At 67.7% G+C, this 55796-nt stretch carries 53 protein-coding genes and 1 pseudogene (2 of these 54 cut by a window edge); 16 read left to right on the forward strand and 38 right to left on the reverse strand.

Annotated features, from left to right (window positions below; genetic code table 11):
• Window positions 1-324, reverse strand: partial view of a LysR substrate-binding domain-containing protein gene (locus LE190_RS06180; protein ID WP_225237854.1) — the start only. 528 nt of this gene lie to the left of the window's left edge; the window shows 324 of its 852 coding nt (coding positions 1-324); it begins with the start codon at window positions 322-324; its stop codon lies off the left edge, out of view.
• Between the two features lie 89 nt (window positions 325-413).
• On the opposite strand from LE190_RS06180, the gene LE190_RS06185 reads away from it, so the two are divergent.
• A complete protein-coding gene (locus LE190_RS06185) occupies window positions 414-1265 on the forward strand; it encodes an alpha/beta fold hydrolase (protein WP_225237855.1) in 852 nt (283 codons plus the stop codon).
• A 97-nt stretch (window positions 1266-1362) separates the two neighbouring features.
• Here the strand turns inward: LE190_RS06185 and fnr are convergent, their stop codons facing one another.
• The 6 genes from fnr to moaD form a co-directional block, all read right to left on the reverse strand.
• Entirely contained in the window at window positions 1363-2118 is a 756-nt protein-coding gene (gene fnr, locus LE190_RS06190) for a fumarate/nitrate reduction transcriptional regulator Fnr (protein WP_225237856.1), read from the reverse strand.
• Between the two features lie 283 nt (window positions 2119-2401).
• On the reverse strand, window positions 2402-2854 hold the full coding sequence (locus LE190_RS06195; protein ID WP_225237857.1) for a hemerythrin domain-containing protein: 453 nt from the start codon (window positions 2852-2854) through the stop codon (window positions 2402-2404).
• Window positions 2855-3008: 154 nt separating this feature from the next.
• The gene (locus tag LE190_RS06200) at window positions 3009-5156 is read right to left on the reverse strand and encodes a TonB-dependent receptor domain-containing protein (protein ID WP_225237858.1); all 2148 of its coding nucleotides are present in this window, start codon (window positions 5154-5156) and stop codon (window positions 3009-3011) included.
• Window positions 5157-5393: 237 nt separating this feature from the next.
• Window positions 5394-6179 carry a molybdate ABC transporter substrate-binding protein gene (gene modA / locus LE190_RS06205; RefSeq protein WP_225237859.1) on the reverse strand — a complete coding sequence of 262 codons (786 nt, stop codon included), beginning with the start codon at window positions 6177-6179 and terminating at the stop codon, window positions 5394-5396.
• Window positions 6176-6631, reverse strand: coding sequence for a molybdenum cofactor biosynthesis protein MoaE (locus tag LE190_RS06210; RefSeq protein ID WP_225237860.1), 456 nt, complete (start codon window positions 6629-6631; stop codon window positions 6176-6178). Before LE190_RS06210 ends, modA begins: the two co-directional genes overlap by 4 nt.
• Before the next feature lies 1 nt (window position 6632).
• On the reverse strand, window positions 6633-6890 hold the full coding sequence (gene moaD, locus LE190_RS06215; protein ID WP_225237861.1) for a molybdopterin converting factor subunit 1: 258 nt from the start codon (window positions 6888-6890) through the stop codon (window positions 6633-6635).
• A 206-nt stretch (window positions 6891-7096) separates the two neighbouring features.
• Between moaD and LE190_RS06220 the strand changes: the two genes are divergently transcribed.
• Window positions 7097-7669, forward strand: a complete 573-nt coding sequence (locus LE190_RS06220) for a nitroreductase family protein (protein ID WP_225237862.1) — start codon at window positions 7097-7099, stop codon at window positions 7667-7669.
• A gap of 9 nt (window positions 7670-7678) precedes the next feature.
• Here LE190_RS06220 and LE190_RS06225 read toward each other — a convergent pair whose 3' ends face one another.
• The 17 genes from LE190_RS06225 to LE190_RS06305 all read right to left on the reverse strand — a co-directional run bounded on the left by LE190_RS06225 (window position 7679) and on the right by LE190_RS06305 (window position 26650).
• Window positions 7679-7945: a hypothetical protein gene (locus LE190_RS06225; RefSeq protein ID WP_225237863.1), complete on the reverse strand. Its 267-nt coding sequence runs from the start codon at window positions 7943-7945 to the stop codon at window positions 7679-7681.
• 14 nt (window positions 7946-7959) lie between these two features.
• Window positions 7960-8211, reverse strand: coding sequence for a hypothetical protein (locus LE190_RS06230; protein WP_225237864.1), 252 nt, complete (start codon window positions 8209-8211; stop codon window positions 7960-7962).
• 36 nt (window positions 8212-8247) lie between these two features.
• Window positions 8248-10731, reverse strand: coding sequence for an adenosylcobalamin-dependent ribonucleoside-diphosphate reductase (locus LE190_RS06235; RefSeq protein WP_225237865.1), 2484 nt, complete (start codon window positions 10729-10731; stop codon window positions 8248-8250).
• A 108-nt stretch (window positions 10732-10839) separates the two neighbouring features.
• Entirely contained in the window at window positions 10840-11268 is a 429-nt protein-coding gene (locus tag LE190_RS06240) for a putative zinc-binding protein (protein WP_225237866.1), read from the reverse strand.
• A gap of 12 nt (window positions 11269-11280) precedes the next feature.
• Complete coding sequence (gene ubiT, locus LE190_RS06245; protein WP_225237867.1) at window positions 11281-11778, reverse strand: ubiquinone anaerobic biosynthesis accessory factor UbiT; 498 nt, start codon at window positions 11776-11778, stop codon at window positions 11281-11283.
• Between the two features lie 24 nt (window positions 11779-11802).
• Window positions 11803-12690, reverse strand: a complete 888-nt coding sequence (locus LE190_RS06250) for a U32 family peptidase (RefSeq protein WP_225237868.1) — start codon at window positions 12688-12690, stop codon at window positions 11803-11805.
• Between the two features lie 25 nt (window positions 12691-12715).
• On the reverse strand, window positions 12716-13753 hold the full coding sequence (gene ubiU, locus LE190_RS06255; RefSeq protein ID WP_225237869.1) for a ubiquinone anaerobic biosynthesis protein UbiU: 1038 nt from the start codon (window positions 13751-13753) through the stop codon (window positions 12716-12718).
• 147 nt (window positions 13754-13900) lie between these two features.
• Entirely contained in the window at window positions 13901-14305 is a 405-nt protein-coding gene (locus LE190_RS06260; RefSeq protein WP_225237870.1) for a ribonucleotide reductase subunit alpha, read from the reverse strand.
• Between the two features lie 11 nt (window positions 14306-14316).
• Window positions 14317-14916, reverse strand: coding sequence for a DUF6198 family protein (locus tag LE190_RS06265; RefSeq protein ID WP_369598422.1), 600 nt, complete (start codon window positions 14914-14916; stop codon window positions 14317-14319).
• The gene (locus LE190_RS06270; protein ID WP_225237871.1) at window positions 14916-15662 is read right to left on the reverse strand and encodes a peptidylprolyl isomerase; all 747 of its coding nucleotides are present in this window, start codon (window positions 15660-15662) and stop codon (window positions 14916-14918) included. Before LE190_RS06270 ends, LE190_RS06265 begins: the two co-directional genes overlap by 1 nt.
• A 17-nt stretch (window positions 15663-15679) precedes the next feature.
• Window positions 15680-16363, reverse strand: coding sequence for a respiratory nitrate reductase subunit gamma (narI, locus tag LE190_RS06275; protein ID WP_225237872.1), 684 nt, complete (start codon window positions 16361-16363; stop codon window positions 15680-15682).
• Between the two features lie 22 nt (window positions 16364-16385).
• Entirely contained in the window at window positions 16386-17060 is a 675-nt protein-coding gene (gene narJ, locus LE190_RS06280; RefSeq protein ID WP_225237873.1) for a nitrate reductase molybdenum cofactor assembly chaperone, read from the reverse strand.
• A 1-nt stretch (window position 17061) separates the two neighbouring features.
• Window positions 17062-18618 carry a nitrate reductase subunit beta gene (gene narH, locus LE190_RS06285; protein ID WP_225237874.1) on the reverse strand — a complete coding sequence of 519 codons (1557 nt, stop codon included), beginning with the start codon at window positions 18616-18618 and terminating at the stop codon, window positions 17062-17064.
• 19 nt (window positions 18619-18637) lie between these two features.
• The gene (locus LE190_RS06290; RefSeq protein WP_307734680.1) at window positions 18638-22444 is read right to left on the reverse strand and encodes a nitrate reductase subunit alpha; all 3807 of its coding nucleotides are present in this window, start codon (window positions 22442-22444) and stop codon (window positions 18638-18640) included.
• A gap of 158 nt (window positions 22445-22602) precedes the next feature.
• Window positions 22603-23985 (reverse strand): NarK family nitrate/nitrite MFS transporter, encoded by a 1383-nt coding sequence (locus tag LE190_RS06295; RefSeq protein WP_225237875.1) that lies wholly within the window; start codon window positions 23983-23985, stop codon window positions 22603-22605.
• A 31-nt stretch (window positions 23986-24016) separates the two neighbouring features.
• The gene (locus tag LE190_RS06300) at window positions 24017-25276 is read right to left on the reverse strand and encodes an MFS transporter (protein ID WP_225237876.1); all 1260 of its coding nucleotides are present in this window, start codon (window positions 25274-25276) and stop codon (window positions 24017-24019) included.
• Window positions 25277-25444: 168 nt separating this feature from the next.
• Complete coding sequence (locus LE190_RS06305) at window positions 25445-26650, reverse strand: molybdopterin molybdotransferase MoeA (RefSeq protein ID WP_225237877.1); 1206 nt, start codon at window positions 26648-26650, stop codon at window positions 25445-25447.
• A gap of 157 nt (window positions 26651-26807) precedes the next feature.
• Between LE190_RS06305 and LE190_RS06310 the strand changes: the two genes are divergently transcribed.
• Window positions 26808-29129: a PAS domain-containing hybrid sensor histidine kinase/response regulator gene (locus LE190_RS06310; RefSeq protein WP_225237878.1), complete on the forward strand. Its 2322-nt coding sequence runs from the start codon at window positions 26808-26810 to the stop codon at window positions 29127-29129.
• A gap of 14 nt (window positions 29130-29143) precedes the next feature.
• On the opposite strand, the gene LE190_RS06315 is transcribed toward LE190_RS06310, so the two are convergent.
• Genes LE190_RS06315 through moaA form a run of 4 tightly spaced genes read right to left on the reverse strand, consistent with a single transcriptional unit; the run spans window position 29144 to window position 33434 of the window.
• Window positions 29144-29821, reverse strand: coding sequence for a response regulator (locus LE190_RS06315; protein ID WP_225237879.1), 678 nt, complete (start codon window positions 29819-29821; stop codon window positions 29144-29146).
• A gap of 25 nt (window positions 29822-29846) precedes the next feature.
• A complete protein-coding gene (locus tag LE190_RS06320) occupies window positions 29847-31799 on the reverse strand; it encodes a type IV pili methyl-accepting chemotaxis transducer N-terminal domain-containing protein (protein ID WP_225237880.1) in 1953 nt (650 codons plus the stop codon).
• Window positions 31796-32458: a carbonic anhydrase gene (locus LE190_RS06325; protein WP_225237881.1), complete on the reverse strand. Its 663-nt coding sequence runs from the start codon at window positions 32456-32458 to the stop codon at window positions 31796-31798. Before LE190_RS06325 ends, LE190_RS06320 begins: the two co-directional genes overlap by 4 nt.
• Before the next feature lies 1 nt (window position 32459).
• Window positions 32460-33434 (reverse strand): GTP 3',8-cyclase MoaA, encoded by a 975-nt coding sequence (gene moaA, locus LE190_RS06330; RefSeq protein ID WP_225237882.1) that lies wholly within the window; start codon window positions 33432-33434, stop codon window positions 32460-32462.
• Window positions 33435-33694: 260 nt separating this feature from the next.
• On the opposite strand from moaA, the gene LE190_RS06335 reads away from it, so the two are divergent.
• Both LE190_RS06335 and LE190_RS06340 read left to right on the forward strand, forming a co-directional pair.
• Entirely contained in the window at window positions 33695-34372 is a 678-nt protein-coding gene (locus tag LE190_RS06335; RefSeq protein ID WP_225237883.1) for a Crp/Fnr family transcriptional regulator, read from the forward strand.
• A gap of 32 nt (window positions 34373-34404) precedes the next feature.
• The gene (locus tag LE190_RS06340; RefSeq protein ID WP_225237884.1) at window positions 34405-35601 is read left to right on the forward strand and encodes an NnrS family protein; all 1197 of its coding nucleotides are present in this window, start codon (window positions 34405-34407) and stop codon (window positions 35599-35601) included.
• Window positions 35602-35740: 139 nt separating this feature from the next.
• Here LE190_RS06340 and LE190_RS06345 read toward each other — a convergent pair whose 3' ends face one another.
• Together LE190_RS06345 and hemN are read right to left on the reverse strand one after the other, a co-directional pair.
• On the reverse strand, window positions 35741-35992 hold the full coding sequence (locus LE190_RS06345; RefSeq protein ID WP_225237885.1) for a heavy-metal-associated domain-containing protein: 252 nt from the start codon (window positions 35990-35992) through the stop codon (window positions 35741-35743).
• Between the two features lie 109 nt (window positions 35993-36101).
• Entirely contained in the window at window positions 36102-37532 is a 1431-nt protein-coding gene (gene hemN / locus LE190_RS06350) for an oxygen-independent coproporphyrinogen III oxidase (RefSeq protein WP_225237886.1), read from the reverse strand.
• A gap of 241 nt (window positions 37533-37773) precedes the next feature.
• On the opposite strand from hemN, the gene LE190_RS06355 reads away from it, so the two are divergent.
• From LE190_RS06355 to LE190_RS06380, 6 genes are all read left to right on the forward strand, one after another.
• A complete protein-coding gene (locus LE190_RS06355; protein ID WP_225237887.1) occupies window positions 37774-40047 on the forward strand; it encodes a nitric-oxide reductase large subunit in 2274 nt (757 codons plus the stop codon).
• A 62-nt stretch (window positions 40048-40109) separates the two neighbouring features.
• A complete protein-coding gene (locus tag LE190_RS06360) occupies window positions 40110-40373 on the forward strand; it encodes a DUF2249 domain-containing protein (protein ID WP_225237888.1) in 264 nt (87 codons plus the stop codon).
• Between the two features lie 7 nt (window positions 40374-40380).
• Window positions 40381-40827 carry an RrF2 family transcriptional regulator gene (locus LE190_RS06365; protein ID WP_225237889.1) on the forward strand — a complete coding sequence of 149 codons (447 nt, stop codon included), beginning with the start codon at window positions 40381-40383 and terminating at the stop codon, window positions 40825-40827.
• A complete protein-coding gene (locus LE190_RS06370; protein WP_225237890.1) occupies window positions 40824-41072 on the forward strand; it encodes a DUF2249 domain-containing protein in 249 nt (82 codons plus the stop codon). Before LE190_RS06365 ends, LE190_RS06370 begins: the two co-directional genes overlap by 4 nt.
• Window positions 41057-42322 carry a permease gene (locus LE190_RS06375; RefSeq protein WP_225237891.1) on the forward strand — a complete coding sequence of 422 codons (1266 nt, stop codon included), beginning with the start codon at window positions 41057-41059 and terminating at the stop codon, window positions 42320-42322. Before LE190_RS06370 ends, LE190_RS06375 begins: the two co-directional genes overlap by 16 nt.
• Window positions 42323-42425: 103 nt before the next feature.
• A complete protein-coding gene (locus tag LE190_RS06380) occupies window positions 42426-43793 on the forward strand; it encodes a VWA domain-containing protein (RefSeq protein ID WP_225237892.1) in 1368 nt (455 codons plus the stop codon).
• 69 nt (window positions 43794-43862) lie between these two features.
• Here the strand turns inward: LE190_RS06380 and LE190_RS06385 are convergent, their stop codons facing one another.
• Both LE190_RS06385 and LE190_RS06390 read right to left on the reverse strand, forming a co-directional pair.
• Entirely contained in the window at window positions 43863-44765 is a 903-nt protein-coding gene (locus LE190_RS06385) for an SIR2 family NAD-dependent protein deacylase (protein WP_439847463.1), read from the reverse strand.
• Window positions 44766-44848: 83 nt separating this feature from the next.
• Window positions 44849-45505 carry a VTT domain-containing protein gene (locus LE190_RS06390; RefSeq protein ID WP_224945300.1) on the reverse strand — a complete coding sequence of 219 codons (657 nt, stop codon included), beginning with the start codon at window positions 45503-45505 and terminating at the stop codon, window positions 44849-44851.
• Between the two features lie 232 nt (window positions 45506-45737).
• On the opposite strand from LE190_RS06390, the gene LE190_RS06395 reads away from it, so the two are divergent.
• From LE190_RS06395 to LE190_RS06410, 4 genes and pseudogenes are all read left to right on the forward strand, one after another.
• Window positions 45738-46319, forward strand: coding sequence for a hypothetical protein (locus LE190_RS06395; RefSeq protein WP_225237893.1), 582 nt, complete (start codon window positions 45738-45740; stop codon window positions 46317-46319).
• Between the two features lie 101 nt (window positions 46320-46420).
• Window positions 46421-46534 (forward strand): annotated as a pseudogene (locus LE190_RS06400) (PAS domain-containing protein); the annotation flags it as partial.
• A 94-nt stretch (window positions 46535-46628) separates the two neighbouring features.
• On the forward strand, window positions 46629-48545 hold the full coding sequence (locus LE190_RS06405) for a putative bifunctional diguanylate cyclase/phosphodiesterase (protein WP_225237894.1): 1917 nt from the start codon (window positions 46629-46631) through the stop codon (window positions 48543-48545).
• 73 nt (window positions 48546-48618) lie between these two features.
• The gene (locus LE190_RS06410; RefSeq protein ID WP_225237895.1) at window positions 48619-49836 is read left to right on the forward strand and encodes a YeeE/YedE family protein; all 1218 of its coding nucleotides are present in this window, start codon (window positions 48619-48621) and stop codon (window positions 49834-49836) included.
• Between the two features lie 13 nt (window positions 49837-49849).
• Here the strand turns inward: LE190_RS06410 and maiA are convergent, their stop codons facing one another.
• From maiA to LE190_RS06430, 4 genes are read right to left on the reverse strand one after another with little or no spacing between them, the layout of a single operon-like run.
• The gene (gene maiA / locus LE190_RS06415; RefSeq protein WP_225237896.1) at window positions 49850-50494 is read right to left on the reverse strand and encodes a maleylacetoacetate isomerase; all 645 of its coding nucleotides are present in this window, start codon (window positions 50492-50494) and stop codon (window positions 49850-49852) included.
• A 3-nt stretch (window positions 50495-50497) separates the two neighbouring features.
• On the reverse strand, window positions 50498-51208 hold the full coding sequence (locus LE190_RS06420) for a fumarylacetoacetate hydrolase family protein (protein ID WP_225237897.1): 711 nt from the start codon (window positions 51206-51208) through the stop codon (window positions 50498-50500).
• A gap of 29 nt (window positions 51209-51237) precedes the next feature.
• Window positions 51238-52302 carry a gentisate 1,2-dioxygenase gene (gene gtdA / locus LE190_RS06425; RefSeq protein WP_225237898.1) on the reverse strand — a complete coding sequence of 355 codons (1065 nt, stop codon included), beginning with the start codon at window positions 52300-52302 and terminating at the stop codon, window positions 51238-51240.
• A gap of 20 nt (window positions 52303-52322) precedes the next feature.
• Window positions 52323-53522: a 3-hydroxybenzoate 6-monooxygenase gene (locus tag LE190_RS06430; RefSeq protein ID WP_225237899.1), complete on the reverse strand. Its 1200-nt coding sequence runs from the start codon at window positions 53520-53522 to the stop codon at window positions 52323-52325.
• Window positions 53523-53630: 108 nt separating this feature from the next.
• On the opposite strand from LE190_RS06430, the gene LE190_RS06435 reads away from it, so the two are divergent.
• Window positions 53631-54521, forward strand: a complete 891-nt coding sequence (locus tag LE190_RS06435; protein ID WP_225237900.1) for a LysR family transcriptional regulator — start codon at window positions 53631-53633, stop codon at window positions 54519-54521.
• Here LE190_RS06435 and LE190_RS06440 read toward each other — a convergent pair.
• Both LE190_RS06440 and LE190_RS06445 read right to left on the reverse strand, forming a co-directional pair.
• Window positions 54518-55411 carry a LysR family transcriptional regulator gene (locus tag LE190_RS06440; RefSeq protein WP_225237901.1) on the reverse strand — a complete coding sequence of 298 codons (894 nt, stop codon included), beginning with the start codon at window positions 55409-55411 and terminating at the stop codon, window positions 54518-54520. The genes LE190_RS06435 and LE190_RS06440 overlap by 4 nt on opposite strands.
• Before the next feature lie 95 nt (window positions 55412-55506).
• Window positions 55507-55796, reverse strand: partial view of a flavin reductase gene (locus LE190_RS06445; RefSeq protein WP_225237902.1) — the 3' end only. The gene runs 931 nt beyond the window's last position; only the last 290 of its 1221 coding nucleotides appear in the window; the start codon falls outside the window, past its right edge — the gene reads right to left on this strand; its stop codon occupies window positions 55507-55509.

Consider the following 55796-nt stretch of genomic DNA (forward strand, 5'->3'; position numbering starts at 1 on the left):
CGGCAGCAGCGAGGAGGCATAGTCGTCCGGCACACCAATCACCACACGGCCTGTGACGTCCGGACGCACGACCGCCGCCCAGGCTTCTTCGCGCAGTGCGAGCATGCGCCGTGCGTAGCTCAGCAGCACTTCGCCGTCCTGCGTCGGCGTCACGCTGCGCGCCCTGCGCACGAACAGTGGCTTGCCGAGCGCGGCTTCGAGCGTCTTTATCTGCATGCTCACCGCCGATTGGGAACGGTGAACCACTTCCGCTGCGCGGCTGATGGTGCCGGTATCGGCGACCGCCACGATCATTGCAAGGACATCCAGGTCGAGTGCGCGCATAGGTATCAGAAAACCTAATGGTTAGTTTCAGTATTATGCGATTTTCTTAAGGTTCTGTCTCGTGCATAGTGAAGGCAAGGAGGCTATCCATGAATGCACGAACCGATCCATCCATCTTTGCGGCGCCGGAACTGGGCTTCGCTGCCATCCCTTCCGGCGTCCAGGTACCGTATGTGGCGAAGGGCAGCGGGGAAACCATGGTGTTCGTACACGGCTCGCTGTGCGACTACCGCTACTGGGACAGTCAACTGAAGTTCCTGGCGCAGCATTTCCACTGCGTCTCGCTCAGCCTCAGCCACTACTGGCCGGGCAACGAGGCCAGGCTGCAGCCGGAATTCAATTGGTGGCGGCATGTCGTGGAGCTGGCCGAGTTCATCGCCGCCATGAACGTCGGTCCCGTGCATCTCGTCGGCCATTCGCGTGGCGGATGCGTTGCTTTTCACCTGGCGCGCGAGTATCCCGGCCTCGTGAAAACCCTGACGCTTGCGGATCCCGGCGGTCCATTGCACGCCGACGGCCTGCCGGACGCGGATTTGCCGCCATCGGTGCATACCCTGCGTTCGAAGGTGGCTGGCCTGATCGACAGCGGGGCAGTGGAGCAGGGCCTGCAGATGTTCGTCGACTCGGTCAGCATGCCGGGTATCTGGAAACGCAGCCCCGGGTCGTTCCGGCGGATGGCGATCGATAACGCATCGACCTTGCCGAAGCAGTTTCAGGATCCCTTGCCAGCGTATTCGCGCGCCGCCGCCGCCGACGTCACGTGCCGGACCCTGCTGATCGAGGGGGAACGGAGTCCGCGCATGTACCGGGAGAATGTGGAGAAGCTCGCGGCGTGGATCGGGCGCGCCGACCGCTTTGTCGTTGGCAGGGCATCGCATGGGATGAACGTGACGAACCCGGCGGCGTTCAATCGGCTCGTTCATGCGTTCGCGGCCGCGTAAGCCTGGCGATCCTGCTCGTTCCGGCAGCAGGGCTGCTGGCAACGGGCGTCGTTTTACCAGTGCGGCTGCGCGTGCGCGCGTCAAGGGAACAATCCAGTTAGTTGCTGCTGTCCATCCCGGCAGCCAGCGACTTCAGTTGCGCGAGATCGAGCAGGCGAATCTCGCGCTTGTCCACCTGGAGCAGGCCAAGCGACTTGAACCTCGACAGCAGCCGGCTGATACTTTCGATCGTCAGGCCGAGATAGTTGCCGATCTCCTCGCGGCTCATGCGCAGTTGCAGGCAGGTTGACGCATATCCGCGCATCGCATACCGCGAAGCCAGGTTCACAAGGAACACAGCGAATCGCTGCTCGGCGCGCATGTTGCCCAGAAGGAGCATGACGTTTTGCTCCCGCATGATTTCCTGGCTCATGGTGCGGTGAAAGTGGCGCAGGAGTGCCGGCACCTCGCTGAATAGTCCCTCGAGTCGGGCGAAGGGAATCTCGCATACTTCGCTGTCCTCCAGGGCGACGGCATCGCAATGGTGGGCGCCACTGATGGCGTCCATGCCGAGCAGGTCGCCTGCCATCTGGAACCCCGTAATCTGGGCGTCGCCCGCGGCATTGACGTGGTAGGTTTTCACGTGGCCGAAGCGGATGGCGTAAAGGTTGCGAAACGGATCATTTCGTTTGTAGAGGAACTCATCGCGTTTCACACGACGGCGCCTGCCGATGACTTGATCCAGTTTTTCGACGTCCGAGGGTTCGAGTCCCATGGGCAGACACAAGGCATGCATGCTGCAGTTCGCGCAACTGGTCTTTGGCGTCGGCTGGCTTTGCAGGGCTTTCAATTCAGCGAAATTAATAGCGTTCATGGCAGGGCCGTCGTCTGAGCATAGGTCAATGGATGAACCCGGAGCACGCCATGTCTAACAACTGGATTGGCCGGGCGTCGGGAGCGACATGCCGAATCTGTCTTCGGTGCGAAGCAGTACGGCAGATGATGGAATCGATTTTACTTGCCGTGGGCAAGCATTCGAATGGGCATGAGGAACTAGCAGGCCTAGGCAATTCGGCCTAGGCACAGCAGCCATGACAACGTTGCAGCGAGGAATGCTGCGGGGGCGCGGTCTCTGGAATCCGGTAAACCTTTGCCGCTCAGGCGGCAATGCCGCGCCGGGCCGCCGCTCTCCTGATCCCGTTCGGCGCGCGTACCCGGGTGCGCTGCTGCAGGGCGGATACGGCCAGCACCAGGTCGGCGGCGTGGCGGTGCAGGTTGAGCAGGTCGCGCAGTGCGCTGACGACCTCGCGCCCGGTCTCCGGACAGCCGCGCTCGACCGCCGGTGACACATGGTGCAAGGCGCTCAGGATGAGGGCGTTGTGCTCCCTGCGCTCGCGCAGCCCCGGAATGCCGAGCGCCTCCATGGTCAGCTCTTCGCGCCGGAATCCGTCCTCGACCGCGACGACCAGTGCAGGGAAATCGGCGGCAAACATCCGGTCCGGCGTCGCCGCGGCCCGGGCGACGCGCTGGCACAAGGCGTGTCGTGCATGGCGCAGGACAGTGCACAGTGCCTGGGGATCGGCGGCGACAGAGCGGCAGGATTTCATCACATTTCTCGACTAGGTATTGATGACCATCAGTTTCTACGCTTGCCAGAAAAATTTATTTGATGTAAGTCAAAAACCTCATAGACTGAAGGTGCAAGCCGCATCGGCACTGCCATGCAAGACCCGACCAGCGTCCTTGCGCCGCCTGGCCGGCGCCCTATACCTCCACGTTCAGCGACACCCACAGTCGCCGTCCCTCCAGACTGTTCACGAAGCGGTTCGCATAGGTGAATGCTGCCGTCGGGCTTGTGCGGTAGGCCTGGTAGTCGACGAAGTGTTTGTTCAGCAGGTTGTAGAGCGCCGCGTTGATCGACACATTGCGGCTCAGCCTGTAGCTGCTGCCCAGGTGCAGCATCGTGTAGCCGCGGTAGTCGCCCAGTGCCGCCTTGGCGGCGCGGGTCTCGGCCGAGCTGCCCGGGTCGCGGAAACGTTCGCTCCGGTACTCGGTGCGCAACCAGTGTTTCCACGCGGGCGAGACCTTCCATTGCAGACGCGCGTTGACGGCGTGGCGCGGGGTATCGGTCAGGGGCTTGCCGGCGTTGCTGCCGCTTTTCTGCTCGCTGTCCGTATAGGTGTAATTGGCCGTCGCCGACAGCGCCTCGCCGAGCGGGAACCGGGCGCCGAGCTCGAGGCCGCGCGTGACCGCCTTGTCGACGTTGACCGATTGGCCGAATGCGTCGACGTTCGGCCAGTTGCCGAAGCTGACGCAGCCCGGACGCTGGGGCGCGGGCGCATAGCTGCAGTTGAGCAGGCCGGTGCCGCTCGTGATCTTGTCCCGGAATGCATTATTGAACAGGCTTGCATTGGCAGTCATGCCTGCATGGTTGTCGAAGAAGAATCCCAGCTCGGTACTGACGCTGGTCTCGGGCTGCAGTCCCGGGCTGCCAACCAGGGGAATCGTCCCTTGTCCGCCGAAGCCGTTGATTCCCGGCGTGAGCTGCTCGACGCGTGGCGTCTTGTAGCCCTTGCTGACGCCACCCTTGACGGTCCAGTGCGGCGCCGCGTTCCATACGCCGTAGACGCGCGGGCTGAGCTCGCCGCCGAACACGCTGTGGCGGTCGTAGCGGGCGCCGAGGGTGAGCGAGAAGCTGTCGTGCAGGCGCCATTCGTCTTCCGCGAACAGCGCCTTTTGCGTGAATGCGAACGGATTCGGCGCCACTCCGTCGCGCATCGACGCATCCCACCACTGGGCGCCGATGGTGGCAAGGTGCTCGCCCAGGGGAAGGAGCAGCTTGGCATCGAGCACCCGGCTTTCGGCCTCGAGCGTACGCGCGCTGCCGGCCACTGCGCCTGGCGTGCCCGGCGGGATGGTGCGGCCCAGGGTTTCGGTGCGGTTGCGCATGAACGTCGTGTCCAGCGTGCCGGCGTCCAGGCGGGCACGCCAGGACGCGCTGAGCTGGTCGCGCCGGTACTCCTGCTCGGGGCCGTAGCCGCCTTTCAGGCCCAGCGTGCCGAGCTGTCCGCGCGCATTGTCGTAGGTCTGGCGGCTGGCATCGGCATCGAGCACGATGGTGTGATCGGGGTGCGGCGTGAAGGCCAGGCGCGCGCCCAGGTTCCCGAGCTCGGACGCGACCGGATTGGCCCCCATTACCGGTTTCGCCTCAAGGCCGGCCTGGGTTGTGTAGCGGATATCCGCGGCGTTGCGCCGCGACACGCTGCCGCGCAGCGCCAGGCCCAGCAGGTCAGTCCGCACAGGACCGCTCAGGTGGAATTTGGCCGAGCGCTGGTCGCCGAAGCTGGCCTGTTCCTGGGCCGTGTAATCGGCGCTAAGGGCCGCCGTCCACTTCCTGCCGACCTTGCGCGTGATGATGTTGACGACCCCGCCCATTGCGTCCGAGCCGTACAGGGTGGACATGGGGCCGCGGATGATCTCGATCCGTTCGATCGCCCCCAGCGGCGGCATGAAGCTGGTCTGGGTGCCGCCAAAACCGTTCGGCGCGACATTGCCTGCCGCATTCTGGCGCTTGCCGTCGATCAGGATGAGCGTGTAGTCGCTCGGCATGCCACGCACGCTGATGTTCATGCCCCCCGTCTTGTCGCTGGCCGCGCCGACGTCGATTCCTTCCACGCTTTCGAGCGCCTGGGTCAGGTTGCCGAAGCGCTCCTGCGCCAGCATCTCACGGGTCAGCACCGTGATCGAGGCGGGCGCCTGCCTGACGTTCTGTTCGAAGCCTGCCGCCGTCACCACCACGCTGGGAATGAAGGCGGGCAGGGGCTCGGCTCCCGCTCCGGCGTAGAGGGCGCTCAGGCCCAGGGCGAGTGCGGTGCGGCGAAACGAGGGCAGGGGAAGGCGGGGGCTCGGCATGATGTACTCCACGAAGATAAGTCCTGATGGAAAGATCATAGCACATAATGAGAATGATTCGCATTCAAGAAAATAACTTAGGTCAATTTCTTGAGAGATCTTTAGCGACAGGTGCCGTGTCCGCGGCAGGCCGGCTTGCGGGGAAGCCCCCCCTTGCGGCTGGCATTCCTGGCGCGCCACTTCGTCCGCGCGCGCGTTCGAGCTGCAGCCGAGTCAAGCGAGCAGGTCCGGCATGGTTCAGTGCGCGTAGCCGTAGGAACGCATGATGGCCCTGGCCTTGTCCGAAGCCAGGTAGCGGGTGAGGGCCAGCGCGGCGGGATTGGCGCCGGCGCGGATGAGCAGGACGGCGTCCTGGCGGATCGGCTTGTGCAGTGTGGCGGGCACGATCCAGCCCGAGCCACCGGTTAGTTTTCCATCGCGGTAGACCTGGGACACGGCGACGAATCCGAGTTCGGCGTTGCCGGTGCTGACGAACTGGTGGGCCTGGGCGATATTCTCGCCTTGCACCAGTTTCGGGCCGAGCGCGCGCGCCAGGCCGAGCTTTTCCAGCACCTCGAGCGCGGCTGCGCCGTAGGGGGCGGTGCGCGGATTGGCGATCGCAAGGTGGGCAAGGCCGGGTCGCCTGAGCACCAGTCCCCCGGCGTCCACAAAGCCCGGTTTCGCCGACCACAGCACCAGCCGGCCGACTGCGTAGGTAAAACGGGTGCCCTTGAGCGCCAGGCCGTCCGCTTCCAGCCGCGCCGGAATCTGGTCGTCGGCAGCCAGCAGCACCTCGAAGGGCGCGCCGTTCCTCACCTGCGCATAGAACTTGCCGCTGGCGCCGAAGGAAAGAACGGCGCGGTGACCGGTGTCGCGCTCGAACACGGCGGCGATCTCCTTCATCGGCGCGGTGAAATTGGCGGCGACCGCCACCTGCACCTGGGCCGCGCCGGCGCCCGGCGCCCATCCGGCCGCGCAGGAAACGAGGAGCGCGGAAAGCAGGGCGCGGCGGCACGCACGCAGCATGGGGGCGCGAATGGTCATTGCAGCGCCCATCTGGCGGCGGCCGCGTCGTCGCTTGCACGGGCGTCGACCCAGCGCATGCCGCCGGGCGTGGTCTCTTTCTTCCAGAAAGGCGCCCGGGTCTTGAGGATATCCATCACGAACTCGCAGGCGGCGAAGGCGTCGCCGCGATGGCGGGCAGCGACGGCCGCCAGCACGATCTGTTCGCTCGCACCCAGCAGGCCGACGCGGTGCACGATGGCGACGTCGATGAGAGACCAGCGTTGTCCCGCCTCGGCGGCGATGTCCTGCAGAGCCGCTTCGGTCATGCCCGGATAGTATTCCAGTTCGAGCGCCGAGACGCCGCCGCAGCCGCTGAGTTCGCGCACCGTACCCACAAAGGCGACCACGGCGCCCGTGTCACGATGGCCGGCGCGCAGGCGGGCCAGTTCGGCGGAGACGTCGAAGTCCCCGGTCTGGACACGTACCGCCATCTCAGCCGCCCGTCACCGGAGGAAAGAACGCCACTTCGGAACCATGCCGCACGGCGCTGGCGGTGGTGGCCATGCACTGGTCGACGGCCACCCGGAAACTGCGTTCCTCGGCCAGGGCCTCGATCCAGGCGCCGCCCCGGGCGCGCAGCGCCGCCAGCACGTCGGCGGCGTTGCCGCTGTCGCCAGGCAGGTGGACGGAATCGGCGGACACACCGAGGGCCTCGCGGAGGCTGGCAAAAAATTTCACTTGAATCTGCATGACGGTCCAATCGAAAATGCGGAAAGAGGCCGGCGTGCTGCGTTGTTGCGGCCATCGTCCGGCCTGCCAATTGTAGGGACCGGAGCAACTGGAGGCTGTCGGCACGATGGGCTAGCGCGCCTAGTCATTCGGTAGTAGGGAAGCCTTGCCCGCGCGCGCGCATAATGGCCGGGTGGCGCCATGCTACTTTCGACAGGAATCGCATCATGATGGACAAACTATGGTCTTGCCTGGCCGGACGCCGGCAGGTGTCGCTGCGGCGCCTGCTCGCCCCAGGCCCGGACGACGCCGCGCTGGAGCGGATCTTCGCAGCCGCCGCCCAGGCCCCGGACCACGGCGTCCTGCTGCCCTGGCGTTTCATCCTGATTTCGCCGGAGCGGCGGCCGGACCTCGGCCGCGCGTTTGCCGAGGCGCTGGCGCAGCGCGACCCCGGCGCCGACGAGGCGGCGCGCGCCGCCGCCTACGAGAAGGCTTTCCACGCTCCGTGCCTGGTCGCCGCCGTGATGGTGGACGACCCGGCCGGCGCGACGACGGTCCCGGTGGCGGAGAAGCTGGTATCGCTCGGCTGCGCGGTCCAGAACATGCTGCTGGCCGCCGAGGCGCAGGGCTTCGCGAGCGGCCTGGCGAGCGGCCTGGCGATGGAGTCTGTCGCCATGCGGCGCCTGCTGTGCCTGCTGCCGCACGAGCAGGCCATCTGTTTCATCGGTTTCGGCACCGGCGGCGCCGCCAAGGCGCCGCGTGAGCGGCCGGCGACCGGCCGCTTCGTCACCGTCCTGTAATCCCTCCCTTCAGTCCCGCGGCGCCGGCTTGGGGCCGGTCCGCGTGCCGCGTACGGCTTCGAGACGTGCAACCAGCATGCAGCCCGCCACGGCGGCGGCGCCGGAGGCGGCGTATGCCACTACCAGCCCGAGTGACCCCGCATGCCTGAATGGCAACAGCGGCGCCAGGCCATGCAGGGCCAGCTGGAACAGCACCGGCGCGGCCATCGCAGCCGCCAGCAGCGCGCGGGTGCGCTGCGCCGTGGTGCCAGGGGCCGGAGGCATCGGTTTCGGCATGGCCGGCCCGCTTTTCAGCTGCAGCAGCCGCCGCAGCAGCCGCCGTTGCGCGCGCCTCCCTGGATCTCGGCAAAGCCGGCGCGGGCCGCGGCCTCGGAAATGGCCTGGCGCGAGATCGCCATTTCGTCGGCGTGCACGCTCAGTTCGCGCGTGCCCGGCACGGCGTCGATGGCATGGACACCGGGCAGGGCGCACAGCGTATCGACGATACGGGCCACGTCGGCAAAGGCGAGCGGGGTGGACAGCTGGAATTGATGTTGCATCATGATGGGTTCCTTGGATTCGGTTGAAGAAAAAAGGGTTCAGCCGCAGCTGCCGACGTAATGGCAGCCGGTGCATCGCTCGCAGCCGTCGACCTTGACGAGCGCGCGCGCGCCGCACTCGGGGCATTTGCGCCAGGGCTGGGTTGCGGGTCCGGCGGCAGGCAGGGCGGCAGCGGGGGCCGCCTGCGGTACACCGGCCTGGCTTGCGCAGCGGGCCGCGAGCAGGCGGTCGAGTTCCTCGACCGGCACCTGGTTGCCCCAGGCATCCAGGAAGCCGCGCCGGATCAGCATGCGCTGCAGCGTGAAGGCGACGGCCGCCACTTCCGAGTCGTGGTAGACCGGTACCTCGACGCCGTCCTCGCGCTTCAAGACGCCGCAGCGTACCGGGCCTTTTTCCCAGACGACTTCGCGCATGTCGGCCAGCGCCTTGGCGATCGGACTGCCGGCGCGCGCCGCCATCGACAGCAGGCGCATGGTCGAGGTGATCCACTGGTGGCCTTCGCTGCGCTGGTTGGCGGGCATGAAGAATTCGAAGGGCCTTTCGATCAGCACCTCGCGCCCGCCCACGCGGCCTTCGACCCGGATGAAGCTGACCGTGATGTAGGCCGCCTTCTTGCCTTCCTGGGTCGCATACTCGATCTTGGAAGTGATCGACTCCAGCTCGCCGAGCGGACGGCGCTCGAAACGCTTGCGCAGCGGGTCGACATCGTCCGGAGAGGCTTCGGGCGATTCCGGGGCAACGCTCAGCACGCTGCCGGTGACGGCATTCGGACGGTAGGTCGCCAGGCCCTTGAGGCCGGCGCGCCAGGCGTCGGTGTACAGGTTCTTGAAATCCTCGTACGGATAGTCGGCCGGGACGTTCACCGTCTTCGAGATCGCGGTGTCGATGTAGGGCTGCACCGCCTCCATCATGCGCAGGTGGTCCTGGGCCGCCATCTGCAGCGCGGTGACGAACTGCGGCGGCAGGGCGGCGCTATCGGACACGTCGTGGCCCTGGTGGCGGTAGAGGCGCCACGCGTGGTCGGCTACCTCGTAGACCCGGGTGCTGTCGTCCGGCATGCGCTTCTTGCGCTGGTAGGTCCAGGAAAAGGCCGGTTCGATGCCGTTCGAGGCGTTGTCGGCGAAGGCCAGCGAAATCGTGCCGGTGGGCGCGATCGACAGCAGGTGCGAATTGCGGATGCCGTGCTGCGCGATGGCTTCGCGCAGCGCTTCCGGCAGCCTGCCGACGAACTGCCCGGCCAGGTACAGGGCAGGGTCGAACACGGGGAAGGCCCCCTTTTCGCGCGCCAGCGCGATCGACGCGGCATAGGCGGCGTCGCGCAGTTCGCGCGCGATGCGCGCCGCCAGCGCGCGGCCTTCGTCGTGGTCGTAGCGCAGGCCGAGCATGACCAGGGCACTGCCTAGGCCGAGAAAACCCAGGCCGATGCGGCGCTTGTTGCGGCCTTCCTCTGCCTGCTGGGGCAGTGGCCATTCGGTGGCGTCGAGCGCCAGGTCGAGCATGCGCACGCCGACCCCGGCCACTTCGCGGAAGGTGTCGAAATCGAAAGACGCCGTGGCGGTGAACGGATCGCGCACGAAACAGGTCAGGTTCAGCGAGCCCAGGTCGCAGCAGCCATAGGGCGGCAAGGGCTGCTCGCCGCAGGGATTGGTCGCCGACAGGCGTTCGGCGTAGTACAGGTTGTTCTCGGCATTGATGCGGTCGATGAACAGCACGCCCGGCTCGGCATGGTCGTAGGTCGAACCCATCACCTTGTCCCACAGCGCGCGTGCGCGCACGCTGCGGTAGACCCAGGTGCCGTCCGCGCGCCGGTGGGCGCCCGCGGCCTGTTCGTCCGGACCGGGTTCGGCGGCATGCACGAGTTCGATGTTTGCGTCCTCGACCACGGCGTGCATGAAGGCGTCGCTCACGCCGACCGACAGGTTGAAGTTGCTGAACGCGCCGCCGTCCTTGGCGGCGATGAAGCGTTCGATGTCGGGATGGTCGATGCGCAGCACGCCCATCTGGGCGCCGCGCCGGGCGCCGGCCGATTCCACCGTGCGGCACGAGGCATCGAAGACTTCCATGTAGGAGACCGGTCCCGAGGCGCGTGACTGGGTACCCGCTACCTTGCTGCCGGCGGGCCGGATGGCTGAGAAATCGTAGCCGACCCCGCCGCCGCGGCGCATGGTTTCCGCCGCCTCGGCCACGGCCGTATAGATGCCGGGCAGGCCGTCCTGCTGGCCGCTGATGGCGTCGCCGACCGGCTGCACGAAGCAGTTCATCAGGGTTGCCTTCATGCCCAGGCCGGCAGCCGAATTGATGCGGCCCGCAGGCACGAAGCCGTGATCCTGCGCCCACAGGAAGCGCTGCTCCATCTTCAGTTGCAGCGGCTCGGCCTCGTAGGCGGCCAGGGCGCGGGCCACGCGCTGGCGGACCTCGGCGATTGTGGATTCGTCTCCCTTCGCATATTTCTCGCGCAGGACATCAATCGACACTTCCTGGGCCGGAAGCGTCTGGTCGAACAGTTTTTCGGGTGCGTTCATCTTGTTTTTACGTGCTGATTCGGTAGCGATGTTGGGTGCAGGTCTGCGGGTCCACTATCCCACGCTGGCCTGCCCGGCCGCCTTAAAGTGGTTTAAGGAATCGGTGGTTCAAGGAATCGCTATCGGATGCGCATCGGATGTCGCCGCAGGCATGGATGCGGCTTGCGGCGCCAGCTCGCCGACGGCAGTGGCCAGCGCCAGCGTGATCGTCTCCGCCTGGGCCGGGTCGAACTGCGCGTGGTAGCGCTTGCGTACGCCGAGTTCGCCCAGCTGCGTGTGCAGGGTCGGGGTGACGCCGTGGCGGGCAAGGCAGCTGCGCGCGCACACCAGCGGGCAGCCGTCGATCACGACGACCGGGCGCCCCGACCTGGCCAGCTTGACCAGCGAGGGAACATCGCCGCCGACGCCGGCGACGCAGGACATCTCGGCCACTTCGCGGCGGTCGAGTTCGAGCGCGACGTGGTTCGCCATCTGCGCCGCGCTCGAGCAGCCGGAGCAGGAGTACACCAGGGGGAAGGTGGAACGGTCCTTGGCCATGCTTGCTCCCCTTCAGGATCGGCCGCGCGCGACGCCCGGGCGGCGTGCGTGCAGCTGGCGCAGCAGCTGGCGCGGCGCCAACCAGGCCGGGTCGAACAACGGGCCGTCGATCGCGTCGAGCGTGTTCTTGATCAGGAGGCCGAGTTCGGTGTCGCCCTCCATCACCAGGCGGCGGCTGAAGAACAGCGTGTCCGGATCTTCCTTGCGCGCGGCCAGCAGGCCGAAGTCGTGCAGGGTGGCGCGGATCACCAGATCGGGGAGTCCAGCCTTGCGGCATGGGACGAAGCCCTTGCCGTCCCAGGCGAAGTCGAACGACAGGGCGGCATCGTCGACCGCCAGCCGCAGGTGCCGGCGCGCTAGCGCATCGCGCACGTCCTGCGGCAAATGCCTGCTGACGGCGGTATTGAGGACGGTGGCGAAGATCCGCGATCCGGGGTGGGCCGGCAGCAGCGACAAGATGCGCTTGACGGGCGCCGGCAGCCGGCGTGGAGCGGGAGAGTGGCTATGCATGGTTTTCCTCGGTAATGAAGGGTGTCAGGCGGCGTACAGTTCCTGGCCGGGCTTGCCGTGCCAGAAGCCGTTGCACGGCGCGGCCGGCATCAGCGCCGCCATGCGTTCGCGCGCCTGGTCCACCGTCAGGGTGCCGCACAGCACGGCACGCAGCAGCAGGACGATGTCGCCGGTATGGGCCGACTGGGGACTGAGGCGCAGCACCCCGACGCCCATGGCGCGCATGACCTCGAGTTCGCCGACCAGGTTGTAGACGCGGGCGGACTGGGTCTGGATGCCGTTCAGGACCAGGAAAGGTTGCGCTTCCTGGGTCTCCATCACGAGGCCGTCCGGGTGATCGATGCAGCTGAAGCGGCAGTCGTCCTTCGGCAGGTTGCGCTGGCGCGCCGTGAAGCAGCGCGCCGAGAAGGCCAGCGGCATGCGGCCATAGCCGAACACCTCGGTCTCGATGCCAGCTGGCGCGTCGCGCAGCACGGCGGCCAGGCCGGCGCCGGACATCTCCAGCGGCATCACCCAGCGGGTGGCGCCCGCCTGGGCCAGCAAGGCGAGCGTCGGCGCGCTGTAGATGTTCAGGTGCGGACCAGCCACGAAGGGCCTGCCGTCCACGCACTGGACCGCGCCCATGTCGTTGGCTTCGACGGGGAAGCGCCCGTTGTCGGCGATGCGGCGCAGCGTGCCGAGATCGGGGCCGGACTCGATCAGGACCTGGGTCGACAGCACGACCTGCTTGCCTGCCGCGACCAGCTGGTCTCCGATCGCCAGCCAGTCGGCCAGGCGCAGTTCGTGGCGGCGCGAGCACACGGCCTCGCCCAGGTAGACGATGTCGACCGGCAGGGTCGCCATGGTTTCGTAGAAGGAGAATACGGTGGAACGCGGCCAGTAGTACTGGAGCGGGCCGAGGGAGATTTTCACGTGACGGTCCTTTCCGGTCGGGGCGTCATTTCCAGGGGCGGTGGTAGGCGCCGAGGGTGTGCTGCTGGCCCTCCGCCACTTTGTCGAGTTCGGTCATCCATGCCGGCTTGACCGAGAAGCGCTGGTGGCTTGAGAGGCAGGTGTCGATCGCCTCGCGCCACACGCGGGTCACCTGGGCCACGTAGGCCGGGCTGCGCTGGCGGCCCTCGATCTTGATGGCGCGGGCGCCCAGGCTGACCAGCTTGGGCAGGATCTCGAGCGTGTTCAGGCTGGTCGGTTCTTCGACCGCGTAGTAGGTTTCGCCCTCGACGGTGAAGCGTCCCTTGCACAGGGTCGGGTAGCCGGCCTGTTCGCCTTGCGCGTAGCGGTCGATCAGCACCTCGTTCAGGCGCGACTCGAGCCCCTTGGGCGTATGCTGCCAGCGCACCGCCTTGGCCGGCGAGCAGACGCCGTGGGTGTTGGGCGACTCGCCGGTGGCGTACGAGGACAGCTGGCAGCGGCCCTCGGCCATCACGCACAGGCTGCCGAAGCCGAATACCTCGATCTCGACCGGCGTCTTGCCGATCAGCTGCTCCACCTGGGTCAGCGACAGCACGCGCGGCAGCACGGCGCGCGCGATGCCGAAGCGCTGGTGGTAGAAATTGATGGCTTCCAGGTTGGTGGCCGAGGCCTGGACCGACAGGTGCAGGCGCAACGCGGGGTGGGTGCGCACGGCGTAATCCATCAGGGCCGGATCGGCCAGGATCACGGCGTCGATGCCGCTGCTTGCTGCGCGGTCGATGGCGCGCCGCCAGGCTTCCCAGCCTTCCGGCTGGGGATAGGTGTTCAGCGCCAGGAAGACCTTGCGCCGGCGCGCCTGCGCGTAGCGGATGCCCTCGGCGATGGCGGCCTCGCTGAAATTGAGTCCGGCAAAATTGCGCGCATTGGTGGCGTCGCGAAAGCCAAGGTAGACGCAGTCGGCGCCGTTGTCGATCGCGGCCTTGAGGGCCGGCAGGCTGCCGGCGGGACAGACGAGCTCCATGCGCGGCTGCGTGCTGGTGGGGGCGGTACTGGTTGCTTGCATGGTTGGTAGTCGGGCGCAGGCTGGCCTGCGAATGGATCGGGCCGGACCGGGGCGCCACCGGACGGGCGCCTTGCCCGCCGCGAGACTATAGGCGCGCTGCGCTGGCGCGGCCATGAACTGGTTTAAGGAAAAGCGCCGCGCCCGACTTCAGCTGAACCGCAGCAGCTGGCCCTGGCGGTCCAGTACCAGGAATTTCTCGATGGCGCCGCGGTGGATCGCGCCGATCATGCCGCGCAGCGCGCGCTCGACGTCCGCGGCGGCCGGCGGCGCGCCGTCGCGGCCGGCGAGCGCGCCGGCGAACACCATGTCCCAGGGCTGGCCGGTGGCCTCGGACTCGCGCGCCAGTTCCGCGAAGCTGGTCAGCTCATCGAGGGACTTGTCGACGCACATGACGGGCGCCAGCGTGCCGCCGCGTCCTTCGTGGTGGCGCTTTGCCTGGCCGGGCGTGGCGCCCGGGGGAAGTTCGGCCACGCCGAAGACGAACAGCAGGCGCTGCGGCTCCGGTTCGGCGCGCGCGGCCGTGAGGAATTCATCGAAATGTGCGGTGTTCATGGCAGGTGTCGTCAGTGTGCGAGATAGCGCCCGGGCCGGTGGTTGATGGCCAGGGTCAGGTTGAGGATGGCGGTGCCGAGCAGCGAAGCGGCCCAGGCGGCGGTGGCAAGCACCCGGTACGACAGCGCCAGGATCAGGAAATCGAGGACCAGCTGCACCAGGCCGGCGCGCCAGCCGAAGCGTTCCTGCAGCCACAGGCAGACCACGTTGAAGCCGCCCAGGCTGGCCTGGTGGCGGAACAGCATCAACAGGCCCACGCCGACCAGCACCCCGCCCATGACCGCCGCGTACAGCGTGTCGACCCGCTCGAGCGCGAGCAGCTGGGGCAGCCAGTTGGTGGCCAGCGAGAACAGCAGCACGGCGCCGAAGGTCTTGAGGGTGAAGGTCCAGCCCAGGCGCCGTATCGCAAGGATGTAGAAGGGCAGGCTCAGGGCGAAGAAGATCTTGCCGAAGGCCAGGCCGGTAAGGTAGTGCAGCAACAGGCACAGGCCCGCCACGCCGCCGGTCACCAGGCCGGCCTTGCCCATCAGCGTGACGCCGAGGGAGACCAGCAGTACGCCGGCCAGCAGGGCCTGCAGGTCCTCCAGGGCGGTGTGGCGCAGCGTGCCCACTATTGCACCAGTGGCGAGTCGGCGCCGTCGAGCGTGATGCCGGCGATGTCGGCGCGCCCCACCAGGATTTGCAGGTACTGGTGCAGGCCGCGCTGCCAGGCCGCCGTGGTGAGGTAGTCGGCGATCTCGCGCCGCACCGCCTCGAAGGGCAGCAGGCGGCCTTCGATGCGCCGCACCACCTGCACGATGTGCAGGCCGAAGCGGGTCTCGAGCGGACGCTCGGGCAGCTCGCCCGGGCGCAGGCGGAACAGCAGCTTCTCGAACTCCGGCACGCACTGTCCGCGTCCCAGCTGGCCCAGGCTGCCGCCGACGGCGCCGGAAGGGCAGTTGGAATAGGTGCGCGCCAGCTCGTCGAAGCGCTCCGGGTCCTCCCTGAGCGCGGCCAGGATGCCGTCGGCGGTCTCGCGCAGCATCTCGAGCGGCACGGTCGGCGTCACCTGGAACAGGATGTGGCGCGCCTCCACCATCTCGCCGTGCGTGTAGCGCTGCGGATGGTTGCGGTAGTGCAAGGCGCAGGCGGCATCGTCGGCGGGCGGCACCCGCACTTCGCGCGCCAGCAGGGCTTCGATGCGCTCGTCCTCGTCGGCCCCTTCGATGCCGAGGCTGGCTGCTTCCTGCAGCAGCAGGGTGCGCAGGATCAGTTCGTGCACCGACTGCTTGAGCGGGTTGGCGGCCTGCGCGTGGTGCGGCAGTTCCTGTTCGATCTGCTGGTCGTCGATGTCGACGCCGTTCACGGAAATACCCATGGCATGCTCTCCTTTGTTTAGCGCGGACGGACCAGCTGGAAGGCGCGGCCGAGGTAGCCGAGCGCGCCGAAGCCGCTCCACACGTGCACCAGGCGGGTGAACGGGAAGATCACGAACAGCGACATGCCCATGAACAGGTGCAGCTTGAACACCAGCGGCGCCTCCAGGATGAAGCCGGCGGCGTCGCCGCGGAAGGTGACGATGTGCTGTGCCCAGCTCATCAGCTGCACCATGGTGTGGCCGTCGAGGTGCTCGGTCGAGACCACGATCGAGCCCAGGCCCAGCAGCAGGGTGCCGAGGATCCACAGCAGCACCACCTTGTCCTTCAGGCTGGTGGCGGTGCGCAGGCGGTCGTTGCCGAGGCGGCGCGCCAGCAGCAGCAGGATGCCGACCAGGCACAGGGTGCCCATGATGCCACCGGCGGTCATCGCGAAGATCTGCTTGGCGCCATGGCTGACGCCCAGCGCATCCCAGACCCAGACCGGGGTCAGCAGGCCGACGGCGTGGCCGCCCAGCAGGCCGATGATGCCGATGTGGAACAGCACGCTGCCCAGCCGCAGGCTACCGCGGTGCAGCACCTGGGTCGACTCGGAACGCCAGGTGTACTGCTCGCGGTCGAAGCGGATCAGGCTGCCGAGCAGGAAGATCGCCAGGGCGATGTAGGGATAGATCCCGAACAGGAAGTGGTTCAGATAGTTCATCGTGGTCTCCGTAGCGGGCGCTTCAGGCCCGGGCCCGCTGGGCCTGGGCTGCGCCGCGCGGGTAGAAGTTGATCGGCTGGGCGCCACCGGCCTTCGGCTTGAGCAAGGGCTCGACGCCATCGGCGCCAGGGCCGAAGGTCTCGAGGGCCTCGTCCATGTCCTGGATCGGCGGTTCGCTCAGTTCCTCGGCCGCGACTGGGCTGAGGGACTCCAGCACCTGGAAGACGCCGGCATACGCGCTGCCGTTGGCGGCCAGCTTGCGGCCGACGTGGGCCAGCACGTGCACGGCGTCGCCCAGCAGGCGGCCGGCTTGCTCGGCGTCGCCGAGCTGCGACAGGAACTCGAGGAACAGCGGCACGTAGTCCGGCAGCTCGCTGGTGCACATCTCCAGGCCGTGCTTCTTGTATTCCTCCATCAGGTCGACCATGGCCTGGCCGCGGTCGCGCGACTCGCCGTGGATGTGCTCGAACAGGTGCAGCGAATGCGATGGCGTGCGGTCGAAGGTCTGCACGTATTCCTGCTGCAGCGTGATCAGGTCCTGGTCGGCCAGGTGGGCGAACAGCGGCCCCAGGCTCGCCAGCAGCTGTGGCCGTGCGGCCAGCCCGGCGTGCAGCTCGGGCAGGGCCGCGACCAGTTCCGGCTCCGGGTAGAGCAGCAGCGCCGACAGGATGTGGTAGTGTTGCAGGTCGTTTTCCATCTCAAGCACCTTCGGTTTCTTTTTTCTTGCGCGACTTCGGCATCGAGACGAAGTGCGTCGAGCCCTGTTTCTTCTTGCCGAACAGCGAAGCGTCGCTGACGCCGTCCGAGCAGCCGTTGCCGAACGAGAAGCCACACGAGCCTTTCTCGTTGAAGCTGTCCTCGGCCATCTCCTTGTGGCTGCTCGGGATCACGAAGCGGTCTTCGTAGTTCGCGATCGCCATGATGTGGTACATGTCCTCGACCACCGCCTTGCTCAGGCCCACCTGGCGCAGCACGTCGAGGTTCTCGACCCCGTCCACCGACTTGCCGCGCATGTAGGCGCGCATCGCCAGCATGCGGTCCAGGGCACCCACCACCGGCGCTTCCTTGCCCGCGGTGAGCAGGTTGGCCAGGTAGCGCACCGGGATGCGCAGGCTCTGCGTATCCGGCAGGATGCCGTTCATGCCCATCTTGCCCGACTCGGCGGCGGCCTGGATCGGCGACAGCGGCGGGATGTACCAGACCATCGGCAGGGTGCGGTATTCCGGGTGCAGCGGGAAGGCGATCTTCCATTCGACCGCCATCTTGTAGACCGGCGAGCGCTTGGCCGACTCCAGCCACGAGTCCGGAATGCCCTGGCGGCGCGCTTCGGCGATCACCTCCGGGTCGTGCGGATCGAGGAACAGGCCGAGCTGCGACTCGTACAGGTCCTGCTCGTCGGCCACCGAGGCGGCTTCCTCGATGCGGTCGGCGTCGTACAGCAGCACGCCGAGGTAGCGGATGCGGCCCACGCAGGTTTCCGAGCACACGGTCGGCTGGCCGGCCTCGATGCGCGGGTAGCAGAAGGTGCACTTCTCGGCCTTGCCCGAAGACCAGTTGTAATAGATCTTCTTGTAGGGGCAGCCCGAGATGCACATGCGCCAGCCGCGGCACTTGTCCTGGTCGATCAGCACGATGCCGTCGTCCTCGCGCTTGTACACCGAGCCGGACGGGCACGATGCCACGCAGGCCGGGTTCAGGCAGTGCTCGCACAGGCGCGGCAAATACATCATGAAGGTGTTCTCGAAGGTCGAGTACATCTCCTTCTGGATGTTGTCGAACAGCTTGTCCTTGCTGCGCTTGGCGAATTCGCCGCCCAGGTCGTCCTCCCAGTTCGGGCCCCACTCGATCTTGTCCATCTTCTTGCCGGTCAGGACCGAGACCGGGCGGGCGGTCGGCGGCGTCTCCGACAGCGGCGCGTTCTGCAGGCGCTCGTAGTCGTAGGTGAAGGGCTCGTAGTACTCGTCGATGGCCGGCAGGTTCGGGTTGGCGAAGATGTTGGCCAGGATCTTCAGGCGGCTGCCCTGGCGCGGCTCGATCTTGCCGGAAGCTAGGCGCTTCCAGCCGCCTTGCCACTTTTCCTGGTTTTCCCATTCCTTCGGGTAGCCGATGCCCGGCTTGGTCTCGACGTTGTTGAACCACGCGTACTCGACGCCGTCACGGCTGGTCCAGACGTTCTTGCAGGTCACCGAACAGGTGTGGCAGCCGATGCACTTGTCCAGGTTCAGGACCATGCCGATTTGTGCTCTGATCTTCATAATGTTTCCTCGATTTTCCTCATGCGCCCTTGGGAGCCGGCGTCAGCGCCAGCGCGGGTTCGCGGTCTTCTTCCCGGACCGGGCTCCGGGCCGGCGACCGGGCCGGGGCGCGCTCGAGCTGCTCGTCGCCGTTCGGACGCGATTCGTCGCGCGGGCCTTCCATCCAGTTCACTTCGTGCATCTTGCGCACCACCACGAATTCGTCGCGGTTCGATCCGACCGTGCCGTAGTAGTTGAAGCCGTAGGACAGCTGGGCATAGCCGCCGATCATGTGGGTCGGCTTGGTCACCGCGCGGGTCACCGAGTTGTGGATGCCGCCGCGCTTCTTCGACGTTTCCGCGCCCGGCACGTTGACGATCTTTTCCTGGGCGTGGTACATCAGGGTCATGCCTTCCGGGACGCGCTGGCTGACCACCGCGCGGGCGGTCAGGGTGCCGTTCACGTTGAACACCTCGATCCAGTCGTTGTCCTCGATGCCGGCCGCCTTGGCGTCCACTTCCGACAGCCAGACGTGCGGGCCGCCGCGCGACAGGGTCAGCATGCGCAGGTTGTCCGAGTAGGTCGAATGGATGCCCCATTTCTGGTGCGGGGTGATCCAGTTCAGCGCCAGCTCCTTGTTCCCGTTCGGACGCTTGTTCATGATCGCTTCGGTGGTCTTGGTGTTGATCGCCGCCTTGTACACGCACAGGCCTTCGCCGAAGTCGCGCATCCACAGGTGATCCTGGTAGAACTGCTGGCGGCCGGTCAGGGTGCGCCATGGGATCATCTCGTGCACGTTGGTGTAGCCGGCGTTGTAGCTCACTTCTTCGCTTTCCAGGCCGGACCAGGTGGGCGAGGAGATGATCTTGCGCGGCTGGGCCTGGACGTCGCGGAAGCGGATCGTGTCGTGCTCGCGCGGGATCGCCAGGTGGGTATGGTCGCGCCCGGTCATCTTCGACAGCGCGTCCCACGCTTTCACGGCGACATGGCCGTTGGTCTCGGGCGCCAGCGTCAGGATCATCTCGGCGGCATCGATCGCCGTGTTCAGGCGCGGCTGGCCCTGCGACACGCCTTCCTCCTGCACCGTGCGGTTCAGGCCGCGCAGGACGTCGACTTCATGCCCGGTCTTCCAGCCGATGCCCTTGCCGCCGTTGCCGGCTTTCTCCAGCAGCGGACCGACCGAGGTGAACTTCTTGTAGATGTCCCTGAAATTGCGCTCGACGACGGTCATGGCAGGCATGGTCTTGCCCGGCACCGGTTCGCATTCACCCAGGCGCCAGTCTTTCGGATCGAAGGGCTGGCCCAGTTCGCCCGGCGTGTCGTGCATCAGCGGGGTCAGGACCAGGTCCTTGCGGGTGCCCAGGTGGGCGCCGCCGATCTCCGAGAACTTGGCGGCCAGGCCCTTGTAGATTTCCCAGTCGGACTTCGATTCCCACAGCGGCTGCACGGCTTCGGACAGCGGGTGGATGAACGGGTGCATGTCCGAGGTGTTCAGGTCGTCCTTCTCGTACCAGGTCGCGGTCGGCAGCACGATGTCGCCGTACAGGCAGGTGGTCGACATGCGGAAGTCGAGCACCACCAGCAGGTCGAGCTTGCCCTCGACGGCCGGGCGCACCTTGATATCGCGCGGCGTGATGCAGTCTTCCTCGTCGCTCATCAATGCGTTCTGGGTGCCGAGCAGGTACTTCAGGAAGTACTCGTGGCCCTTGCCGGAGCTACCCAGGATGTTCGAACGCCACACGAACATATTGCGCGGGAAGTTGGCCGGATTGTCCGGATCGTCGCAGGAGAAGTTCAGCTTGCCGTCCTTGATGCGGTTCACGGCGTATTGCACCGGGTCCTGGCCGAGGCTTTCCGCGGCGCGGGTCACTTCCAGCGGATTGGTTTCCAGCTGTGGCGCCGACGGCAGCCAGCCCATGCGCTCGGCCTTGGCGTTGTAGTCGATCAGCGCCATTTCCTCGAGCTTGCCGTCGGCCGTCGGGCACAGGATCTCGGAGGTGTGCAGCTTCTCGTGGCGCCACTGGCTGGTGTGGGCGTAGAAGAACGAGGTCGAGTTCATCTGGCGCGACGGGCGGTTCCAGTCGAGCGCGAAGGCGAGCGGGGTCCAGCCGGTCTGGGGACGCAGCTTTTCCTGGCCCACGTAGTGAGCCCAGCCGCCGCCGCTCTGGCCGACGCAGCCGCACATCATCAGCATGTTGATGATGCCGCGGTAGGTCATGTCCATGTGGTACCAGTGATTCAGGGCGGCGCCCACGATCACCATCGACTTGCCGCGGGTGCGGTCGGCGTTGTCGGCGAACTCGCGCGCCACGGTGATCACATCGGCGGCTTTCACGCCGGTGTGCTTCACTTGCCAGGCCGGGGTATAGGGGACGTCGTCGTCGTAGCTCTTGGCGGCGTTCGGGCAGATGCCGCGGTCGACGCCGTAGTTGGCCATCGACAGGTCGTACACGGTGGCCACCAGGGCGGTGCTGCCGTCGGCCAGGGTGATTCTCTTCACCGGCACGTTGCGCAGCAGCAGGTCGTCCGCGTCGGCGCCGCCGAAGTAGGGGAAACCGACCGGGACGATGTCGTCGTTGGTGTCGATCAGCGACAGGCGCGGATCGATCGGGGTGCGGCTCGCGCCTTCCTTCTGTTCGAGGTTCCACTTGCCGGTCTCGCCCCAGCGGAAGCCGATCGAGCCGCTCGGCGCGACGATGCGGCCGCTGGCCCCGTCGATGACCAGGGTCTTCCACTCGGGGTTATTGGCCTCGTCGAGGCTGTTCTCGAGGTGCGAAGCGCGCAGGAAGTAGTCGGGCACCAGGGTGCCGTCGCGTTCCTTGAGCATCACCAGCATCGGGAAGTCGGTGTACTGCTTGGCATAGTCGCGGAAGTACGCCGACTTGCCGGTGGCATGGAATTCCTTCAGGATCACGTGGCCCATGGCCATCGCCAGCGCGGCGTCGGTACCCTGCTTGGGCGCCAGCCAGATGTCGCCGAACTTGGCCATCTCGCCGAAGTCGGACGACACGGCGACGGTCTTGGTGCCCTTGTAGCGCACCTCGGTATAGAAGTGGGCGTCCGGGGTACGGGTCATCGGGACGTTCGAGCCCCAGACCATCAGGTAGGTCGAGTTGTACCAGTCGGCCGATTCCGGCACGTCGGTCTGTTCGCCCCACACCTGCGGGCTCGATGGCGGCAGGTCGCAGTACCAGTCGTAGAAGCTCATGGCGACGCCGCCGATGAGGCTCAGGTAGCGGGTGCCGGCGGCATAGCTGACCATCGACATCGCGGGAATCGGCGAGAAGCCGATGATGCGGTCCGGACCGAACTTGCCGATCGTGAAGGCGTTGGCGGCGGCGATGATTTCATTGACTTCATCCCAGGTGGCGCGCACGAAGCCCCCCTGGCCGCGCACCGCCTTGTAGGCGCGGGCGCGTTCCGGGTCCTGGCTGATGTATTCCCAGGCGCCGACCGGATCGCGGGTCAGGCGCGCTTCGCGCCACATCTGCATCAGGCGGCCGCGCACCATCGGGTGCTTGACGCGCTGGGCCGAGTACACGTACCAGGAATAGCTGGCGCCGCGCGGGCAGCCGCGCGGCTCGTGGTTCGGCAGGTCGGGACGGGTGCGCGGGTAGTCGGTCTGCTGGGTTTCCCAGGTGATCAGGCCGTTCTTGACGTAGACCTTCCAGCTGCACGAGCCTGTGCAGTTGACGCCGTGCGTCGAGCGCACGATCTTGTCGTGCTGCCAGCGCTGGCGGTAGGCGTTTTCCCAGGTACGGTCCTCCTCGACCACGGCGCCATGGCCGTTCGAAAAGGTTTGCTTGGCTTTGCCGAAGAACTTCAGGCGGTCCAAAAAGTGGCTCATGGTTTCTCCATCGGTGCGCTCCTCGAGCGCAATCACCTTGCGGTGCGGTTACAGTGCGTTCAGCTGGGGCCAGTGTAGGGTTCCGGCGCCGCGCCGGGTATTCGCAGGAAGTCGGTGCGCGACCAGCATCGGGACTAGTCGCGCCTAGTCCTTTTGGACTAGCAAGGCATTTCCGCATCCTTGCGTGCGTAGAACCACCAGGTGATGGCGATGCAGGTCGCGTAGAAGCCGATGAAGCACCACAGGGCCGCGCCCGGGCCGCCGGTCAGGGCGATCGAGGTGCCGTAGCTCTTCGGGATGAAGAAGGCGCCGTAGGCTGCCACCGCCGAGGTGAAGCCCAGCACGGCCGCGGCTTCCTTGTTGGCGCTGGCCACGGCAAGCGCCTGGTCGCCCGGGCGCTTGCCGGCGGCGCGCTGGTGCAGGGTCAGGAAGATCACCGGGATCATGCGGAAGGTCGAGGCATTGCCGACGCCGGTGCAGGCGAACAGCACCATGAACATCCAGAAGAAGCCCGAGAAGCTGCCCGGGTTGCCGGGGTTTCCAGATGCGGGCAGGAATTCCAGCACGCCCAGCACGGCGGCGATCATGGCGACGAAGGTCCACAGGGTGACGATGGCGCCGCCGAGGCGGTCCGAGATCCAGCCGCCGGCCACGCGCGCCAGGGCGCCGACGAGCGGGCCGAGGAAGGCGTACTGCAGCGGATTCACGTCAGGGAACAGGGTCTTGGTCAGCAGCGGGAAGGCGGCCGAATAGCCGATGAAGGAACCGAAGGTGCCCACGTACAGCCAGCACATCAGCCAGTTGTGCTTGCGCTTGAAGATCACGGCCTGCTCGGCGAACGAGGCCTTGGCCGAGGCCAGGTCATTCATGCCGAACCAGGCGGCGATGGCGGTCAGCGCGATGAACGGGGCCCAGATGAAGCCGGCGTTCTGCAGCCACATCTGCTTGGTCTCTTCACCCTTGATCCAGGTCTGCGGGTCGCCGCCGAACACGGCGGCGGTGATCACCAGCGGCACCACGAACTGCACCGCCGACACGCCCAGGTTGCCCAGGCCGGCGTTCATGCCGAGCGCATAGCCCTTCTGCGACTTGGGGAAGAAGAAGCTGATGTTCGCCATCGAGGATGCGAAGTTGCCACCGCCGAAGCCGCACAGCAGGGCCAGCACCAGCATGGTCGGGTAGCCGGTGGTCGGATCCTGCACGGCGTAGCCGATGCCCACCGCCGGGATCAGCAGCGATGCGGTGGAGATCGCGGTCCACTTGCGGCCGCCGAAGACCGGCACCATGAACGAGTAGAAGATGCGCAGGGTGGCGCCGGACAGGCCCGGCACCGCCGCCAGCCAGAACAGCTGGTTGGTGCTGTAGGTGAAGCCGATGTTCGGCAGGTTCACCACGACCACGCTCCACACCATCCAGACCGCGAAGGCCAGCATCAGGGCGGGGATCGAGATCCACAGGTTGCGGTTGGCGGTGGACTTGCCACGGCTTTCCCAGAAGCTCGGCAGTTCGGGCTCCCAGGTCGAAATGAGGTAACGGCTCACGTTGTTCTCCTGTTATTGTCGAAAAGGCTGCTCAGGCGGCGCGCTTGAGCGGGGTGGGTTGGGTGGCCGGCGCATCGCGGCGTTGCGGCTTGAACGAGAAGTGCATCCACACCAGCGATACGCAGACGGTGCCGTAGAGCAGCATGAACGAGCTGGAACGGATGCCGGTCAGGTCGACGATGGCGCCGAACATGATCGGCAGGATGAAGCCGCCCAGGCCCCCGGCCAGGCCGACCACGCCCGAGACGGCGCCGATGTTGTCGGTGAAGTCGTCGCCGATGAACTTGAAGACCGAGGCCTTGCCGATCGCCATGGCCACGCCGACCACGAACAGCAGGACCGTGAACAGGACCGGGCCGAGGCCGAAGGCCAGCTCGGTGCTGCCGCCGACGGTCTTGACCGACATCGTGGTTTGCGGGTAGGACAGGATGAAGAAGCACACCCAGCACACCCACATCACCCACCAGGTCACCTTGTAGGCGCCGTACTTGTCCGAGATCCAGCCGCCCAGCGCGCGCAGCACGCCGCCGGGCAGCGAGAAGCAGGCCGCCAGCAGGGCGGCGGTCTTGAGGTCGAAACCGTATTCGCCGACGTAGTACTTGGTCATCCACAGCGCCAGGGCCACGTAGCCGCCGAACACCACCGAGTAGTACTGGCAGTAGCGCCACACGCGCGGGTCCTTCAGCACCGACAGCTGCTGGCGGAAGGTGATGGCGTCGCCGCTGACGTGCGCCGGATTGGAGTAGGACAGGAACCAGAACAGCAGGGCGGTGCCCAGCATCAGCGCCGCGTAGACCTGCGGCAGCGCCTGCCAGCCCCAGGCGGCGATGATGGCCGGGGCCAGGAACTTGGTCAGCGCCGAGCCGGAATTGCCGGCGCCGAACACGCCCATGGCGAAGCCGCGGCGCTCCTTGGCGAACCAGCGCGCCACGTAGGGCGTGCCGACCGAGAACGAGCCGCCGGCCAGGCCGACGAACAGTCCCAGGACCAGGAAGTGCCAGTAGGCGGTGGCGTAGCTGATCAGCCAGATCGGCAGCACGCAGGCCAGCATCAGGGAGAAGAACACGATGCGTCCGCCGAAGCGGTCGGTCCAGATCCCGAGCGGTACCCGGGTGAGAGCGCCGGTCAGGACGGGCGTGGCGATGAGCAGGCCGAACTGGGTCTCGTTCAGGCCCAGCTGGGACTTGATCGGGATTCCCAGCACGGCGAACATCATCCAGATGGCAAAGCAGATGGTGAAGGCGAACGTGCTGCTCACCAGGACCGATATCGGTCGTTTGTCGGTTCCCATTTTTTCCTCCTTGGTGGTAGGACGCGATACTGGGAAGCCTAAGGTTTGCAGGCCCGCTCTACCATTGGCCGGAGGGCTGGCGGCGGCGGGGAAATTGGCCTAGCGGCGCCCCGCCGGAGGGACTAGCGGGTGGCGCCGGGACTAGTCACAAGGAGCTAGGAGCGCCGTTCAGGCGAGCAGTTCGGAGAAGGGAAGGTAGGGAACGAGGTCGCCGTGGGCGATGGCGCGGCCAGGGGCGCGTATGGCCAGGCCGTCGGCCTGCACCAGCGAGTGCAGCAGTGCCGATCCTTGCGCGCCGGCGGGCTCGAGCAAGCCGCCGGCGCCCACGCGCACGCGCAGGAACTCGGTGCGCGCGTCGGGATGCGCGCAGGCGAAGCCGGCGCGCATGGCGAGTGGCTGCTGCTGCGCCTGGGCCACGCCCTGCATGCGCAGGATGAAGGGCCGGGCGAACTGCACGAAGGCCACGAAGCTGGCCACCGGGTTGCCGGGCAGGCCTATGAAGTGTGCGCTGCCGCCGCCGGCGCGACGCAGGGCGCCGAAGGCCAGCGGCTTGCCCGGCTTCATGGCGACTTTCCAGACCTCGAGCGCGCCCTCGGCGCTGACAGCCGCCTTGACGTGGTCTTCCTCGCCGACCGACACCCCGCCGGAACTGATGACGAGGTCGTGCCCGGCGGCGGCCTCGCGCAGGGTGGCGCGGGTGGCATCGAGCCGGTCGGGCACGATGCCGAAGTCGCTGGTCTCGCAGCCGAGCGCGTGCAGCAGGGCGCCCAGTGCGTAGCGGTTGGCGTTGTAGATCTGGCCGGGGGCCAGCGGCCCGCCCGGCGTGGCCAGTTCGGCACCGGTGAACAGCATCGCCACCCGCGGCCGGCGCACCACCCGCAGTTGCGCCAGGCCGGCCGCTGCGGCATACGCCAGTTCCTGGGGGCGCAGGCGCGTGCCCGCGGCCAGCAGCACGCTGCCAGCGCGGATGTCTTCGCCGCGGCGGCGCACGTGCTCGCCGGGCGTGGGCCGGCGCAGGAAGGCGACGCCGTCCGGCCCGACGCGGCAGTGCTCCTGCATGACCACCGTGTCGGCCCCGTGCGGCAGGGGCGCGCCGGTAAAGATGCGCGCCGCGCTGCCGGGTGCCAGCGGCATGGCCAGGGCGCCGGCCGCCACCCGCTGGCCGACTGGCAGCGGCGTGCCCGGGCAGTATTCCTGGCTGCGTAGCGCGTAGCCGTCCATCGCGGCGTTGTCGGCGGGCGGTACGTCGATCCCGGCGTAGATTGACTCGGCCAGCACCCGTCCGGCGGCGGCGAGGGTGCCGACGCTGTCGGCCTGGGTGATCGGGGTGGCGTGGGAGAGCAGCTGGTCGAGGGCATCCTGTACGCTGAGCATCGGGGTGGTCCTTGTGTGGGTGAACACGGCATTCTCGCCACGCCCCGAAACCCTGCGCAATATGCCGGAATGACGAGCCCGGCAGTCGGAAGTGCCACGCCGGCGGCCCAGGCAGTGTAGGATTGCGTCAATCGATTCATTACGGTAGCGCTACAGAATGCCCAGTAAACTTACGGCCGAGCAAGTCCTCGGCATCCTAGACGTCGCCGACAATGCCATCGTGTCGATCGGCGAAGACCAGCGCATCGTGTTCTTCAACCAGGGTGCCGAGCGGATCTTCGGCTGGCGCAGGGAGGAAGTACTTGGCAGGGAACTCGAGATCCTGATGCCTGAACGCTTCCGCGCCGGCCACGGCCGGCACATGGCGGGCTTTCACCAGGGACCCACCACGGCGCGCCGGATGGGCGAGCGCGGCACGATCTACGCGGTGCGCAAGGACGGCACCGAGTTTCCGGCCGAAGCCTCGATTTCGCGCCTGAAGTCCGGCAGCGAATGGCTGCTGACGGCGATCCTGCAGGATATCTCGGAGCGCCGCGCCTACGAGCGCGAGCTGGAGGCCCAGAAGGAAAAGGCCGAGGCCGCGGTGCGGGCGAAAAGCGTTTTCCTGGCCAACATGAGCCACGAGATCCGTACGCCCCTCAATGCCGTGATCGGCATGACCAGCCTGCTGCTGAACACGGCGCTCGATGAAGAGCAGCGCGACCATACCGAGACCATTCGCAACAGCGGCGAGGCACTGCTGTCCATCATCAACGACCTGCTCGATTATTCGAAGATCGACGCCGGCCGCCTCGACCTCGAGCACCAGGCCTTCGAAGTCCGGCGCTGCGTCGAGGATGCGCTCGACCTGGTGGCGCCCGGCACCGGCGGCAAGCAGATCGAGTTGAGCTGCATGATCGATCCGGCGGTACCGGCCACCGTGATGGCCGACGCCACCCGTCTGCGCCAGATCCTGGTCAATCTGCTGTCGAACGCGGTCAAGTTCACACATAGCGGCGAGGTGCTGATCGAGCTGAGCGCCGACCAGGCCGAAGGCGAGCGCACCACCCTGCATTTCACGGTGAGCGACACCGGGATCGGCATCCCGCCGCATCGGCTGGAGGACATCTTCGACTCCTTCACCCAGGTCGACGCCTCGACCACGCGCCAGTATGGCGGCACCGGGCTGGGGCTGACCATCAGCCGGCGCCTGGCCCAGATCATGGGCGGGACCCTGACGGTGGAGAGCGAACTGGGAAGCGGCTCGCGCTTCGTGCTGTCGATCCCGGTGCAGGCCGTGGCCGGCGAGCGCGCCGGCGACCTGCTGAAAGCGCAGGCGGCGGGCCTGGCCGGCCGGCGCGTGCTGATCGTGGACGACAACCCGACCAACCGGCGCATCCTCATGCGCCAGGCCCTGTCGTGGGACATGGTGCCGTCGGCCGCGGCTTCGGCGGCCGAGGCGCTGGACCTGGTCCAGCACGGCCACGGCTTCGACCTGGGCGTACTCGACATGCACATGCCCGACGTCGACGGGCTGGGCCTGGCCACGGCCATCCGCAAGTCCGAGCAGGGCCGTGCGCTGCCGCTTGTCCTGTTGACCTCGATCGGGCTGCGCCTGCACGCCCCGGATGCGGGCGGCGATGGCGACGCGCTGTTCGCCGCACGCCTGAACAAGCCGGTCAAGCCTGCGGTGCTGCTCGAGGCGCTGCTGCGCGCGCTGGGCCAGAGCAAGCAGGCCACGGCGCCGGCGCAAGCAGCGCCGGTGGCGGCCCAGGGCAATATCGAGATCCTGGTGGCGGAAGACAATGCGATCAACCAGAAGGTGATCCGCCAGCAGCTGCGGCGCCTGGGCTACCGGGCCGACGTGGTCGGCAACGGGGTCGAAGTGATCGAGGCGCTCGAGCGCCAGGACTATGGCGTGATCCTGATGGACATGCAGATGCCCGAGATGGACGGCATCGAGGCGACCCGCCGGCTGCGCCGTCGCTTCACCGGCACCAGCGCCCCCTACATCATCGCGATGACCGCCAACGCGCTTCCCGGCGACCGCGAGCGCTGCCTGGACGCGGGCATGGACGCCTACCTGCCCAAGCCCGTGATCCTCGACGACCTGAGGGCGGCGCTGGCGCTGGGCATCGAACAGGTGCAGGGACGCGGGCGCATGGCGCTGGTGCTCGATCCGGCGCGCCTGAGCGAGCTCGACCCCGACGGCGGCGGCGAGCTGGCGGCCGAACTGGGCGCGGCCTTCGCCGACGAAGTCCCGGGCCTGCTCGAGAAGGCGCAGGCGGCCGTGCGCGCGCAGGATGCGGCGGCGCTGGCCGCGGTCGCGCATTACCTGTTGTCCAGCATCGACATCATCGGGGCGCAGCGCATGCGCCTGCACTGCATGCACCTGGAACTGCTGGGCAGGGCGGGGAACCTCGACGGCGCGCAGGAAGAGCTGGCCGCGCTGGCGCGCGAGTTCGAGGCGGTGCGCGCAGCCTTGCGCGGCACCGGATGACAGGAAGGGCGACGCTAGCGCTCGTTGCCGGCGCCGAGGCCGTTCTCGACGGCTAATACGGCGGCCTGGACGCGGCTGGTCAGGCCCAGCTTGCGCAGCACGTTCTGGACGTGGATCTTGACCGTGCTTTCGGCCAGGTCGAGCACCCGCGCGATGAGCTTGTTGCTTTCGCCACGCGCCAGGCAGGCGAGGATCTCGCGCTCGCGCGGGGTCAGCTTGTCGAGCTCGGACACCGGCGCGCTCGGCTTGGCGCCGCCGCGCTGGACGTGGGCGAACAGCTTGCCCGCCAGTGCTTCGGCCAGGACCGATTCGCCGGCCGCGGCGCGTTCCACGGCGCGGATCAGGTAGTCGGCGTCGATGTTCTTGATCAGGTAGCCGCGCGCACCCGCCTGCAGCGCGGCGGCGAGGTCGTCGGCCTCTTCGGACACGGTGAGCATCAGCACCGCGGCCTGGGGCCGGTCCTGCAACAGCAGCTGCAGGGTTTCGACGCCCGACATGCCCGGCATGTTCAGGTCGAGCAGGATCACGTCGGGCTGCAGTTGCAGGGCGCGCTTGACGCCCTCGACGCCGTCGGCCGCTTCCCCCACCACCTCGAATCGCGGGTTGCGCTGGAGCAGCGAGCGCACGCCGCTGCGGAACAGGGTATGGTCGTCGATCAGCAGGACACTGGTCTTGTCGGTGTTGTCACTCATTCATTCCTTCCTCTCGTTCATGGCTTCACGCCGCGCGCCGCTGCCCTTGGGGCAGGTGCAGGCTGACCGTGGTGCCGGCGCCAGGGCACGACTGGACGTCCAGGTCGGCATGGATGCGCTGCGCACGTTCGCGCATGATGTGCAGGCCGACGTGGGTATCATCCATGGCGGACCCGGCACTGGCATCGAAGCCGATGCCATTATCCCTGATTGAAAGCAAGAAGTCCTCCCCATCTTCGATCCGTACCTGCACCGCATCGGCCTGGGCGTGCTTGCGGATGTTCGATAATGCTTCCTGGGCAATGAACAAGAGTTGTAATTGTTGCTCGCGAGACATGGGTGGGCCACCCGGTCCGAGGGCGCGGAATTCGGCCGGGATCCCGGTCTGGTCGGAAAATTTCTTGACCGTCTTGCGCAGCCCCGCCTGCAGGCTGTCTTCCTCCAGGCGGCTGCGGAAGTTCAGCAGCAGCTCGCGCACGTCCTCGTAGCTTTCCTTGACGCCCGCCCGCAACGCCGGCACGATGGCGGCGGCGTCCGCGGTCTTTCCGGCGGCCAGCGAGTCGTCCAGCATCTGCACCTGCAGGTTCAGGAAGTTCAGTCCCTGCGCGATGCTGTCGTGCAGGCCGCGCGCGACCAGGTTGCGTTCTTCGGAAATGGCCATCTCGCGCTCGCGCTCCGCCAGCCGCATGTTTTCGATCGCCACCCCGAGCAGGGCCGCCACGGTGTCGAGCAGGGCGCGCTCGCGCGCGGAAAAACCGCGCGCCTGCCGGAAGTGCAGGCTGAACATGCCCAGTTGCTGGTCCTGCGCGCAGATCTGGAAGATCGACACCGTCGCGATGCCCTCGCGCGCGCACTGCAGCTGTTCGCCGCCGGGCAAGTCGCCGAGCCGGTGTACCACCGAGATCTTCTTGACCGCCGCTTCGCCGCACAGGCAGCTGCCGAATTTCATGCAGCGCTCGGATTCCACCATCTCGGCCGACAGGCCGGCGTGGACCACCAGGTGCACGTTGGCATTGTCGGCGTCGACGATGCGCACGGTACCGCCGTCGGCCGCGAAATAGCTGGAGATGCGCGCCAGGAAGCCCTCGCACATGGTCTCCAGGGTATGGCGCTGCTGGAGGTAGGAGGCGCAGTCGTACAGCAGCTCCAGTTCGCGGTTCTTGTCTTCCAGGGTGGCGGTCTTCTCGCGCACCTTGTCTTCCAGGCTGCCGTAGAGCTGCTCGAGTCGGTCGGCCATTTCGTTGAAGCCGGCCGCAAGCTGGCCGAATTCGTCGCGGCTTTCGACCGCAAGGCGCACGCCAAAATCGGACTCGGCCATGCTGCGCATGCCGCCGCGCAGGCGCATGACCGGGTCGACGATCAGGCCGAACATCAGGTACACCAGGGCCACCGTGCCGCCGATCGCCATCGCCACCAGCGCGAGCTGGGAAGCGCGCAGCCAGAAGGTACGCAGGGCATTGTCCTGCTCGATGAGGGCGACCAGCCGGTCGATCTCGGCCACGAAGCGCTCGACGTGTCCGTCCAGCTGCTGCTGTGCGTCCTGGCGCCCCGCACCGCGCGCCGCGTGCGCCTGCAGCATCAGCGGGCGCATGTGCCCGTTCCACTGGGCCAGCACATGGCGGAAAGCGTCGCGGATGGCGCGCGAGGGCGGCAGGCCGAGGGGGCGCTGGGGATCGCCCCGCTCCACCAGCAGCAGGATCCTGTCGATCGCGGCGATCTGCTCCGGCACTTTCGCACTCGACTCGGACTGGACGCCGGCCTGCTCGCGCGCCAGCAGCAGCGTCAGGCGATAGCTGTGGCGGCGCAGGCTGCCGGTCTCGTTGATCGCCGCCGCAGCGCCTTCGAGCTGCCAGGACAGCCACAAGGTGCTGCCGATGGCAACCAGGGCCAGCAGCAGGAAGCCGATCAGGACGCCGACGATCTTGGTCGACAGGCGCTGGCCGGCAATCAGGCTGCGGCAGCCTCGCAGGCGCATCATGCGCACAGCCGTTCCGGCGCGGCCCCGACGGGGTCGATGATGCTGAGGAACTCCTGCTTGCGCGGCGAGTAGGCCAGCAGGGTGCCGCTGCCGAGGTCGAAATACCAGCCGTGCAGGGCCAGCTTGCCGGCCTCGACGCGGCGCTTGATCCAGGGGTAGGTGAGCAGGTTGTCGAGCGAATGCAGGATGCTGGCCAGCTCGGCCGCGCGGCATTGCTGCTCGTGCTGCTTGTGGTGCAGTTCGCGCAGGACGCTGCGCCGGACCGGTTCGGCGATGCGCATCCAGCGCGCGACGAAATCGGTTTCCTCGGTCACGCGGGCGGAGGACATCAGCGCGCGAATTCCGCCACAGCCCGCATGTCCGAGCACGATGATGCGGGCGACCTCCAGCCCGCATACCGCGAACTCGATGGCGGAACTGACGCCGGGCGGGGCGTCCGGGGTGCAGGGCGGCACCAGGTTGGCGATGTTGCGCACCACGAACATGTCGCCCGGGTCGCAACCGGTCAGCAGCGCCGGATCGACGCGCGAATCGCAGCAGCCGATGACCAGGGTGCCCGGGTGCTGGCCCTGGCGCAGGCTGTCCAGCGCGGCGGGCTCACTCAGGTACTGTTTCTGCAAGCGGGAAAACCCGCGGATGAATTTTTCGATGTCTTCCATGTCAACCGCCGGTCTGGGCCATGAATCGGATAATCTTCTCGGGTCGTTCGCTGAACTCGTGGCGCTCGGGTTTCAGCTCGATCGCCTGGCGGATGGCCGCTTCCAGTTCGGCGTCGGACGCGTTTGCGCGCAGCAGGGGGCGGAACTCGAAGCGTTCTTCCTGGCCGAGGCACAGGTAGAGGGTGCCGTCCACCGACAGGCGCACCCGGTTGCAGGTGGCGCAGAAATGCTGCGACATAGGCGTGATGAAGCCGATGCTGGCGCGGCCGTCGCGGGTGGCGAGGTAGCGCGCAGGCCCGCCGCCCAGCTCTTGCGCCTGCGGCACCAGGTCGAAGCGCGCGACCAGGCGCTCGCGCACGAGGCCCAGGTCCAGGTAGGAGGCATCGCGCCCGGTGGCGCCCATCGGCATGACCTCGATCAGCCGCAGCATGAAGCCGTTGGCGATACAGAACTCGGCCATCGCCTCGATCTCGCCGTCGTTCACGCCGCGCATCGCCACCATGTTGATCTTGATCGGATCGAAGCCGGCGGCCTTGCCCGCCATGATGCCTTCCATGATCTGCGGCTGGCTGTCGCGCCCCGTGATGCGGTGCATGCATTGGCGGTCCAGGCTGTCGAGGCTGACGTTGATGCGGCCCACGCCTGCCGCCCGCAGCGCCTGCGCATGGTGCGCGAGCCGGGTGGCGTTGGTGGACATCGACAGGTCCTCGATCCCCGGCAGCGCCGACAGGCGCCGCGCCAGGCCGGTCACGTCGCGGCGCAGCAGCGGCTCGCCGCCGGTCAGGCGCAGCCGGCGCGTACCGAGGCGGGCGAAAGCGCCCACCAGGCGTTCCATCTCGTCGAAGGTGAGCCAGTGCTCCGGCTCCTCGAAGCCGCGAAAGCCTGCCGGAATGCAGTAGGTGCAGCGGAGGTCGCAACGGTCGGTCACCGACAGCCTCAGGTATTCAATCGATCTTCCGAACCGGTCGCGCAGCATACGCCCCTCCCATGGTCAAACATGGGTCCATTGTAGGGTTCCACCCCCTTGGCGGCAGTCGGCATGAGGGATTAGCGCGCCTAATCACTAAGAACTAGCCCGGCCTTCCGGACGGCCATATTTGACCTAGATCAAGTTTTGTTTTGCAAGATGGCATGTAGGATGCAGACGCTGTCTCATTGGCCAGCGCCGGCGCCAGGCCGGATTCCTGGCTTGTCGTCTGCTTGTCATGCTTACGGCTCCGGTCCTCCTTTGCAACCATGTCCCGACCCCATATCGATCCCCGCCAGTTCCTCAAGCGCCTGCCCCTGTTCGCAGACCTGTCCTCCGAGCAGTTGGACATGGTCGCGGCGGCGACCACCGAACTGCACGTGCCGCGCAGCCAGGTCATCTTCAAGCGCGGGGATCCCTGCCACGGTTTCCACACCGTCATCTATGGGAACGTGAAGCTGTGCTTCGTCTCGTCCCAGGGCGACGAGAAGGTGATCGAACTGGTCGGCGCCGGCCAGAGCTTCGGCGAGGCCCTGATGTTCATGGACCGGGACTACATCGTCCAGGCCGAGACCCTGGCCGACTGCATGCTGTTGCACATCGGCAAGGCGGCGATTTACAACGAAATCGAGCGCAACCCGAGCTTCTCGCGCCGCATGCTCGCGGGCATGAGCCGGCGCCTGCACGGATTGATCTCGGACGTCGAAGCCCTCTCGCTGCGTTCGGGCAGCCAGCGCATCGTCGGCTACCTGCTCAAGGACGAACCGGAGGAGGGCGGCGAGATCACGCTGGCGGTCAGCAAGAAGATGATCGCCTCGCGCCTGAACCTTACCCCGGAATACTTTTCGCGTGTACTGCACGACATGGCCGACCGCGGCATGGTGAACGTTGCCGGCCGCACCATCAGGATCCTCGACATCGAGCGGCTGCGGGCCTACGAGGGCTGAGCCGCGCCAGACCACCCACGCAAGGAAGCATCATGACCCTCCTCACCATCGACGACCCCGTCCCGCCGCAGCCGCACGGCAGCCTCGGCGCGCATCCCTTCCTCGCGCTCGGCTTCCGGCCCTTCTACCTGCTGGGCGCGGCCTTCGCCGGCGTCGCGGTGCCGGCCTGGACCGCGTCCTACCTCGGCTGGCAGGGCATGCCGCGGCTCGACCTGCTGTGGCACATGCACGAGATGCTGTTCGGCTTCGTCATCGCCATCGTGATCGGCTTCCTGTACACCGCGGGCCGCAACTGGACCGGCCTGTGGACGCCGCGCGGCCTGCCCTTGGCTGCCCTGGCGGCGCTGTGGCTGGCCGGGCGCGCCGCGATGGCGCTGCTGCCGGCACTGCCGGCGGCGGCCATCGACGTGCTGTTCCTGCCGCTTGCAAGCCTGCCCCTGTACCGGGTCATCCGGCGCTCCGGCAATACCCGCAACCTGGTCATGGTAGTGCTGCTTGCGGTGCTCGCAACGGCAAACGCCGCCTACCACGCCAGCGTGCTCGGCCTGCTCCCGCTTTCGCCGATGCAGCCCTTGTACGCCGCCATCGTTGCCGTCGTGGTGATCGAATCGGTGCTGGGCGGGCGGGTGATTCCCAATTTCACGGCCAATGCCGTGCGCGGCGTGCGCACGACCTCGGATCCGCGCCTGGAAAAACTCAGCCTGGTCCTGACGGCGCTGACCGGACTGGCATGGGCGTCGCTGCCGCTGTCGCTGCCGCTGGCCCTGCTGGCCCTGGCGGCGGCCGCGGTCCAGTTGGTTCGGATGGCGCTGTGGAAGCCGCTGTGCACGCTGCGCCAGCCCTTGCTGTGGATCCTGCACCTGTCGTATGCGTGGATTCCGCTCGGCTTCGTCCTGCTGGCGCTGGCATGCTTCGGATGGGTGCCGCAAAGCGCCGCCGTGCATGCGCTCACGGTGGGCGCGATGGGAGGCCTGATCATCGGGATGGTCACCCGCACGGCGCTCGGTCACACGGGCAGGATGCTGCGCGCGGGACGGCTTGAGACCGCGATGTACCTGTTGCTGCAGGCCGGCGTGCTGGCGCGCCTGGTGGCCGCTTTCAGCGCCGGCCCGCTGCGCACGGCCGGGCTGGTGACGGCGACGCTGTGCTGGAGCCTGGCCTTCGGGCTGTATTGCCTGCAGTATGGTCCCTACCTGTTCCGGGCCCGCGTCGATGGCCGCGAAGGCTGACCATCCGGGCACGGCGGCGTCGGTCGCCGCGGATGGTCCGCAGCGTGCAGGCAGGTGGGCGCAGCGCTGGCTGGGCGGCGATACGGACGCCTGCAGCGGCGCCCGCCGGGAGGGAGTCAGGCCTGGTACAGGAACCGGATCACAATCCGCTGCAGGAGCCGCAGCACGGAGCCGGGCCGGATGCCACCTTCAGCAGCGGGAAGCCCGCGCGCGCGACCATGCTGCTGATCTCCTGCGGCGTGGTCAGGTCGTCGTCATACTGGACGTGCACCCGCGAGCTGCCAATCGGGGCTTCGACCGCGCGCACGCCCGGCACCCGGCGCAGGATGGCGAACATCTTTTCGGCGGCCGGATGGTCGAGGGTGGCGCTCAATGCCAGGCTGTGTTCCATGCTGATTCCTTCGCGGTGACTGCTGCTTGTGTCCTCGTTCCATGCTAGCGAGGCTGGACAGGCGCGTCCTTGAAGCAGTTCAGGTTTTCGAATCAAGCGCCAAAGCTGCTCAGACGGTGCGGGAATAGGGCATGCGCACCAGCGGCACGCCGGTCTCGCGGCCCAGGTAGCGGTCGAACACCATGCAGATGTTCCGGACCAGGAAGCGTCCCTGGCTCGTCACCCGCAGCCGGCCCGGCTCGCGCACCAGGAGGCCCTGCGCGGCGTAGTCGTCGAGCTGCGCCTGTTCGCGCCCGAAATAGCTGGCGAAGCCGATGCCGTGGCGGCGCTCGAAGGCATTGAGGTCGACGTCGAAGTCGCACATCAGGCGCCCGATCAGGTCGCGGCGCACCAGGTCATCGAGGCTGAGCCGGATGCCGCGCGCCACGGGGAGCTGGCCACGGTCCAGGGCCGCGTAGTAGCGCCCGAGCGACTTCTCGTTCTGGCAGTAGCTGCCTGCCACCGCGCTGATGGCCGAGACCCCGCAGGACAGCATGTCGGCCTCCGCGTGCGTGGAGTAACCCTGGAAATTGCGGTGCAACCGGCCGGCGCGCTGGGCCAGCGCCAGCTCGTCGTCGGGGCGGGCGAAATGGTCCATGCCGATATACACGTAGCCGCTGGCGGTGAGGTGGGCGATGCACAGGGCCAGCAGGTCGAGCCGGGTCTGCGCGCTCGGCATGTCTTCCTCGCGGATCAGGCGCTGCGACTTGAACAGCTCGGGCATATGGGCGTAGCTGTACACCGAGATGCGGTCGGGCGCCGCCGCGACCACCTTGTCGAGCGTGCGCCGCATCGAGGCCACGCTCTGCTTCGGCAGGCCGTAGATGAGGTCGATACTGATGGAGCGAAAGCCCTGCGCCCGTGCGGCGGCGATGGCGTCCAGGGTCAGGGACTCGGGCTGGATGCGGTTCACGGCCTGCTGCACCTCGGGGTCGAAATCCTGTACCCCGAGGCTGATCCGGTTGAAGCCCTGTGCGCGCAGCTGCGCGATGCGGGCTGCGTCGACGGTACGTGGATCGATCTCGATCCCGTATTCGCCATCGGCGTCGCCGGCGAAATCGAAACGCTCGCGCAGGTGCCGGGTCAGGACCCCCATCTGTTCGCCGGACAGGTAAGTGGGCGTGCCGCCACCGAAATGCAGCTGTTCGACGCGGTTCATGCCCGCGTAGAGCGCGGCCTGCATGTCGATCTCGCGCAGCAGGTAGCCGAGGTAGATGGCGGCCTTGTCGCGGTCGCTCGTGATGATCTTGTTGCAGGCGCAGTAGTAGCACAGCGACTGGCAGAAGGGAATGTGCACGTATAGCGACAGGGGCGGACGCGCGTGCGCCTGGCGCCGTGCCGTTACCGCGAGGCGGTAGCCATCGCTGCCGAAGTCGGGTGCGAAGCGGTCCGCGGTGGGGTAGGAGGTGTAGCGCGGACCCTGGCGGCTCATGCGTGCGATGAGTTCGCCCGAGGGGAGGGCCGGGGCGGCCGGCGTGGCTGGAACTGCGTTGATGGTCATGGTGAACTCGCGTCTGCATCGATGCCGCGGGAGTCGCGGCCCTGGCTTGCTGAAAACATGCTTATTAAATATAGCTTATGCCTGCCCAGCTGGGCCTGCAAGGCAAAAAAGGCCCTGCGCAAGCCAGTTCGGGAATTCTTGATCTGGTCCATTAAAAAGAAGCATATGGTTTGCATGTTATTGCCGGGCTGCTTAGGATGCCGTCGAAAACCTGATTTTTAACGTTGATAAGGACATTGATATGCATGCGACACGCAAGCTATGGACCTGGCTGGCGATCATCTGTGTGGTCTCCTTCTCGGTCCTCGGTTGGGTCGGCAGGGAGATCTACCTGAAAGCGCCGCCCATCCCATCCGCCGTCACCAACGGCAAAGGCGAGGTACTGTACTCGGGCGACCAGATCCAGCATGGCCAGCAGGCCTGGCGCGCCGCAGGCGGACAGCAGCTCGGCACCGTCTGGGGCCACGGCAGCTACCTGGCCCCGGACTGGTCGGCCGACTGGCTGCACCGCGAAGCCCTGGCCCTGCAGGAAGCCGTCGCCAAGCGCGACTTCGGCCAACCCTATGCCGGGCTGGACACCGCTCGGCGCGGCCAGGTCGACGCCACCGTGCGCGAGGAACTGCGCAGGAACACCTATGATCCGGCGACCGGCAAGCTCGAACTGTCGACCCTGCGCGCCGCCGCCGTCCAGCAGGTGGCGATGCACTACGCCGCTTTGTTCGGCAGCGACAGCCGCTTCGACGCGCTGCGCGAACAGTACGCCATGAAGGCCGGCTCGCTGCCGGAGGAAGCCGACCGCGCGGCACTGACCGGCTTCTTCTTCTGGTCGTCCTGGGCCGCCGCCGCCGACCGTCCCGGCGAGACCGGCCTGAGCTATACCAGCAATTGGCCGCACGAACCGCTGGCCGGCAATACACCCACGGCGGGTGCGGGCATCTGGTCGATCGCCAGCGTGATCCTGATGATCGCGGCGATCGCCGCCATGGTCTTCTTCCATGGCATGCACAAGGAAGAGGAAGATCCGCCGACGCCGAAGAGCGACCCGCTGGGAGGCATGCGCATCACGCCCTCGATGCGCGCCACCCGCAAGTACTTCTTCGTCGTGGTCGGCCTGATCCTGGCCCAGGTGGCGATGGGTGTCGTCACCGCCCACTACGCGGTCGAAGGCACCAGCTTCTTCGGCCTGCCGCTCGGCGAGATCCTGCCGTTCACCGTGAGCCGTACCATCCATACCCAATTCGCCGTCCTGTGGATCGCCACGGCCTGGCTGGCCACCGGCCTGTACATCGCGCCGGCCATTTCGGGCCACGAGCCGAAGTACCAGAAGCTGGGTGTGAACGTGCTGTTCTATGCGCTGCTGTTCATCGTGGTCGGTTCGACCGCCACTGGCTGGCTGGGCACGCTGCGCGCGGCCGGTACCGACTATTCGTTCTGGATCGGTAACCAGGGCCTGGAGTTCACCAGCATGGGCCGCGTCTGGCAGATTCTGCTGTTCGTCGGCCTGCTGTTCTGGGCGCTGCTGCTCGGCCGTGGCCTGTGGCCGGCGCTGCGCAAGCCATCGGAAAGCCGCGGCCTGATCGCCATGGTGTTCCTGGCTGCGCTGTGCATCGGCGGCTTCTATGCCACCTCGCTCACCTGGGGCCGCGGTACCCACTATTCGATGGTCGAATACTGGCGCTGGTGGCTGGTCCACCTGTGGGTGGAAGGCTTCTTCGAAGTGTTCGCCACGGCCGTGATCGCACTGCTGTTCACCAGGCTCGGCCTGATCCGCGCCGCCTCGGCCAACAGCGCGATCGTCCTCGAGACCATCGTGTTCCTGTTCGGCGGCATCCTCGGCACCCTGCATCACCTGTACTTCACCGGCACCCCGACCTCGGTGATCGCGCTCGGCTCGATGTTCTCCGCGCTCGAAGTCGTGCCGCTGTCGCTGATCGGCATCGAGGCCTACCGCAACTACCAGCGCAGCAAGGCTGCCGCCTGGGTCCGCAACTACCGCTGGGCGATCCTGTGCTTCATCGCCGTCGGCTTCTGGAACACGGTGGGCGCCGGCCTGCTCGGCTTCTCGATCAATACGCCGATCGCGCTGTACTACATGCAGGGCCTGAACATGACCGCCGCCCACGGCCACGCCGCGCTGTTCGGCGTGTACGGGATGCTGGGCATCGGCCTGATGCTGTTCTGCCTGCGCGGCCTGAGCGCCGGCTACGGCTGGTCCGATTCGCTGCTGCGCCCGACCTTCTGGCTGCTCAACATCGGCCTGGCCATGATGGTGTTCATGTCGCTGGTCCCGGCCGGCATCTACCAGGCCCACGCCAGCATCACGACCGGCATGTGGTATGCCCGTTCGGCCGAGTTCGTGCACTCGTCCTTCATGGAAACCATGGTCTGGCTGCGCGTTCCCGGCGACATCGTGTTCGCCTTCGGTACCCTGTTCCTCGGCCTGTTCGCGTGGCGGCTGCTGCGCAGCGGGCGCGACCCGCAGGCGGTGGCGGAAGGCGCGCGCGTACGCGCCTGAGCTTCCTGATTCTTCCCTCCCGGCCGGCCGGCCGGGTCACTCTACCTTTGAAAGGAATCAACATGTCCCACGATTGTTCCAGCGAGTCCGTCTCGGCCCGGCCCCACGTGTTCGACGCCCGGGGCGTGGCGCGGCGCTTCCGGCATGCCGCCATCTTCGGCGCGCTCGGCGCGCTGCTGCCCGGCGAGGCGATGCGCTTCATCAACGACCACGACCCGCTGCCGCTGCTCGCGCAACTGGGCGAGTATTTCGGTCCCCGCGTGGATGTCGTCTACCACCGCCGTGCGACGGGCGACGTGGTGATCGACTTCGTCATGAAAAGCTAGGCCCGCCATGCGCCTGACCGAATTCACCGACCATGCCCTGCGCCTGCTGATGTACCTGGGAGCCCACCGGGGGCGCATGGCCACCATCGACGAGATCGCCCTCCAGTACGGCATCTCCCGCAATCACCTGGCCAAGGTGGTCAACGAGCTGGCTGCCTCCGGCTTGATCCAGACCGTGCGCGGCCGCAGCGGCGGGGTGTGGCTGACGCGCGAGCCGCGCGACATCCGGCTCGGTGAAGTCGTCACGCAAACCGAACCCAACTTCCACATGGCGCAGTGCTTCGGTGCGGATGCCGGAGCCTGCCCGTTTTCTCCCGACTGCCGGCTGCGCGCGTCCCTGGCCGGCGCGACCCGCGCCTACCTTGACGAGCTGAACCGGGTCACCCTGGCCGACCTGCTGCCGGCAGGGCCGCCTTCGGGATCCGCTTACTGCCACCAGCCCAGGACACCATGACAAGCCATCACACTCTCTCCGTCTGCCTGGACGTGTCCGGCCTGCTTCCACCGGAACCGATGGAGCAGATCCTCGACGCGCTCGCGGCCTTGCCCCCCCGGGCGTCCCTGCAGGTACGGATCGACCGCGAACCGTTTCCGCTATACCGGATCCTCGAGCGCGACGGCTATGATCACCGGATTGCCCCGCGCGACGACGGCGGGTACGACCTGACGATCCGGGCCGTGCGATGCAAAGGAAACTGAACTACGAGACCATGCCGCCGATCTGGGTGCCGCTGGCCTTTCTGCTCGCCGCACCCTGCTTCGCGCTGGCGGCATCGGTCGTGCTGGCTTGGCAGGGCGAAGCGGCGCTGGTCTCGCGCTGGACGCCGGCCACGCTCGCCATGACGCACCTGCTGACCCTGGGCTTCCTGACGATGACGATCGTCGGCGCGCTGTTCCAGCTGCTGCCGGTGGTCGCGGGGGCCCGGATCCCCTTTGCGCGTCCTGTCGCGGTCGCCGGCTGGATCGGCCTGGTGTCGGGAACCGTGATCCTGGCCAGCGCCCTGGGCCTCGGACTGGGCGGAGCTGCCTTCCACGCCGCCGCGGCGGTGCTTGCGCTGGCGGGCCTGCTCCTGCTGGCGGTGCTTGGCATCGCGCTCGCACGCCGCGGCGCCCCCGCCGCCAACGCGCTGGTGCGCGGCGTGCGGCTGGCCGCATCGGGTCTGGCGCTCACGCTGGGCCTGGGCGGCACGCTGGCCCTGTACCTGGGCGGCGTGGGGGTGCCGGACGTCCTGCTGCTGACCGACATTCACGCGTCCTGGGGTCTGCTGGGCTGGGTCGTGGCCTTGACGACGGTCGTGTCGTTCCAGGTCATTCCGATGTTCCAGGGCACGGCGGCCTATCCGGCGTCCCAGGAAGCCGGCGTACCGGCGCTGCTGTTCGCCCTGTTGCTGGCCTGGAGCGCCGCTGCGCTCGGCGGAACCGGACAGTGGCGCACCGCTGCCGAGATCGGCCTCGGCGTGCTGCTGCTGTCCTACGTCCGGACAACGCTCCTGCAGTTCCGGCGGCGCAAGCGCCAGGCCGATGTCGGCACGTTCTACTGGATCCAGGCCATGGCGTGCCTGGCAGGCGCGGTACTGGTGCATTTCCTTCCGATCGACGCCGACAGCCGGGCCCTGATGACGGGGATCCTGGTCATCGCGGGCTTTGCGATGTCTGCGATCAATGGCATGTTGTACAAGATCGTGCCCTTTCTCGTCTGGTACCACTTGCAGGAAAGGGCAGGGGGTGCACGTGCGCGCATGCCCGGGATCAGGACGATCGTCGACGCGCCGCGCGCGCTGCGCCAGTGGCGCTGGCACCTGGTTGCCTTCGTCCTGCTGCTGGCGGCGCCGCTGGCGCCCAGCGTCCTGGCGCGGCCCGCCGGCCTGTTCCAGGCCCTGGCCATGCTCCTCTTGATCCGCGACCTGGCCGGCGCCGCAGTGCTTTACCTGAGGCTTCGCAAGGCCTAGATGCGAGCCTCGGACCGCACCAATCTCGCATGGGGACAATGCCCGGCTGGCGCTTGCCGAGTTATCATTGCATGCATCGGACCAGGACAGGGGGAGAAGGGTTATGCAACAACTTTCGCGAGGCGCGCGCTTGCCTCTTGCCGGGGACGTGTCGCAGGGGCCGCTTCAGGTCAAGCTGGCGGGCCAGGGCCTGGCCCTCGACTTTGCCTGCTTTGCCGTTGACGCCTCCGGCAAGCTGGTCGACGACCGGTACATGACCTTCTTTAACCAGCCCGGAACGCCGTGCGGCGGCGTCGTGCTGGCGAGCCAGGGAAGCGCGGTCGACGGTTTTGTGTTCCGCCTCGCCATGCTGCCGCCAACGGTCGAGCGCGTCGTCATCACGGCCAGTATCGACGGGGACGGCACCATGTCGCAACTGGCAACAGGCCACGTGGGCCTGCATGGCGTGGAAGGCGAATTCGCGCGCTTCGCATTCACCGGCCAGGATTTCGCACACGAACAGGCAGTCATGCTCGGCGAGTTCTATCGCAGGGACGGGGGCTGGCGCTTCATGGCGGTCGCGCAAGGATTCAACGGCGGATTGCCCGCGCTGGTACGGCATTTCGGCGCCGACGTCGCGCAGGAATCCGTGCCTGCCGTTCCCGCGCCCCAAGGGCAGGCACAGGCAGCGGCTCCAGCTTCGCGCATCAGCCTGGAAAAGCGCATCGAAGCAACAGCACCGCAACTCGTCAGCCTGGTGAAATCGGCGGGCGTGTCACTGGCCAAGGCCGGACTGCAGGGGCATCGTGCCAGGGTCTGCCTGGTGCTCGACATTTCCGGATCGATGAGCAGCCTGTATCGCAAAGGCCTGGTGCAGCGTTTTGCCGAACGCATCCTGGCGCTGGGCTGCCGCTTCGATGACGATGGCGACATCGACGTTTTCCTGTTCGGCAGGAACGTCCATCACACCGAGCCGATGGGGCTTTCCAACTGGACGGGGTACGTCGCAAAGGTCATCGAGCGGCATCCGCTCGAGGGCGATACCCGCTATGGCGCCGCCATGTCCGCCGTACGCCGGCATTATTTCCCCGATACGGACGGTGGCGAGCGCAAGACGGCACATGCGGCGGCGCTCCCCGTCTACGTCATGTTCGTGACCGACGGCAGCACTTCCGACCAGGCCGTGACCGAACGCCAGCTGCGCTGGTCGAGCTGCGAACCCATTTTCTGGCAGTTCATGGGAATCGGGAAGGGAAGGAAATCGAGAAGCAAGCGTCTGTCCGATTTCGCCGATTCCGACTTCCCTTTCCTGGAAAAACTCGACGACCTGGACGGCCGCCTGGTCGACAACGCCGACTTCTTTTCGGTGGCGAGCCCGGACGAACATGCCGATTCCGCATTGTACGAGCTGTTGATGACGGAATACCCGGCATGGGTAGCGCAAGCGCGCCAGCACGGGCTGCTGCTGCAGGAGCCGAACCGGGTGAACTAGCTTGTCCGCCACCTGCGGCTTGATTCCTGGTGCGTACAGCACAGATCGGACAGGCCACCTCGCGGTGACTCAAGCAGACGGCTGGCCAAGGATGCGATCGATCGCCATTAGTGTGTCCAAGGCCCCGGCGGCAATCCCGACGCCGGGCACGCCGTCGAGATGCGGCGCGCGCGGGTTGATCCGGATGAGCGAGCCGCCGTGCCGCAGCACGACGCGCCGGGCGAACTGACGTACGGTCGGGACGTCCAGCCCGGCCCCGATCTCGATCACCACTGGTCGGCGCACCTGTGCCAGCCAGTCCTGGCAGTGTGCTGCCTGCAATGCGCGCTGCGTATCGATCCAGCCGCCATCGCCGAACATGAGGATGTTCGGCCGGGCCATGCCGCCGCAGTGGGGACAGGCGGGCAGGGGACCGCGCAGCGCACAATGGGCCTCGTCCACCACCGGCTGCAGGCCGTCGGCCGGCCACATCAGGGGAACGCAGGGCTGCAGGCACTGCAGGTGGTGGATGCTCCCATGACACTCCTCGATCCGCAAGGGATCAAAGCCGGCCTTCTGGAACTGGCCGTCGACGTTACTCGTGAACACGAAGTAGCCGTCACGCTTCGCCTCGCCCCAGCGCCGCAGCAGCCCGTAGCCGGCGTGTGGAAGGGTGCGGCGGTACAGGCCTAGCCGGTGGCCGTAGAAACCCCAGGCGCGTCGCGGATCGGCGCGGAAGGCGGACGGACTGGCGATGTCGGTGAAGCCGGTTCCTTCGGCGGCAAGCGCGGGGTAGGCCTTCCAGAAACCGGCGTTGCCGCGAAAGTCGGGCAGGCCGGAATCGACGCCCATCCCTGCGCCGGCAGCGATGAGCAGCGCATCGGCGCCGGCAAGCAGGACCGCGGCGCGTTCGATGGCCCGCGGGTCGCCTGGCGCCGCGCTCATGCCGGCGCCCCGAACGGTTCGGTGTGCATGCTGTGTCCTTTCACGCATGTCCGCGCATGTTGAACATCATGCCGGCGGCCAGCTTCGCCTGTCAAAGGCGCCGGTTCCGCCTTAGCGTCCGGGCCCCGTGGTCAGGCCTGCGGCCCCGCCGCGCGCTTGCTGCGATAGCGCTCCTGCATCCATGCCACGATGCCCGGCACCAGCGACAGCACGATGATGCCGAGAATGACGGCGGTCAGGTTCTCATTCACCCACTTGATGTTGCCAAATGCATAACCGGCCAGGGTCAGCGATACCACCCACAGGGTGCCGCCGGAAATGTTATACGAAAGGAAGGTCCGGTAGCGCATGCTGCCCAGCGCCGCGACGAAGGGCGCCAGCGTGCGTACGATCGGCACGTAACGCGCCAGCACGATGGTCTTGGGACCATGGCGCTCGAAAAAGCGCTCGGTATACAGGATGTGTTCGGGCTTGATGAAGCGCAGCCGGTGGCCCGCCTGGATACGCCCCCGGAACGCGCTGCCGACCGCGAAATTGACGATGTCTCCCAGCACCGCCGCCACGATCAGCAGCGGGATCAGCACCGGCAGCGACAGCATGCCCTTCGCCGCCAGCGCACCGGTGACGAACAGCAGCGAGTCGCCAGGCAGGAAGGGCATCACGACCACACCCGTTTCGACGAAGATCACTGCGAACAGCAGCACATAGACGAGCACCTGGTACTCGGCCGCGAGCACGGCGAGATGGCGGTCGAGGTGGAGGAACCAGTCGAGCAGGGTAGTCAGCATAGCGTTTGTCTTTGTTTCAGGTGAAAGCCAGGGATCGATCCCGCGTGATCGTCGCGCCAGTCCGCGGGCGGACCGGTAGGGGCGCAAACCACCGCATTGTACCGCGTGGCATGCGTCCACCCTAGTCGTCCATCACGCCGCAGGCGGCCTGCCGGCGCGATTGACCTGCTAAGATGCCGGTTTTGACACAGCGACAAGCCTGCAGCCGCCGAGCCCGCACCAGACCCCGCCCATGATTCCCTTTACCTTCAACGACATCGAGGTCGGCGCGCGCCTGGTCGAGGCCCTCGCGCGCCAGGCCAGCTCGCTGCGCGGCATGCCGATCACCTATGGCGACCTGCTGGCGCTGGCCCGTTCCCTGTATCCGAAGGATGAGGCGCTCGGCCGCGCGGTCCAGGTCGGCATCGGCCCGAAGCTGCTGTTCGTGGAAGGTTTCTGCGCCGCGCACGGCTATCCCAACCTGGCCTGCCTTGCACTGGACCGGGACACCGTGCGGCCCCATCCCGCCTACCAGGGCGAGTGGGAAGCCGACCGCCTTGCCGTCGCCGGCTTCGACTGGAGCGGGATCGCGGCGCCGCTCGCGGCGCATGTGGCCGCGCAGCGCGCAATGGTGCCGGCGCGCTACAAGCCGCGCAAGGAGCGGCCGGCGGACGTGGCCTGGTATGCCTATTTCTGTTCGCACCGGGCCGCCTGCGACAAGCTCGGCCCGGATGACAAGCAGGAAATCATCAACCAGATGATGGCCGGACTGGACCCGGAAACGGCGCTGGCGCGCGTGCTGGCGGCCCGGCCGGCATTCGGCGCGGCAGGCTGAGGACCTTCCTGCAGGTCGTGTACCGCAGGATAGCTTGCACTGTGCTGCCGAGCCCTTGAAAGTGCTAGGATGATCTACCCCAGTCGAATCGCGCTGCGAACATGGATGCCGATCCTGCCGCGGGCGGTCCAGCCCGCCTAGAAGACCTGCTCGAGCATATTCCCGCCGGCGTCGTGGTGCACGGCCCCGACGGCCGCATCCTGTCTGCCAACCGGCTCGCCTGCGAGCTGCTCGGCCAGACCCAGGACGAGCTGGCCGGCACCGCGTCAAGCGCGGCGGCATGGACCTTCATCCGCCCCAACCACGCGCATGCGGCCCGAGGACTTTCCGGTCAACGTGGTGTTGCGCACCGGCGTCAAGGTGGCACAGCTGATCGTCGGCGTACCCGGTGCGGGGGGCGTGCCGCTGCGCTGGCTGATCTGCAATGCCTACCCGGAATTCGATGCGTCGGGCCAGCTGCAGCAGGTGGTGGTCTGCTTTACCGACTGCACCGCGCTCAAGCGTGCCAAGCAGCGCCTGCAGAAGTCCGAGAAGCGCCTGCGCCTGGCCCTGCGCGGCTCGACCGATGCGCACTGGGACTACGACCTCGTGACCCGCGAAATCTACTATTCGGAGCGCTGGTGGAGCATGCTCGGCTACCACCCGGGCGAAGTGCCCGCCGACGAAACCCTGTGGCTGGCGCTCGCCCATCCGGAGGACCAGGAGGCAGTGATGGCGTTCATGCGCGAACTGTTCGCCAGGCGCTTCGACACCTACAGCATCGAGTTCCGGCTGCGCCACCGCGATGGCCACTACGTACCGGTGCTGTCGCGCGGCTTCGTGCTGCGCGACAATCACGGCAAGCCGCTGCGCATCTCCGGCACCAATACCGACCTCACCGAACGCAAGCAGGCCGAGCACCGGGTCTACCAGGCCGCCTATTTCGACTACCTGACCGGCCTGCCCAACCGCCGCCTGCTGGCGGAAGAGCTGGACAAGGCGCTGGCGCGCAGCGCCCGCACCGGCGAGCAGGGGGCGCTGCTGCTGCTCGACCTGGACAACTTCAAGCTGGTCAACGACACCCTCGGCCACGAACTGGGCGACGCGCTGCTGTGCCAGGTGTCGGAGCGCCTGCGGCTGGTGCTGCGCCACAGCGACGGCCTGGCCCGGCTGGGCGGCGACGAGTTCGTCATCGTGCTGGAACAGCTGGGCAGCTCGGTGCGCGAGGCGGTGCGCGAAACCGGGCACGTGGTCGACAAGCTGCTCGCGTCGCTCGAGCAGCCCTATCACCTGGGCGGGCGGATGATCCTGAGCACGCCCAGCATCGGCATCGTGCTGTTCGACGGGACCACGGCCGAAGTCGACGCCCTGCTCAAGCAGGCCGACATGGCCATGTACCAGGCCAAGGCCGACGGCCGCCATACGGCGCGCTTCTTCGACCCGGGCATGCAGGCGGCGGCCGACCGCCAGGCGGCGCTGGAAACGGCCCTGCGCGGCGGCCTGGCGGCGCACCAGTTCGTGCTGTATTGCCAGCCGCAGTTCAACCGCCAGGGAAGCCTGGTGGGCGCCGAGGCGCTGGTGCGCTGGCGCCGCGAGGGCGGCGAGCTGGTCGGGCCCGCCGAGTTCATCGGCCTGGCCGAGGCCTCCGGACTGATCGGGCCGCTCGGGCAGCATGTGCTCGACGCCGGCTGCCGGGCGCTGGCGCGCTGGCAGGGCGACCCCGTGCTAGGGCGCCTGAAGCTGGCGGTCAACGTTAGCGCCCACCAGCTGCGCAGCGCGGCCTTTGCGCGCCAGGTGGACGAGATCCTGGCGCAGACCGGCGCGCCGCCGCAGAAGCTGTGCCTGGAGCTGACCGAAAGCGTGTTCGCCGAGGACGCGGCCGGCATCATCGCGCGCATGCATGCGCTGCGCGCCCGCGGCATCGGGTTCTCGCTGGACGACTTCGGTACCGGCTTTTCATCGCTGTCCTACCTGAAGCGCTTTCCCCTGACGGCGCTGAAGATCGACCGCTCCTTCGTGCACGACGTGCACATCGATCCGGACGCGGGCCCGATCGTCGAGGCGATCATCGCCCTGGCGCGCACGCTCAAGCTCGACATCGTGGCCGAAGGCGTCGAGCACGAGGCACAGCGCAGCTTCCTGATCGAGGGCGGCTGCAGCACCTTCCAGGGTTACCTGCTGGGGATGCCGGTGCCGATCGAGGAATTCGAGCACCTGTATAGCGCGCACGGCCTGGGCCACGCCTGAACAGGCCTGCTCCGCTGCAGGAAGCGGCGAAACAGGCCACAATACGGGCTCGATTCCCAAGCCACGTTCATCCATGACACCAGCCAGCACCAGCATGCCGGCAGGCGGCGCGCCTGTCCAGTTCAAGCCCTTCGCCGTTTCCCTGCTCCTGCTCCTCGTGGGCGCCTGGTACCTCGCGCAAGCGGCGGACGGGCGCCAGGCCGCGCTCTACATCGTGGGCGCGCTGCTCGGCCTGACCCTGTACCACGCCGCCTTCGGCTTCACCTCGGCCTGGCGCGTGTTCATCGCCGACGGGCGCGGGGCCGGCCTGCGCGCCCAGATGCTGATGCTGGCGCTCGGCGTCCTGCTGTTCTTTCCGGTGCTGGCCAGCGGCGAACTGTTCGGCACACCGGTCAAGGGCCTGGTGTCGCCGGCCGGCACCTCGGTGATCGTCGGCGCCTTCATCTTCGGCATCGGCATGCAGCTCGGCGGCGGTTGCGCCTCCGGCACGCTGTACACCGTGGGCGGAGGCAGCACGCGCATGCTGGTCACGCTGGCCGCGTTCATCGTCGGCTCGGTGATCGGCACCGCGCACATGCCATTCTGGACCGCGCAGCCGCAGCTGGCGCCGGTCTCGATGATCGATGCGCTCGGCCTGGCGCCGGCGCTGGTCCTCAACCTGCTCGTGTTCGCGGCCATCGCCGCCATCACCGTCACGGTCGAGAAGCGCCGCCACGGCCGCCTGCATCCGCAGCAGCCGCAGCCGGCGGGAGGCGCACGCTGGCTGCGTGGTCCGTGGCCGCTGGTGGCCGGCGCCATCGCCCTGGTGCTGCTGAACTTCACGACCCTGGCGCTGGCCGGACGGCCATGGGGTGTGACCTCGGCCTTTGCGCTGTGGGGTGCGAAAGCCTTCTCCAGCATCGGCATCGACGTCGCCAGCTGGCCCTACTGGGCTACGAAGGCGAACGCCGCGGCCTTGGCGGCGCCGGTGTCGCAGGATGCGACCTCGGTGATGGACATCGGGATCGTGTTTGGTGCGATGCTGGCGGCGGCACTGGCCGGGCGCTATGCGCCGGTCTGGCGCCTGCCGCTGCGCTCCCTGGCGGCGGCCGTGGTCGGTGGCCTGATGCTCGGCTACGGCGCGCGCCTGGCGTATGGCTGCAACATCGGCGCCTACTTCAGCGGCATCCTGTCGGGCAGCCTGCACGGCTGGCTGTGGCTGGTTGCCGCCTTCATCGGGAACGTGCTGGGAACGCGCCTGCGTCCCCTGTTCGGACTCGAGGTCGAACGGGTGAAGCCGGGCGCCTGCTGAGGCGCCCGGGGGCTCATTCCGCGTCCGGCTGCAGGTCGGGCCGGGCCCTGGCGAAGGCGTCCAGGGCCTCGCAGCGGATGCCGATGTTGGCGATGGTCGGGAAGGCCGACAGGTCGCAGTCGAAGCGGCGCGCGTTGTACAGCTGCGGCACCAGACAGCAGTCGGCCATGGTCGGCTGGTCGCCGTGGCAGAACAGGCCGGTGTCCGGGCTGGACGCCAGCTGGCGCTCCAGTGCCGCCAGGCCCAGGCCCACCCAGTGCCGGTACCAGGCGTTCTTCTGCTGGTCCGACACGCCCAGTTCCGCGCCCAGGTATTTCAGCACACGCAGGTTGTTGATCGGGTGGATGTCGCAGGCGATCGCCTGCGACAGCGCGCGCACCCGGGCGCGGCCGGCCGCGTCGGGCGGCAGCAGGGCCTGGCCGGGCCGGGTCTCGTCGAGGTACTCGATGATCGCCAGCGACTGGGTCAGCACCACGGCGCCGTCTTCCAGCACCGGCAGCAGGTGCTGGGGATTGATGGCGTCGAAGGCCGGCGCGAACTGCTCGCCGCCGTTCTTCGACAGGTGCACGTAGGATTCCTCGGCGGCCAGTCCCTTCAGGTTCAGCGCGATGCGCACCCGGTAGGAGGCCGAGCTGCGGTAGTAGGTATGCAGCTTCATGCCTCACACCACCTTCACGCTGATCGGGCTCAGGCCGGCCACGCTGCCCACCATGGTCTGGCCGGGCAGCACCGCGCCCACGCCTTCCGGCGTGCCGGTCATGATCAGGTCGCCCGGACGCAGTTCGAACAGGGTCGAGAGCTGGGCGATGGTCTCGTTCACGTTCCAGATCAGTTTCGACAGGTCGCTGCTCTGCACGGTCTTGCCGTCCACCGTGAGGGCGATCGCGCCGGCGGCCAGCTCGCCGCTGTCGGCCAGCGGCGTGATCGGGCCGATCGGCGCCGAATAGTCGAAGGCCTTGCCGATTTCCCACGGGCGGCCCTGTTCGCGCATGCGCATCTGCAGGTCACGCCGGGTCATGTCCAGGCCCACGGCATAGCCGAAGATGTGGCTGGCCGCGTCTTCCACGGCGATATCGCGCCCGGCCTTGCCGATCGCGACCACCAGCTCGATCTCGTAGTGGTAGTTTTCGGTGCGCGGCGGGTAGGGAATGGCGGCTTCGGCGCCGGCGGCCACCGGCACCACCGACTCGGCATCGTTCGGCTTGCAGAAGAAAAAGGGCGGTTCGCGGTCCGGGTCGAAGCCCATTTCACGCGCGTGCGCGGCGTAGTTGCGGCCGACGCAGTAGATGCGCCGCACCGGGAAGGCGGCCGCGCTGCCGTTGACGGGCAGGCCGACGATGGCCTGGGCGGGGAAGAGGAAGTGGTCGCTCATGATGGGTTCTCGGATGGTTCCAGGTTCGGTTATTCGGGCAGGAATTCTTCGCGCAGCTGGCCCAGGGCCTGCAGCACGGGGCGGTCGGAAAAGCTGAACAGCACCGCATCCTCGTCGGCCTCCAGGACCAGCGTGGCCCAGGCCGGCACCACGAAGGTGTCGCGCGCGGCGAAGTCGAAACGCCGGCCGCCGATGATGGCGCGGCCGCTGCCCTCGACCACGCTGTACACGGTGCCGTCGGTGCTGCGGTGCGGCAGGCCGCGGAAGCGCGCCGGCAGCAGCTGCATGCAGGCGCCGATGGTCGGCATCGGGGCGCCGCCGGTCAGCGGGTTCACGTAGCGCAGCTTGACGCCGAGCCAGGCGTCGATCTCCTGCTGGCGGCGCAGGGTTTCCAGGGCTTCGCGCGAGCGCTCGTACGGATAGTTGAAGATCGGCGAGCTGCTGCCGCTGTGCACGTGGCGCACCGGCACCATGTTGTGGCCATAGGCCGCCAGGCTGCGCCCTTCCGGACGGGCGATCGGCTGGCTCGCGCTGTCGCCGTTCTCGGCGAAGCCGCTGTTGAAGAAACGGACCATCGGGATGTCGAGGCCGTCGAGCCAGACCACGGGCTCGCTGACGCCGTCGATGCCGGGGTTGCCATGGTCGTGCCAGGTCCAGGCCGGGGTCAGGATGAAGTCGCCCGGATGCATCATGGTGCGTTCGCCGTCGACCGCCGTGTAGGCGCCCTTGCCCTCGACGATGAAGCGCAGCGCCGACTGGGTGTGGCGATGCGAGGGCGCGACCTCGCCCGGCAGGATCAGCTGCAGGCCGGCGTACAGCGAGCGGGTGATCGCGGCGCTGCCGGGCAGGGCCGGGTTTTCCAGCACCAAGACGCGGCGCACGGCTTCCCCGGCGGTGATCACCTCGCCCGCACGCTTCAGGTGCGGCACGATGTCCCGGTAGCGCCACAGGGCGGCTTCATAGTCGGGTGCCGGCTGGCGCGGCACCAGGGTGTGCAGCGATTCCCACAGCGGGCTCAGGTTGTGGGCGCGCATGGCCTGGTACAGCGCGCGGCGCGCTTCCTGGACCGCGTGCGGGGGCAGCTCGTTCTTCATGTTGGCGTCTCCTTGTTGATTCAATGTGCCAGGCAGTTGTCGGCATGCCAGTCGTACAGCCAGGCCAGGGCTTCGTAGAAGCCGCTGGCGTCGCGGCCCTTCCACAGGTCGTTGCGCACCAGGCGCTCGACGCCGGCGGCGTGGTACAGGCGCCCCATCTCGCGCACCGACAGCACCACCCGGGCGCTGCGGGTGATGCGCGAGCGCTGGTACAGGTCGAACGCGGCCGCCATGTCGTAGTTGCAGTGCCTGATGGCGGCGCCGAGGGTGACGGCGTCTTCCAGGGCCATGCAGGCGCCCTGGGCCAGGTACTGCATCATCGGGTGGGCGGCGTCGCCCAGCAGGGTGATGCGCCCGCGGGTCCAGTTGTCCACCGGCTCGCGGTCGGCCGTGCTCCAGCGCCGCCAGCTCTGCGGCAGGTGCAGCAGCTTGCGCGGCAGCTCGGCGATGCCGGTGAAGTAGGACAGCACCTCTTCCTTGCTGCCGTCGCTCACGCCCCAGGTTTCCGGTTCGCGGCTGTGGAAGGTCACCACCAGGTTGTACAGGTCGCCGCCGCGCAGCGGGTAGTGCACCAGGTGGCAGTTCGGGCCGGCCCACACCACCGGCGCGTTCATGCGCAGTTCCTCGGGCATGTCGGCCACCGGCACCACGGCGCGGTAGACCACGTGGCCGGAAACGCGCACGCCGTCGCCCACCACCGCCTCGCGCGCCACCGACTTCACGCCGTCGCAGCCGATCAGGTAGCCGGCCTGGAAGCGCCGGCCGTCGGCGGCGCTCACCGTCACGCCCGCGTCGTCCTGCTCGATGCGCTCGATGCGGCAGGAGGTCACCAGCTCGATGTTCGGAATGCCGCGCACCTGCTCGAGGATGGCGGTGTGGATGTCGGCGCGGTGGATCACGGCGTAGGGGTTGCCGAAGCGCTGGCGAAAGGCCGGGCCGACGTCGAAGCTGGCGACGGTGCCGCAGTCGATCGCGTCCATCATCACCAGGCGCTCGGTGAACACGGCCATCTCGCGCACGCGCCGGCCGGCGCCGAGGGCGTCGAGGGCGGCGAAGGCATTTGGCCCGAGCTGCAGGCCAGCGCCGATCTCGCCCAATTCGGTGGCCTGCTCGAGCACCGTCACCTGCAGGCCAAGCTTGGACAGCGCCAGCGCCGCGGCGATGCCGCCGATGCCGGCACCGGCGACGATCACGGAGGGTGGGGAAGCGGGTAAGGACATGGCGGTCTCCTGGTCTTGTCGATTGGTGCCAGTGTGCCTGCCGATCTTTATTTGGAAAACTGATGGAGCTTGATTATGATGATCGACAATCCCAATAAAGGAAGAGGCATGGCCTTCGATCTGGAACTGCTCGCGATCTTCGACGAGATCTACAAGACCGGCAACGTGACGCGCGCGGCGGCCAACCTGGGCCTGCCGCAATCGACCGTGAGCGTCGGGCTCGGACGCCTGCGCGAGCATTTCAACGACCGCCTGTTCAGCCGCACGGCCAAGGGCATGCTGCCCACGCCGCGTGCGCAGAACGCGATCGGCGACGTGCGCGCGGCCCTGCAGGCGCTGCAGCATGCGCTGGCCGACCAGCCGGCCTTCGATCCGGCCGCCAGCGAGCGCGAGTTCCGCATCTGCATGACCGACATCAGCGAAGTAGTGCTGCTGCCGCGCCTGTTGAACCATGTGCGCGACGTGGGGCCGGGGATCCGGCTGGCCATCTCGAAGATCTCGCCGGACAGCCCGCTGGAGCTGGCCGACGGCAGCGTCGACCTGGCGGTGGGCTTCATGCCGCACCTGGAGGCGGGCTTCTACCAGCAGGTGCTGTTCGACCAGCATTTCGTGTGCCTGGCCGCCGCGAACCACCCACGCGTGGGCGCGGAGCTGCACAGCGAAGACCTGCGGCGCGAGGCGCACATCCGCGTGCTCACCTCGGGCACCGGCCACGCGATCGTCGACAAGGTCCTGGCGGCCGAGGGCATCGAGCGCAGGTTCGCGCTCAAGCTGCCCAGCTTCCTGGGCGTGGCGCGCATCGTGGCCCAGACCGAGCTGCTGGCCATCGTGCCCTTCCGCTATGCGGCCGAGGTGGCGGCCAGCGAGGCGGTGCGCGCGCTGCCCGTGCCGGTGGAGCTGCCGCCCTTCCAGGTCAAGCAGCACTGGCACGAGCGCTACCACGCCGACGTGTCGAACCGCTGGCTGCGCCAGACAGTCGCCAGCCTGTTCCTGAGCTAGGGTGCCAACAGGTCGGTGAGGCTGTTCCGTACTTCTTCCGCCGCCGCCAGCACCAGCGGATTGTTCGGCTGCTGCCCCGGCATCACCATGCACAGCGTGGTTTCCAGCCCCGGGCGCTCGATGCGCTGCCAGGACAGGGCCGGGAGGGTGGCGTCGCGCCCCACCAGGCGCGGCATGATCGAGTAGCCCATGCCCTGGGCCACCAGCTCCATGGTCGAATAGGTCGAATCGACCTGCAGCCGCAGGTTCACGCCCAGGCCGAGGCGCGCCGCCGCCGATTCGATGGCGACCCGGATCGAGTGGTTCCCGTGCGGGAGGATCAGCGGCAGCGCCGCCACCTCGGCCAGGCCGACCTGCTGCGCATCCTCGCCCACCGGCGCCGCGCCGATCAGGTACAAGGGCTCGGAGACGATCGGCGTGATCCGGATGTTGGGCGAGGCCGCCGGGTTGTACAGCAGGGCGAAATCCAGTTGCCCCAGCAGGACCGCGTCGTACAGGGCGCCCGACAGGCCCTCGACCACGCTGATCGAGGCGCGCGGATACAGCTCCACCAGCCGCGGCAGCAGGGCGGCGATGCAGGCGCGCCCGATGCTCGGGGTCATGCCGATCGCCAGCTGGCCGGAAAAGGCCGACTCCGAATCGCGCACCGCGATCGCGGCCGCATCCATCAGGTGCAGCACGCCGCGCGCGTACTCGAGGAACTTCTTGCCGGCCTCGGTCAGCAGCACGCCGCGGCCGTGGCGGTAGAACAGGCTGGCGCGCAGTTCGACTTCGAGCGCGCGCACCTGGCGGCTCAGGGTGGACTGGCCGATGTCGAGCAGGTCGGCGGCCTTGATGTAGCTGCCGGTTTCGGCGATGCGCACGAAGTGGCGGATCTGGGTGATTTCCATGCTGCCTCGCGTAACTGGGAGATTTGCGAATATATGAGTGTAACGCGCGGCGCACGTGCTGTCAGGCTTGTGCCCGGGATCGGCTCAGGCTGTGCTCAGGCCCGCAGCCGCTGCGGCTCGGCGCCGCGCCTTGCGGCGGTCGCCGCTTCCAGCCGCGCGGCCGAGGCCTGCAGGCGCGCCAGCCACCCGTGCACCTGGCCCAGGCTGGCGCCGGGCGGCACGGCGCTCAGGCGCAGCACCAGCACGACCTGCCCATGGGCGTCGCGCACCGGCACGGACAGGTGGCGCAGGTCGTAGCGGCCGTCTTCCGGCAGCGCGTCCGGCTCGTGCAGGCCGGCGCGCGCTTTGGCCGCCTCCAGCAGGCGCCGTTCCTGGCCCGGGGTAC

The sequence above is a fragment of the Massilia hydrophila genome (genome assembly GCF_020208145.1).
GTDB classification, from domain to species: Bacteria; Pseudomonadota; Gammaproteobacteria; order Burkholderiales; family Burkholderiaceae_D; genus Telluria; species Telluria hydrophila.

What these genes read in the sequence shown, in the direction of transcription:
- LE190_RS06185 (WP_225237855.1), top strand. Translation starts at nt 414, where the DNA reads ATGAATGCACGAACCGATCCATCCATCTTTGCGGCGCCGGAACTGGGC.
- fnr (WP_225237856.1), bottom strand. Translation starts at nt 2,118, where the DNA reads ATGAACGCTATTAATTTCGCTGAATTGAAAGCCCTGCAAAGCCAGCCG.
- LE190_RS06200 (WP_225237858.1), bottom strand. Translation starts at nt 5,156, where the DNA reads ATGCCGAGCCCCCGCCTTCCCCTGCCCTCGTTTCGCCGCACCGCACTC.
- modA (WP_225237859.1), bottom strand. Translation starts at nt 6,179, where the DNA reads ATGACCATTCGCGCCCCCATGCTGCGTGCGTGCCGCCGCGCCCTGCTT.
- LE190_RS06210 (WP_225237860.1), bottom strand. Translation starts at nt 6,631, where the DNA reads ATGGCGGTACGTGTCCAGACCGGGGACTTCGACGTCTCCGCCGAACTG.
- moaD (WP_225237861.1), bottom strand. Translation starts at nt 6,890, where the DNA reads ATGCAGATTCAAGTGAAATTTTTTGCCAGCCTCCGCGAGGCCCTCGGT.
- LE190_RS06220 (WP_225237862.1), top strand. Translation starts at nt 7,097, where the DNA reads ATGATGGACAAACTATGGTCTTGCCTGGCCGGACGCCGGCAGGTGTCG.
- LE190_RS06225 (WP_225237863.1), bottom strand. Translation starts at nt 7,945, where the DNA reads ATGCCGAAACCGATGCCTCCGGCCCCTGGCACCACGGCGCAGCGCACC.
- LE190_RS06230 (WP_225237864.1), bottom strand. Translation starts at nt 8,211, where the DNA reads ATGATGCAACATCAATTCCAGCTGTCCACCCCGCTCGCCTTTGCCGAC.
- LE190_RS06235 (WP_225237865.1), bottom strand. Translation starts at nt 10,731, where the DNA reads ATGAACGCACCCGAAAAACTGTTCGACCAGACGCTTCCGGCCCAGGAA.
- LE190_RS06240 (WP_225237866.1), bottom strand. Translation starts at nt 11,268, where the DNA reads ATGGCCAAGGACCGTTCCACCTTCCCCCTGGTGTACTCCTGCTCCGGC.
- ubiT (WP_225237867.1), bottom strand. Translation starts at nt 11,778, where the DNA reads ATGCATAGCCACTCTCCCGCTCCACGCCGGCTGCCGGCGCCCGTCAAG.
- ubiU (WP_225237869.1), bottom strand. Translation starts at nt 13,753, where the DNA reads ATGCAAGCAACCAGTACCGCCCCCACCAGCACGCAGCCGCGCATGGAG.
- LE190_RS06260 (WP_225237870.1), bottom strand. Translation starts at nt 14,305, where the DNA reads ATGAACACCGCACATTTCGATGAATTCCTCACGGCCGCGCGCGCCGAA.
- LE190_RS06270 (WP_225237871.1), bottom strand. Translation starts at nt 15,662, where the DNA reads ATGGGTATTTCCGTGAACGGCGTCGACATCGACGACCAGCAGATCGAA.
- narI (WP_225237872.1), bottom strand. Translation starts at nt 16,363, where the DNA reads ATGAACTATCTGAACCACTTCCTGTTCGGGATCTATCCCTACATCGCC.
- narJ (WP_225237873.1), bottom strand. Translation starts at nt 17,060, where the DNA reads ATGGAAAACGACCTGCAACACTACCACATCCTGTCGGCGCTGCTGCTC.
- narH (WP_225237874.1), bottom strand. Translation starts at nt 18,618, where the DNA reads ATGAAGATCAGAGCACAAATCGGCATGGTCCTGAACCTGGACAAGTGC.
- LE190_RS06290 (WP_307734680.1), bottom strand. Translation starts at nt 22,444, where the DNA reads ATGAGCCACTTTTTGGACCGCCTGAAGTTCTTCGGCAAAGCCAAGCAA.
- LE190_RS06300 (WP_225237876.1), bottom strand. Translation starts at nt 25,276, where the DNA reads ATGGGAACCGACAAACGACCGATATCGGTCCTGGTGAGCAGCACGTTC.
- LE190_RS06305 (WP_225237877.1), bottom strand. Translation starts at nt 26,650, where the DNA reads ATGCTCAGCGTACAGGATGCCCTCGACCAGCTGCTCTCCCACGCCACC.
- LE190_RS06310 (WP_225237878.1), top strand. Translation starts at nt 26,808, where the DNA reads ATGCCCAGTAAACTTACGGCCGAGCAAGTCCTCGGCATCCTAGACGTC.
- LE190_RS06315 (WP_225237879.1), bottom strand. Translation starts at nt 29,821, where the DNA reads ATGAGTGACAACACCGACAAGACCAGTGTCCTGCTGATCGACGACCAT.
- LE190_RS06320 (WP_225237880.1), bottom strand. Translation starts at nt 31,799, where the DNA reads ATGATGCGCCTGCGAGGCTGCCGCAGCCTGATTGCCGGCCAGCGCCTG.
- LE190_RS06325 (WP_225237881.1), bottom strand. Translation starts at nt 32,458, where the DNA reads ATGGAAGACATCGAAAAATTCATCCGCGGGTTTTCCCGCTTGCAGAAA.
- moaA (WP_225237882.1), bottom strand. Translation starts at nt 33,434, where the DNA reads ATGCTGCGCGACCGGTTCGGAAGATCGATTGAATACCTGAGGCTGTCG.
- LE190_RS06335 (WP_225237883.1), top strand. Translation starts at nt 33,695, where the DNA reads ATGTCCCGACCCCATATCGATCCCCGCCAGTTCCTCAAGCGCCTGCCC.
- LE190_RS06340 (WP_225237884.1), top strand. Translation starts at nt 34,405, where the DNA reads ATGACCCTCCTCACCATCGACGACCCCGTCCCGCCGCAGCCGCACGGC.
- LE190_RS06345 (WP_225237885.1), bottom strand. Translation starts at nt 35,992, where the DNA reads ATGGAACACAGCCTGGCATTGAGCGCCACCCTCGACCATCCGGCCGCC.
- hemN (WP_225237886.1), bottom strand. Translation starts at nt 37,532, where the DNA reads ATGACCATCAACGCAGTTCCAGCCACGCCGGCCGCCCCGGCCCTCCCC.
- LE190_RS06355 (WP_225237887.1), top strand. Translation starts at nt 37,774, where the DNA reads ATGCATGCGACACGCAAGCTATGGACCTGGCTGGCGATCATCTGTGTG.
- LE190_RS06360 (WP_225237888.1), top strand. Translation starts at nt 40,110, where the DNA reads ATGTCCCACGATTGTTCCAGCGAGTCCGTCTCGGCCCGGCCCCACGTG.
- LE190_RS06365 (WP_225237889.1), top strand. Translation starts at nt 40,381, where the DNA reads ATGCGCCTGACCGAATTCACCGACCATGCCCTGCGCCTGCTGATGTAC.
- LE190_RS06370 (WP_225237890.1), top strand. Translation starts at nt 40,824, where the DNA reads ATGACAAGCCATCACACTCTCTCCGTCTGCCTGGACGTGTCCGGCCTG.
- LE190_RS06375 (WP_225237891.1), top strand. Translation starts at nt 41,057, where the DNA reads ATGCAAAGGAAACTGAACTACGAGACCATGCCGCCGATCTGGGTGCCG.
- LE190_RS06380 (WP_225237892.1), top strand. Translation starts at nt 42,426, where the DNA reads ATGCAACAACTTTCGCGAGGCGCGCGCTTGCCTCTTGCCGGGGACGTG.
- LE190_RS06385 (WP_439847463.1), bottom strand. Translation starts at nt 44,765, where the DNA reads ATGCGTGAAAGGACACAGCATGCACACCGAACCGTTCGGGGCGCCGGC.
- LE190_RS06390 (WP_224945300.1), bottom strand. Translation starts at nt 45,505, where the DNA reads ATGCTGACTACCCTGCTCGACTGGTTCCTCCACCTCGACCGCCATCTC.
- LE190_RS06395 (WP_225237893.1), top strand. Translation starts at nt 45,738, where the DNA reads ATGATTCCCTTTACCTTCAACGACATCGAGGTCGGCGCGCGCCTGGTC.
- LE190_RS06405 (WP_225237894.1), top strand. Translation starts at nt 46,629, where the DNA reads ATGCGGCCCGAGGACTTTCCGGTCAACGTGGTGTTGCGCACCGGCGTC.
- LE190_RS06410 (WP_225237895.1), top strand. Translation starts at nt 48,619, where the DNA reads ATGACACCAGCCAGCACCAGCATGCCGGCAGGCGGCGCGCCTGTCCAG.
- maiA (WP_225237896.1), bottom strand. Translation starts at nt 50,494, where the DNA reads ATGAAGCTGCATACCTACTACCGCAGCTCGGCCTCCTACCGGGTGCGC.
- LE190_RS06420 (WP_225237897.1), bottom strand. Translation starts at nt 51,208, where the DNA reads ATGAGCGACCACTTCCTCTTCCCCGCCCAGGCCATCGTCGGCCTGCCC.
- gtdA (WP_225237898.1), bottom strand. Translation starts at nt 52,302, where the DNA reads ATGAAGAACGAGCTGCCCCCGCACGCGGTCCAGGAAGCGCGCCGCGCG.
- LE190_RS06430 (WP_225237899.1), bottom strand. Translation starts at nt 53,522, where the DNA reads ATGTCCTTACCCGCTTCCCCACCCTCCGTGATCGTCGCCGGTGCCGGC.
- LE190_RS06435 (WP_225237900.1), top strand. Translation starts at nt 53,631, where the DNA reads ATGGCCTTCGATCTGGAACTGCTCGCGATCTTCGACGAGATCTACAAG.
- LE190_RS06440 (WP_225237901.1), bottom strand. Translation starts at nt 55,411, where the DNA reads ATGGAAATCACCCAGATCCGCCACTTCGTGCGCATCGCCGAAACCGGC.